The 54,663-nt window shown below is 53.6% G+C and carries 62 protein-coding genes (2 of these 62 only partly in view); 37 read left to right on the top strand and 25 right to left on the bottom strand.

Annotated features, from left to right (window positions below; genetic code table 11):
* Together ACT3RT_RS18630 and ACT3RT_RS18625 are read right to left on the bottom strand one after the other, a co-directional pair.
* A protein-coding gene (locus tag ACT3RT_RS18630) for a type II toxin-antitoxin system RelE/ParE family toxin (protein ID WP_496203543.1) crosses the window boundary here: on the bottom strand, positions 1-221 show its 5' portion. Its footprint begins 109 nt before the window's first position; only the first 221 of its 330 coding nucleotides appear in the window; its start codon is at positions 219-221; its stop codon lies off the left edge, out of view.
* 11 nt (positions 222-232) lie between these two features.
* Positions 233-502, bottom strand: coding sequence for a hypothetical protein (locus ACT3RT_RS18625; protein ID WP_353504140.1), 270 nt, complete (start codon positions 500-502; stop codon positions 233-235).
* Positions 503-747: 245 nt separating this feature from the next.
* Between ACT3RT_RS18625 and ACT3RT_RS18620 the strand changes: the two genes are divergently transcribed.
* The 4 genes from ACT3RT_RS18620 (at position 748) to ACT3RT_RS18605 (ending at position 7,253) form a co-directional block, all read left to right on the top strand.
* On the top strand, positions 748-936 hold the full coding sequence (locus tag ACT3RT_RS18620) for a YjfB family protein (RefSeq protein WP_496203542.1): 189 nt from the start codon (positions 748-750) through the stop codon (positions 934-936).
* A 250-nt stretch (positions 937-1,186) separates the two neighbouring features.
* Positions 1,187-2,101, top strand: coding sequence for a DMT family transporter (locus ACT3RT_RS18615; protein ID WP_496203541.1), 915 nt, complete (start codon positions 1,187-1,189; stop codon positions 2,099-2,101).
* Positions 2,102-2,496: 395 nt separating this feature from the next.
* Positions 2,497-4,917, top strand: coding sequence for a TonB-dependent receptor domain-containing protein (locus tag ACT3RT_RS18610; protein WP_496203540.1), 2,421 nt, complete (start codon positions 2,497-2,499; stop codon positions 4,915-4,917).
* A 275-nt stretch (positions 4,918-5,192) separates the two neighbouring features.
* A complete protein-coding gene (locus ACT3RT_RS18605; protein WP_353504136.1) occupies positions 5,193-7,253 on the top strand; it encodes an FUSC family protein in 2,061 nt (686 codons plus the stop codon).
* A gap of 11 nt (positions 7,254-7,264) precedes the next feature.
* Here the strand turns inward: ACT3RT_RS18605 and ACT3RT_RS18600 are convergent, their stop codons facing one another.
* Positions 7,265-8,203, bottom strand: coding sequence for a LysR substrate-binding domain-containing protein (locus tag ACT3RT_RS18600; protein ID WP_485903317.1), 939 nt, complete (start codon positions 8,201-8,203; stop codon positions 7,265-7,267).
* Positions 8,204-8,455: 252 nt separating this feature from the next.
* On the opposite strand from ACT3RT_RS18600, the gene ACT3RT_RS18595 reads away from it, so the two are divergent.
* Genes ACT3RT_RS18595 through ACT3RT_RS18585 form a run of 3 tightly spaced genes read left to right on the top strand, consistent with a single transcriptional unit; the run spans position 8,456 to position 11,323 of the window.
* Entirely contained in the window at positions 8,456-8,998 is a 543-nt protein-coding gene (locus ACT3RT_RS18595; protein ID WP_496200715.1) for an antibiotic biosynthesis monooxygenase, read from the top strand.
* 26 nt (positions 8,999-9,024) lie between these two features.
* Complete coding sequence (locus ACT3RT_RS18590) at positions 9,025-10,899, top strand: amidohydrolase (RefSeq protein ID WP_485903315.1); 1,875 nt, start codon at positions 9,025-9,027, stop codon at positions 10,897-10,899.
* A gap of 31 nt (positions 10,900-10,930) precedes the next feature.
* Positions 10,931-11,323 carry a tautomerase family protein gene (locus tag ACT3RT_RS18585; RefSeq protein WP_496203539.1) on the top strand — a complete coding sequence of 131 codons (393 nt, stop codon included), beginning with the start codon at positions 10,931-10,933 and terminating at the stop codon, positions 11,321-11,323.
* Between the two features lie 110 nt (positions 11,324-11,433).
* Here ACT3RT_RS18585 and ACT3RT_RS18580 read toward each other — a convergent pair whose 3' ends face one another.
* The gene (locus ACT3RT_RS18580; protein ID WP_496203538.1) at positions 11,434-12,669 is read right to left on the bottom strand and encodes a diguanylate phosphodiesterase; all 1,236 of its coding nucleotides are present in this window, start codon (positions 12,667-12,669) and stop codon (positions 11,434-11,436) included.
* 161 nt (positions 12,670-12,830) lie between these two features.
* Positions 12,831-13,016: a hypothetical protein gene (locus tag ACT3RT_RS18575; protein ID WP_496203537.1), complete on the bottom strand. Its 186-nt coding sequence runs from the start codon at positions 13,014-13,016 to the stop codon at positions 12,831-12,833.
* Between ACT3RT_RS18575 and ACT3RT_RS18570 the strand changes: the two genes are divergently transcribed.
* The 4 genes from ACT3RT_RS18570 (at position 13,015) to ACT3RT_RS18555 (ending at position 15,090) form a co-directional block, all read left to right on the top strand.
* Entirely contained in the window at positions 13,015-13,260 is a 246-nt protein-coding gene (locus ACT3RT_RS18570; RefSeq protein ID WP_485903312.1) for a helix-turn-helix domain-containing protein, read from the top strand. The genes ACT3RT_RS18575 and ACT3RT_RS18570 overlap by 2 nt on opposite strands.
* 151 nt (positions 13,261-13,411) lie before the next feature.
* Positions 13,412-13,894 (top strand): CesT family type III secretion system chaperone, encoded by a 483-nt coding sequence (locus ACT3RT_RS18565; RefSeq protein ID WP_496203536.1) that lies wholly within the window; start codon positions 13,412-13,414, stop codon positions 13,892-13,894.
* A 20-nt stretch (positions 13,895-13,914) separates the two neighbouring features.
* Positions 13,915-14,550: a XopG/HopH/AvrPtoH family type III secretion system effector gene (xopG, locus tag ACT3RT_RS18560; protein WP_353504132.1), complete on the top strand. Its 636-nt coding sequence runs from the start codon at positions 13,915-13,917 to the stop codon at positions 14,548-14,550.
* Positions 14,551-14,613: 63 nt separating this feature from the next.
* Positions 14,614-15,090 carry a TetR family transcriptional regulator C-terminal domain-containing protein gene (locus ACT3RT_RS18555; RefSeq protein WP_353504131.1) on the top strand — a complete coding sequence of 159 codons (477 nt, stop codon included), beginning with the start codon at positions 14,614-14,616 and terminating at the stop codon, positions 15,088-15,090.
* Positions 15,091-15,194: 104 nt separating this feature from the next.
* Here ACT3RT_RS18555 and ACT3RT_RS18550 read toward each other — a convergent pair whose 3' ends face one another.
* From ACT3RT_RS18550 to ACT3RT_RS18535, 4 genes are all read right to left on the bottom strand, one after another.
* Positions 15,195-15,365 carry a hypothetical protein gene (locus tag ACT3RT_RS18550; protein WP_496200727.1) on the bottom strand — a complete coding sequence of 57 codons (171 nt, stop codon included), beginning with the start codon at positions 15,363-15,365 and terminating at the stop codon, positions 15,195-15,197.
* Positions 15,366-15,620: 255 nt separating this feature from the next.
* Positions 15,621-16,127, bottom strand: coding sequence for a YciE/YciF ferroxidase family protein (locus tag ACT3RT_RS18545; protein WP_485903310.1), 507 nt, complete (start codon positions 16,125-16,127; stop codon positions 15,621-15,623).
* Between the two features lie 375 nt (positions 16,128-16,502).
* Positions 16,503-16,985 (bottom strand): glutathione peroxidase, encoded by a 483-nt coding sequence (locus ACT3RT_RS18540; RefSeq protein ID WP_485903309.1) that lies wholly within the window; start codon positions 16,983-16,985, stop codon positions 16,503-16,505.
* Between the two features lie 275 nt (positions 16,986-17,260).
* A complete protein-coding gene (locus ACT3RT_RS18535; protein WP_496203535.1) occupies positions 17,261-18,652 on the bottom strand; it encodes a CoA transferase in 1,392 nt (463 codons plus the stop codon).
* Between the two features lie 120 nt (positions 18,653-18,772).
* Between ACT3RT_RS18535 and ACT3RT_RS18530 the strand changes: the two genes are divergently transcribed.
* The gene (locus tag ACT3RT_RS18530) at positions 18,773-19,945 is read left to right on the top strand and encodes a citrate synthase family protein (RefSeq protein WP_496203534.1); all 1,173 of its coding nucleotides are present in this window, start codon (positions 18,773-18,775) and stop codon (positions 19,943-19,945) included.
* A 19-nt stretch (positions 19,946-19,964) separates the two neighbouring features.
* Here the strand turns inward: ACT3RT_RS18530 and ACT3RT_RS18525 are convergent, their stop codons facing one another.
* Positions 19,965-20,387 (bottom strand): RidA family protein, encoded by a 423-nt coding sequence (locus ACT3RT_RS18525; RefSeq protein ID WP_485903306.1) that lies wholly within the window; start codon positions 20,385-20,387, stop codon positions 19,965-19,967.
* A 182-nt stretch (positions 20,388-20,569) separates the two neighbouring features.
* Positions 20,570-20,740 carry a hypothetical protein gene (locus tag ACT3RT_RS18520; protein ID WP_496203533.1) on the bottom strand — a complete coding sequence of 57 codons (171 nt, stop codon included), beginning with the start codon at positions 20,738-20,740 and terminating at the stop codon, positions 20,570-20,572.
* Between the two features lie 106 nt (positions 20,741-20,846).
* On the opposite strand from ACT3RT_RS18520, the gene ACT3RT_RS18515 reads away from it, so the two are divergent.
* Both ACT3RT_RS18515 and ACT3RT_RS18510 read left to right on the top strand, forming a co-directional pair.
* Positions 20,847-21,095, top strand: coding sequence for a hypothetical protein (locus ACT3RT_RS18515; RefSeq protein WP_496203532.1), 249 nt, complete (start codon positions 20,847-20,849; stop codon positions 21,093-21,095).
* 2 nt (positions 21,096-21,097) lie between these two features.
* Positions 21,098-22,045 carry an MFS transporter gene (locus ACT3RT_RS18510; protein ID WP_496203531.1) on the top strand — a complete coding sequence of 316 codons (948 nt, stop codon included), beginning with the start codon at positions 21,098-21,100 and terminating at the stop codon, positions 22,043-22,045.
* Positions 22,046-22,111: 66 nt separating this feature from the next.
* On the opposite strand, the gene ACT3RT_RS18505 is transcribed toward ACT3RT_RS18510, so the two are convergent.
* Complete coding sequence (locus ACT3RT_RS18505) at positions 22,112-22,408, bottom strand: hypothetical protein (RefSeq protein WP_485903303.1); 297 nt, start codon at positions 22,406-22,408, stop codon at positions 22,112-22,114.
* Positions 22,409-22,628: 220 nt separating this feature from the next.
* Between ACT3RT_RS18505 and ACT3RT_RS18500 the strand changes: the two genes are divergently transcribed.
* Positions 22,629-23,963 (top strand): glycoside hydrolase family 10 protein, encoded by a 1,335-nt coding sequence (locus tag ACT3RT_RS18500; protein WP_496203560.1) that lies wholly within the window; start codon positions 22,629-22,631, stop codon positions 23,961-23,963.
* Positions 23,964-24,001: 38 nt separating this feature from the next.
* On the opposite strand, the gene pdxR is transcribed toward ACT3RT_RS18500, so the two are convergent.
* Positions 24,002-25,513: a MocR-like pyridoxine biosynthesis transcription factor PdxR gene (gene pdxR, locus ACT3RT_RS18495; protein WP_496203530.1), complete on the bottom strand. Its 1,512-nt coding sequence runs from the start codon at positions 25,511-25,513 to the stop codon at positions 24,002-24,004.
* A 64-nt stretch (positions 25,514-25,577) separates the two neighbouring features.
* Between pdxR and ACT3RT_RS18490 the strand changes: the two genes are divergently transcribed.
* Positions 25,578-26,369: a sulfite exporter TauE/SafE family protein gene (locus ACT3RT_RS18490; protein ID WP_496203529.1), complete on the top strand. Its 792-nt coding sequence runs from the start codon at positions 25,578-25,580 to the stop codon at positions 26,367-26,369.
* A gap of 113 nt (positions 26,370-26,482) precedes the next feature.
* On the opposite strand, the gene ACT3RT_RS18485 is transcribed toward ACT3RT_RS18490, so the two are convergent.
* Positions 26,483-27,400: a LysR family transcriptional regulator gene (locus tag ACT3RT_RS18485; protein WP_496203528.1), complete on the bottom strand. Its 918-nt coding sequence runs from the start codon at positions 27,398-27,400 to the stop codon at positions 26,483-26,485.
* A 95-nt stretch (positions 27,401-27,495) separates the two neighbouring features.
* Between ACT3RT_RS18485 and ACT3RT_RS18480 the strand changes: the two genes are divergently transcribed.
* The 9 genes from ACT3RT_RS18480 to argE all read left to right on the top strand — a co-directional run bounded on the left by ACT3RT_RS18480 (position 27,496) and on the right by argE (position 35,418).
* The gene (locus ACT3RT_RS18480; protein WP_496203527.1) at positions 27,496-28,470 is read left to right on the top strand and encodes an NmrA/HSCARG family protein; all 975 of its coding nucleotides are present in this window, start codon (positions 27,496-27,498) and stop codon (positions 28,468-28,470) included.
* Between the two features lie 314 nt (positions 28,471-28,784).
* Positions 28,785-29,660: a MurR/RpiR family transcriptional regulator gene (locus tag ACT3RT_RS18475; RefSeq protein ID WP_496203526.1), complete on the top strand. Its 876-nt coding sequence runs from the start codon at positions 28,785-28,787 to the stop codon at positions 29,658-29,660.
* 43 nt (positions 29,661-29,703) lie between these two features.
* Entirely contained in the window at positions 29,704-30,690 is a 987-nt protein-coding gene (locus tag ACT3RT_RS18470; RefSeq protein WP_496203525.1) for an agmatinase, read from the top strand.
* Positions 30,691-30,786: 96 nt separating this feature from the next.
* Positions 30,787-31,587: a transporter substrate-binding domain-containing protein gene (locus tag ACT3RT_RS18465; RefSeq protein ID WP_496203524.1), complete on the top strand. Its 801-nt coding sequence runs from the start codon at positions 30,787-30,789 to the stop codon at positions 31,585-31,587.
* Between the two features lie 89 nt (positions 31,588-31,676).
* Entirely contained in the window at positions 31,677-32,348 is a 672-nt protein-coding gene (locus ACT3RT_RS18460; protein ID WP_353504097.1) for an amino acid ABC transporter permease, read from the top strand.
* Positions 32,345-33,013, top strand: a complete 669-nt coding sequence (locus tag ACT3RT_RS18455; protein ID WP_353504096.1) for an amino acid ABC transporter permease — start codon at positions 32,345-32,347, stop codon at positions 33,011-33,013. The genes ACT3RT_RS18460 and ACT3RT_RS18455 overlap by 4 nt, the downstream gene beginning before the upstream one ends.
* The gene (locus ACT3RT_RS18450; RefSeq protein WP_496200739.1) at positions 33,000-33,752 is read left to right on the top strand and encodes an amino acid ABC transporter ATP-binding protein; all 753 of its coding nucleotides are present in this window, start codon (positions 33,000-33,002) and stop codon (positions 33,750-33,752) included. The genes ACT3RT_RS18455 and ACT3RT_RS18450 overlap by 14 nt, the downstream gene beginning before the upstream one ends.
* An 84-nt stretch (positions 33,753-33,836) precedes the next feature.
* Complete coding sequence (locus tag ACT3RT_RS18445; protein WP_353504272.1) at positions 33,837-34,247, top strand: RidA family protein; 411 nt, start codon at positions 33,837-33,839, stop codon at positions 34,245-34,247.
* 10 nt (positions 34,248-34,257) lie between these two features.
* Positions 34,258-35,418: an acetylornithine deacetylase gene (argE, locus tag ACT3RT_RS18440; RefSeq protein WP_496203523.1), complete on the top strand. Its 1,161-nt coding sequence runs from the start codon at positions 34,258-34,260 to the stop codon at positions 35,416-35,418.
* Here argE and ACT3RT_RS18435 read toward each other — a convergent pair.
* Positions 35,386-36,024: an NADPH-dependent F420 reductase gene (locus ACT3RT_RS18435; protein WP_496203522.1), complete on the bottom strand. Its 639-nt coding sequence runs from the start codon at positions 36,022-36,024 to the stop codon at positions 35,386-35,388. The genes argE and ACT3RT_RS18435 overlap by 33 nt on opposite strands.
* A gap of 101 nt (positions 36,025-36,125) precedes the next feature.
* Here ACT3RT_RS18435 and ACT3RT_RS18430 point away from each other — a divergent pair, with 101 nt between their 5' ends.
* Positions 36,126-37,019 (top strand): LysR substrate-binding domain-containing protein, encoded by an 894-nt coding sequence (locus tag ACT3RT_RS18430; RefSeq protein WP_496203521.1) that lies wholly within the window; start codon positions 36,126-36,128, stop codon positions 37,017-37,019.
* A 30-nt stretch (positions 37,020-37,049) separates the two neighbouring features.
* Here the strand turns inward: ACT3RT_RS18430 and ACT3RT_RS18425 are convergent, their stop codons facing one another.
* Both ACT3RT_RS18425 and ACT3RT_RS18420 read right to left on the bottom strand, forming a co-directional pair.
* Entirely contained in the window at positions 37,050-37,628 is a 579-nt protein-coding gene (locus ACT3RT_RS18425) for a flavin reductase family protein (RefSeq protein ID WP_496203520.1), read from the bottom strand.
* Positions 37,629-38,376: 748 nt separating this feature from the next.
* Positions 38,377-38,859, bottom strand: a complete 483-nt coding sequence (locus ACT3RT_RS18420; RefSeq protein ID WP_496203519.1) for a nucleotide triphosphate diphosphatase NUDT15 — start codon at positions 38,857-38,859, stop codon at positions 38,377-38,379.
* Between the two features lie 189 nt (positions 38,860-39,048).
* Between ACT3RT_RS18420 and ACT3RT_RS18415 the strand changes: the two genes are divergently transcribed.
* The 4 genes from ACT3RT_RS18415 (at position 39,049) to gap (ending at position 42,190) form a co-directional block, all read left to right on the top strand.
* Complete coding sequence (locus ACT3RT_RS18415; RefSeq protein WP_353504089.1) at positions 39,049-39,306, top strand: ParD-like family protein; 258 nt, start codon at positions 39,049-39,051, stop codon at positions 39,304-39,306.
* A complete protein-coding gene (gene map / locus ACT3RT_RS18410) occupies positions 39,296-40,057 on the top strand; it encodes a type I methionyl aminopeptidase (protein ID WP_496200744.1) in 762 nt (253 codons plus the stop codon). The genes ACT3RT_RS18415 and map overlap by 11 nt, the downstream gene beginning before the upstream one ends.
* Positions 40,058-40,121: 64 nt before the next feature.
* Complete coding sequence (locus ACT3RT_RS18405; RefSeq protein ID WP_353504087.1) at positions 40,122-41,102, top strand: GlxA family transcriptional regulator; 981 nt, start codon at positions 40,122-40,124, stop codon at positions 41,100-41,102.
* A gap of 77 nt (positions 41,103-41,179) precedes the next feature.
* Positions 41,180-42,190: a type I glyceraldehyde-3-phosphate dehydrogenase gene (gap, locus tag ACT3RT_RS18400; RefSeq protein WP_496203518.1), complete on the top strand. Its 1,011-nt coding sequence runs from the start codon at positions 41,180-41,182 to the stop codon at positions 42,188-42,190.
* A 97-nt stretch (positions 42,191-42,287) separates the two neighbouring features.
* Here the strand turns inward: gap and ACT3RT_RS18395 are convergent, their stop codons facing one another.
* The 4 genes from ACT3RT_RS18395 to ACT3RT_RS18380 all read right to left on the bottom strand — a co-directional run bounded on the left by ACT3RT_RS18395 (position 42,288) and on the right by ACT3RT_RS18380 (position 46,370).
* Positions 42,288-42,959, bottom strand: coding sequence for a DUF2931 family protein (locus ACT3RT_RS18395; RefSeq protein WP_353504084.1), 672 nt, complete (start codon positions 42,957-42,959; stop codon positions 42,288-42,290).
* On the bottom strand, positions 42,950-44,779 hold the full coding sequence (locus ACT3RT_RS18390) for a phospholipase effector Tle1 domain-containing protein (RefSeq protein ID WP_496203517.1): 1,830 nt from the start codon (positions 44,777-44,779) through the stop codon (positions 42,950-42,952). The genes ACT3RT_RS18395 and ACT3RT_RS18390 overlap by 10 nt, the downstream gene beginning before the upstream one ends.
* Positions 44,779-44,946, bottom strand: coding sequence for a hypothetical protein (locus ACT3RT_RS18385; RefSeq protein ID WP_496203516.1), 168 nt, complete (start codon positions 44,944-44,946; stop codon positions 44,779-44,781). Before ACT3RT_RS18385 ends, ACT3RT_RS18390 begins: the two co-directional genes overlap by 1 nt.
* A 302-nt stretch (positions 44,947-45,248) precedes the next feature.
* Positions 45,249-46,370 carry an NADH:flavin oxidoreductase gene (locus tag ACT3RT_RS18380; RefSeq protein WP_496203515.1) on the bottom strand — a complete coding sequence of 374 codons (1,122 nt, stop codon included), beginning with the start codon at positions 46,368-46,370 and terminating at the stop codon, positions 45,249-45,251.
* Between the two features lie 103 nt (positions 46,371-46,473).
* On the opposite strand from ACT3RT_RS18380, the gene ACT3RT_RS18375 reads away from it, so the two are divergent.
* Positions 46,474-46,848, top strand: coding sequence for a winged helix-turn-helix transcriptional regulator (locus tag ACT3RT_RS18375; RefSeq protein WP_496203514.1), 375 nt, complete (start codon positions 46,474-46,476; stop codon positions 46,846-46,848).
* A gap of 136 nt (positions 46,849-46,984) precedes the next feature.
* Positions 46,985-47,665 (top strand): DsbA family protein, encoded by a 681-nt coding sequence (locus tag ACT3RT_RS18370; RefSeq protein WP_353504079.1) that lies wholly within the window; start codon positions 46,985-46,987, stop codon positions 47,663-47,665.
* Here the strand turns inward: ACT3RT_RS18370 and ACT3RT_RS18365 are convergent, their stop codons facing one another.
* Complete coding sequence (locus tag ACT3RT_RS18365; RefSeq protein WP_486032279.1) at positions 47,666-48,070, bottom strand: (R)-mandelonitrile lyase; 405 nt, start codon at positions 48,068-48,070, stop codon at positions 47,666-47,668.
* A gap of 243 nt (positions 48,071-48,313) precedes the next feature.
* Between ACT3RT_RS18365 and ACT3RT_RS18360 the strand changes: the two genes are divergently transcribed.
* On the top strand, positions 48,314-49,303 hold the full coding sequence (locus ACT3RT_RS18360) for an aldo/keto reductase (protein ID WP_496203513.1): 990 nt from the start codon (positions 48,314-48,316) through the stop codon (positions 49,301-49,303).
* Between the two features lie 54 nt (positions 49,304-49,357).
* Here the strand turns inward: ACT3RT_RS18360 and ACT3RT_RS18355 are convergent, their stop codons facing one another.
* On the bottom strand, positions 49,358-50,251 hold the full coding sequence (locus ACT3RT_RS18355; protein WP_353504076.1) for a LysR family transcriptional regulator: 894 nt from the start codon (positions 50,249-50,251) through the stop codon (positions 49,358-49,360).
* A gap of 122 nt (positions 50,252-50,373) precedes the next feature.
* Here ACT3RT_RS18355 and ACT3RT_RS18350 point away from each other — a divergent pair, with 122 nt between their 5' ends.
* Together ACT3RT_RS18350 and ACT3RT_RS18345 are read left to right on the top strand one after the other, a co-directional pair.
* Positions 50,374-50,973, top strand: a complete 600-nt coding sequence (locus ACT3RT_RS18350) for a GNAT family N-acetyltransferase (RefSeq protein ID WP_496203512.1) — start codon at positions 50,374-50,376, stop codon at positions 50,971-50,973.
* The gene (locus ACT3RT_RS18345) at positions 50,970-51,569 is read left to right on the top strand and encodes a LysE family translocator (RefSeq protein ID WP_496203511.1); all 600 of its coding nucleotides are present in this window, start codon (positions 50,970-50,972) and stop codon (positions 51,567-51,569) included. The genes ACT3RT_RS18350 and ACT3RT_RS18345 overlap by 4 nt, the downstream gene beginning before the upstream one ends.
* 12 nt (positions 51,570-51,581) lie before the next feature.
* Here ACT3RT_RS18345 and ACT3RT_RS18340 read toward each other — a convergent pair whose 3' ends face one another.
* Complete coding sequence (locus tag ACT3RT_RS18340) at positions 51,582-51,986, bottom strand: winged helix-turn-helix transcriptional regulator (RefSeq protein WP_485903454.1); 405 nt, start codon at positions 51,984-51,986, stop codon at positions 51,582-51,584.
* A gap of 82 nt (positions 51,987-52,068) precedes the next feature.
* On the opposite strand from ACT3RT_RS18340, the gene ACT3RT_RS18335 reads away from it, so the two are divergent.
* Positions 52,069-53,013 carry an aromatic alcohol reductase gene (locus tag ACT3RT_RS18335; RefSeq protein WP_485903439.1) on the top strand — a complete coding sequence of 315 codons (945 nt, stop codon included), beginning with the start codon at positions 52,069-52,071 and terminating at the stop codon, positions 53,011-53,013.
* Between the two features lie 48 nt (positions 53,014-53,061).
* Here ACT3RT_RS18335 and ACT3RT_RS18330 read toward each other — a convergent pair whose 3' ends face one another.
* Positions 53,062-53,355 carry an I78 family peptidase inhibitor gene (locus ACT3RT_RS18330; RefSeq protein WP_486032288.1) on the bottom strand — a complete coding sequence of 98 codons (294 nt, stop codon included), beginning with the start codon at positions 53,353-53,355 and terminating at the stop codon, positions 53,062-53,064.
* A gap of 240 nt (positions 53,356-53,595) precedes the next feature.
* Between ACT3RT_RS18330 and mtr the strand changes: the two genes are divergently transcribed.
* Positions 53,596-54,663, top strand: the 5' portion of a protein-coding gene (gene mtr, locus ACT3RT_RS18325; RefSeq protein ID WP_496203510.1) for a tryptophan permease. Its footprint extends 177 nt past the window's final position; 1,068 of the gene's 1,245 nt are visible here — the first part of the coding sequence; its start codon is at positions 53,596-53,598; its stop codon lies off the right edge, out of view.

Here is a 54,663-nt window from a genome sequence, read left to right as displayed (position 1 = left end):
TCACTCTCGATATCTAGCCTTTCCCGTAATAACAACCCTTTGTCTGCAAGAAGGCCGTTGTAGCGATATCGCACAGGATCCTCAGCTACTGCGGCAAGAGAGCTGTCAAACATTGCGTCTACATATTGCGCCGCATCCTTGGCACCCATCGTTAAACTTTTGAGAGATTCGATTTCAAGCAGACAGTTTAGGGCTGCCGGAGTAACAACGACGTTAAACATCCTTTTACCTTCTATTTACGCGCGTCACGCAGCTTCTGACGTGCTTCTTCAGCAGTCATAGCCCGGCCTTGGCGAACTTCTTGTTTTGCCAGCATAGAAAATTTAAGCAGTGCATTCGCCTGACGCTCAAGGGCTTGAGCTTGAATGTCTGCCTCACGTTCAGCTGCTGTCTGAATGAACAATTCGGAGACGCCATTTTTGGTGATGTATACCCCGCCAGTAAAGAGTTCTGGAGAACCCAGACCTTCTCGGGCGGCACGCTGTGACATGGTGTTAGACATAACTTCCTCACTTTTCAAAGAGTTTGGGAAACTCTTAGCTCAATGTCTATCAGTATAGCACTCGCTCCCGACTGTGGACAAATTGATGAGATATTTTACCCACTACTATTTTGATCAAACCCTTATATCCCAACTGAACAATACTCCCTTAAAAGTCGACCTAAAGAATCCCCATAAATTGCCGATAACATCTTCAGGCTTGGGTCCAAGCCGTGAGCAATTTTTGTTTTGAAAAGGAGAATAGAATGGATGTATCGCAGATTGCTTCAGTCGCGACCGGGCTGGATAACCTGGATCTCGGCAGTAAGGTGAATACCCTGCTGCTGAAAAAAACGCTGGATAATCAAGCATCAACGGCTGCCAGCCTGCTCGACGCTATTCCACAACTGCCTGCAAATCCTGCCATCGGGCGCAACATTAATATCACTGTCTGAGTCGATCGTTTTTGAGTGGTAGGGGAAGGGAAGTCACAAATCACCATTCCCCCGCCGCTTCTGCCCCAATAACCCGCCCATTCAATGCTCTCATAGGCTGATAAACTACATCACTGAATTCAAAAGCAAGAAGCGGAGTGCTATTTTAATCGGCTAGAATATATTCTAGCTGGGCGTTAGGGGTTCATGACGCAGTGGTAATAATTAAATCTTATAAAAATATGCAAAAGTATCTAAAGGGGCCTAAAACATGCGTGTTGCAGATTATCTACGATTACTCCTACTTGCCGCAATTTGGGGGGCCAGCTTTATTTTCATGAGAATTGCCTCACCGCAGTTTGGCGCGATTAATACTGCATTTTTACGGGTGTTTTTCGGATTTGTTGGCCTTGGCGTGATTCTTTTAATGCTGAGGTCCTCATTCAATTTTGAGAATAAATTCAAATTATCATTATTTCTCGGGGTTATTAATTCAGGATTACCCTTCTTAATGTATTGTTTTGCCGCCCAGTGGTTGCCCGCCGGTTATTCGGCAATATTCAATGCCACGACGCCACTCATGGGAGCCATTATAGGCTTTGCTTTTTTCAGTGAGAAATTGAGTGCCAGAAAGTGGGGTGGGGTGATATTAGGATTGTTAGGAATAATCGTCATCACCACTATTGGAGATATAAATTCAGCCAGCGGTATGTTGTACGGCATTCTGGCCTGCTTAGTGGCAACCAGCTGTTATGGCGTGGCGGGCTTCCTGACCCGTCGGTGGATATCCAACCGCGGCGGGCTTGATCCTAAAACGGTCGCCTTTGGTAGCCAAATGGGCGCGACACTGTTTCTTCTGCCTTTCTTTGGCTGGTCGATGGGCACTGGCCCGGCAGTCAACTGGGGGCAAATTGACGTGTGGGCTAGCGTTCTTGCCGTCGGCCTTGTCTGCACTGCCTTGGCCTATATTCTCTATTTCCGGCTAATTGCCGACATCGGCCCATTACGCTCACTGACAGTCACCTTCCTGATCCCACCCTTTGGCGTGCTCTGGGGATACCTCGCGCTGGGTGAGACCATCACTAAAGGTTTCATCATCGGCGCCATCATTGTCGGCATCGCCGTGTGGATGATAGTTAGCCCGGGGAAACAGGCAGTTTCGGTAAAAAGCGCGGCGGTGAAGTAACCAGGCCAGCCATCTTAGGTGGCTGCACAATAACAACACCTTTTAATTAATATGGGTTAGAAGGTGTTAAACCTCTTTCTTCTATTATTAGTAGAATCCGTTATTTTTATAGTTATATATTCCATGTGGAGTTAAAGCCTTTTTTGGGAAAATATCGTCAAGGAAGCGACTTTTATTTGTTATTTTCTCGATAATGATTATTATCGGCAGCAAGCCAAAATGAAACGCCGTAATAATATCATAAATTATAAGGATAAATGGCTAACTCAGGATTGAGAATACTTATAGAAGCCACTATTTTACATCATTTTTACCCAGCCTTATTGATTCTTCGGTGATGGGTAAGGCAGCAATTGATGAGCATATTTTAACAATCAGTACGGAATAAAATTAAAATGCTCAAACCTTTTAAAGTGCAGGGAATTATTAGGAACGTTATTTTACCGGGGATTGTCCTCAGTGCCACTTTGCAGGCTAACGCAGCGGAAACTGTTAAAGACAATAATCTATCAAACATCGGGGAAGCTCAGGCAGCGCCTTCTGGCAAAAAGAAACCCGCAGCTCGCAGAACTCAGGCGCCGTTGCAGAACAATGAAGACGTGATGACCATCACCGAGACGCTGCCTGATAAGAAACCGGGCTCGAAAACCTCGATTTCTGCGGCAGATATGCAGAAAAACGGCGGAAACGATTTCGGCACGATTATGCGCTATCAGCCATTAATTTCTGCCACCGGCTCCAGCGGCGGTTCTGGAAATGGCAAAAGCGGCTTCGACCGCAGCGGCTATACCGGCTACAACATTCGCGGGCTGGAAAGCAACCGCGTCGGCATTGACGTCGATGGCATTCCGCAACCCAACGCCACCGGGCGCAGCTATGTCAGCCGCGCCGGACTAGGCACCTTCGGCATCGGCCGTGACTATATTGACCCTTACATGTACGGCCAGGTGGATATTCAATCCGGTGCGACCTCGGCCGAGCGCGCCAACACCTCTATCGGCGGCGAGGTTTCCTTCTTGCCGAAATCTGCCGATGATTACCTGCATCCCGGAAAAGAGACCTACTTTGGTTATCAGTCAGATTATGATTCTGCCGATCGCTCATGGCACAACGGTATCACCGCCGCCGCCGGAGACGACACCTTACGCGGCCTGATAGCTATCAGCCGTCGCGATGGTCAGGAAACCAGCAATAACAGCGGCACTCGTGACGCCTATCCTGAGAACTGGCACTCTGATGCGGTCATGTCATCCGTAATCTGGCAGCCCACCGATGCGCACAAGTTCACCGGCACGCTCGATTACTACGAGAAGGTAAACCACACTCATTACGACGCGTGGGACGGTTCTGGTGACACCATTTTGGGCACCGCCCAGCAGCAAAGTAATACCCGCCGCTGGGGGATAAGCCTGAAGGATGAGTGGACGCCGTTCAACGATTACGTCGATGCCGTGGTGTCGAAAGTCTATTACCAGTACACCCAGGCGCACGATAATACCTACCTGCCTAACTCCAGCGATCAGATGATCAACGTCTATTCCAACTATGACGTTGAAACCTACGGCGCTGAAACCAGCTGGCTGAAAACGGTAGGGCGCCACGAGCTGAGCGCCGGGCTGAATGGCCGGGTGTCCAATACCAAGCGCCCGTTCCGCCAAAGTCCGACGCAGGACATTTTCAACACCCTGATGCAGCCCGAGGCTGACAGCCGGGCCTATATTCTGGGCGGCTTCGTGCAGGACACTATGAAGTTTGACCTCGACGGTCATAACTTTAGCATTGTCCCCGCAGTGCGCATTGCTCATCAGAACACCGAAGCGCGAGACTTGTCGGACTTGGCCAACGGCGTGGTGTCAACCGGGCAGGTTTCCACTTTATACAGTAAGGCGAACTCGGACACTCAGGCTCTGCCCTCACTGGCCTTTACCTACGACATCACGCCTAAGCTGATGACTTACCTGCAATATCAGCGCGGAGCACAGTTCCCCGACGCCAGCCAATTGTACGGCTCCTGGAACCTTGGCTCTTCCTACGCCGGATCTGCCCAATATGCCTTGATTGGGAATACCAACCTAAAAACCGAGACCAGCAATAACTTTGAGTGGGGAATGAAGGGCGAGCTGAGTGAAGGGGTGACCTTTAAAACCTCGGCGTTCTACAACACTTACAAGAACTTCATCGCCAATACGCGCTACACCCGCAAAGCGAATCCGGGCATGTTTGCGGACGTGCCATCCAATATTTACACCATTTATCAGGCCGAAAACCGCGATGACGCCTTCATCTATGGCGCAGACCTAACCACGAAAATCAGCTACGGCTCGTGGTTTAGCGCGGTAAATGGACTGAGCACCAGCTTCGCGCTGGGTTACGCGCAGGGCGAATCCAAGTCCAGCTATGCCGGGGATAAATACGTCGATCTCGATAGCGTCCCACCAATGAAACTGGTAGCGGGCGTGGCGTGGGATGATCCATCAGGCATTTACGGTACCGCGCTGATCGCGACGTTCGTCAAAGGTAAGAAAGCCGAGGCCACTAATCGCCAAAGTTATAGCAATAGCGGGGCACCAATCACTGACTCCACCACGGATTACATGAACGTGCCGGGCTTCGGCATGCTTGATGCCACGGCCTACTGGCAGGTCGCCAAAAACGTCAAACTCAGCGGCGGCGTGTATAACATCACCGACCGTAAATACTGGGATTATCTCAGCAGCCGCACCCTGACCGACACCAGCAATCAGGATACTTACAACAAGGCACTGGCCGTCATGCCGGGCCGCAATTTCCAGTTGGGCGTGAATGTTGATTTCTAACGGTTGATGAGTCGCTAAAGGAGAAGTCATGGTGTTACTCGACTTGTTTGGGTAACACCTTTTATAAATCTTAGCCTCTAAGCACAATGTAAAATTAAAAAATCGGGCTGTTTAAAAAAGCCAAATGCTATTTTTAATTACTAAAGTCAGTGAGGTTAAAAAATAGCTTATCGCGGAAATAAATTGTAGGAAATTTAAAAATGCTGGCGTGATCGGCTTCGGATATTATGCGCGGATAACGATAAAATGCAGTTCTTGTGAGTTAGTCTCCACCTATGAAATGGTTCTCAAAAAGCGCAGTATTGTTCTCGCTTAAAACCTGTTTTGCCGCGTTTCTTGCTCTATACATCGCACTGGCTCTTAATTTAGATAAGCCCGCCTGGTCAGTTGCCTCGGTTTTTATTGCTTCTCAATTATATTCTGCTTCTACGCTCTCAAAATCCGTGTTCCGCATGCTCGGAACCCTGCTGGGAGGGCTGTTTATTCTGCTGATTTACCCCATCACGGTCCAGAACCCGCTGCTGTTCAGCCTGTGTGTTTCTGCCTGGGTCGCCCTCTGTTTGTATCTCTCGCTGCACGACCGTACCCCGAAAAGCTATGTCTTTATGCTGGCCGGTTATAGTGCCGCGATTATGGGATTCCCTGACGTGACTTCCCCTCTGGCCATCACCTATACGGTGTTATCACGCATTGAGGAAATTGGTGTTGCGATTGTCTGTAGCAGCCTGATTCACAGCCTGATTTTGCCGGTTTCGATGAGCAATATTCTGGAAAAAAGCATCACCAATTGGTACGACAGTGCCAAGAAGCTGTGTAACGCGCTGCTCACCGCGCCGACGCCGGAGAAGTCGCCGGATCACGAAAATATTCTGATCCAGATGGCCGGTTATCCCGCCAATGTCGAAGTTCTGATCACCCACTGCATCTTTGAAGGTAATGCGGCGAGAAAGCTAATTCGCCTGGTGACGGTGCAATATCAGCATCTGTCTTATCTGGTGCCCACGCTGACATCCATTGAGCTGCGCCTGACTATGTTGGCGAAGCGTCAGATTGCTTTCCCGGAAAACGTGCAAAACACTTTTCGTCACTTTTTACTCTGGCTGAATAACAGCGACGCCGTCGAAAACACCCATACCATTCAACAAAATATCGCCCAGACACAGGCTGAGTTGCAGCAGGCTCACCAAGCTAAGGCGATGAACGTGGAAGAGAGTTTGCTGCTGAACGGCTTACTCGACAGGCTAGGGGATTTTGTCAGAGTGGCCGATGCGCACTTTAGCGTGGGTAAGCGCGTCGATAACTTTGATGAAAGCAAGGCCAGACGCTCCACGGCCCACTGGCATATCGATAAAGGGATGCTGCTGCTCTCGTCATTTACCGCGTTTTTGGTGACTTTCCTCTGCTGCTTGTTCTGGATTGGCTCTGGCTGGAAGGACGGGGCAACCGCGCCGATGATGGCGGCAATACTCTGCTCTTTCTTCGCGGCGATGGACAACCCGGTAGCCCCGATGAAGGTATTTTTGACCGGCGTGGTGGTCGCTACGGCGATCAGCATCTTTTATGTCTCAACGCTCATCCCGCTCACCACCACCTTTGAAGCTCTGCTGATTTGCCTATTCCCCGGCCTATTTGCGCTCGGCGTGCTCATCGCCAATCCTGTCACCAACTTACTCGGCTTAATTATTGCCACCCAAATTCCGGGCTTAATCAGCCTGAGCCATTACTATAAACCCGATCTGCTGGCGACGTTAAACGGCGCAGTTTCAAGTCTGGTCGGCGTGGTGATTGGCGTGGTGGTGACAGCAATTATTCGCAGTAAACGGCCCTCATGGACGGCGAAACGTGCATTGCTCAAGGGGATAAAAGAGCTGATTCACTTTCTGGCGGAGATCAAACTGCAACGCGCCTCTCCTCACTCACGCCAACAGTTTGTGGCGAGAATGCTCGATAAAGTGAATGTGATTTTGCCGAGAAAAAAGAGTGACGTAACGGATGAATTAGCCGCAGGCGGGGACTTGATCACCGAAGTGTGGCTTGGCGCGAACTATTACGATTTCCATATGAAGAATCAGGAATTATTGGCCGATCACATCAACGCCACTGACCGCATATTCTATGAATTAAAACATTACCTGAAAGCACGCCTAAAATCGTTCCATGCTTCGCCGCACCCGAAATTGCTCCGCGAAATAGACCTCTTGCTGATAAAGCTTGAGACGCTCTCCAGCAAAGACGCCCGCTACTACGCCCCCATGCTGTCACTGTTTAACATCCGGCTGGTACTGTTCTCGCGCTCGCACTGGCCGAGCTTGAATCGGGTGGAGACGGATATGTAGTGGGGCGGCGATCATGACTTGTTTGTCAGAGCGACATCACCTGTTTTCGTTAGATAAATAGCACCCCAGTTATCACAAGACAGCAGTTTTTCTCGCCACCACAGGGCGGCGAGACCATTCGCACTATCATTCCAGCCCAAATACGCCGTATCAAAGTTTGATTTGTTCTCGACTTTCTTCGTCACAAGTTTGCCGGAGGCAAGATAAGGCGCAGCCAGATAATCTGGCAAATATCCACAGGCCAGCCCGGCAAGCTGAACCTGTAATTTACTGCGGAAATCAAACACCGTTAGCGTGTCCTGATCTTCCAGAACGTGCAAGTTCTGCGGCAGATTGATTCTCGACGTATCACGCACGACGACGGCACGGTGTGGCCGAATAACATCGGCTGAAAGGGGTTCTTCCGCCTGCGCTAACGGATGGTGTGGCGCGATGCAGAAGCGATAATGCAGGGACCCCATTGGGCTAAAGGAGAAACCCGAGTGGGTTAATGGCAGCGCGACGGCACCAATCACGATATCCGCGCAGCCCTGAACCAGTGACTCCCAGCTTCCGGCCAACACCTCATGGCTGAACCGTAGGCGGGTAAGATGATGGTCTTGGTAAAACTCTTCGATAAGCGGCAGGAGAAGCTCGAAGGGAAATAACGCATCCAAACCTAACGTCAGCTCACTTTCCCAGCCTTTTTCCACATAGTGAGCCTGCTGCTCAAGGGATTGCGCTGCTCGTAACAGCTTGCGACCTTTCTCCAGCATCAGTCGGCCCGTGGCGGTAAATTTTGCCCGGTGCCCGCTGCGGTCGAGCAGGACCACATTCAAATCATTTTCCAGTTTTTGCACCATGTAACTGAGTGCGGGCGGCGTTTTATAAAGCTCTGCGGCCGCCGCTGCAAACGAGCCCTGGCGGTCTAATGCATCAAGAATAATCAGCACTTCAAGGTTAATTTTCATTTAGATTCTCGATGCAAAGAAAATATTTAACAACTACCCAAAAAAACCATTCTATCTTTGAAAATAATCACTCGCTATTATTCATGCAAATAATTTCATTATGAAACTGTATGGTATAGCAACTAAATTATTTCTGTCATATACCTGATTATTAAATATTTTTTACAAGAGTGATTTTCAACTCAGGATCCCCGCTGGGTAAAAATTACGGGCTATTCGACGTTTCGATGCTACTACTCTTCGAGGAAAATCATGCCCCATCATCAGCGTGCCACACTCGCGATAACGCATTCTATCAACGAGAAAGATCGGGTCGAATATGAGAAGTGGTTAAAAACCATCATACCGCTGGCTGCGAGTTTCCCCGGGCATCTAGGGGTCAATGTTATTCGACCAACGCACAACGATGAGCCATACACCATACTGGTTAGGTTCGAAACGGTGAAAGATCTTCTTTACTGGTGCAGTTCAGCGGAGCGTAAAAGCTTGATCGCCGAAGTCGCTCCGCTTCTACTAAAAAGCGACCTGACCGAGATTTATCCCGGCGCTGAGTTTTGGTTTACCCCCGTAAACGACACCCGGCGTTCTCCGCCACGCTGGAAACAGTATCTAATGACTCTGCTGGTTATTTATCCGTCAACAAATCTGGTGCCTTGGTTCTGGGGGATATTCCTCCCGCAGCTGAAAGGCTCCAACATCGGGCATCTGCTCAATGATGCCACCGTGGTCGCTTTGGTGGTGTTCCTGTGGATGCCACTCATTACTCGTTTATTTCACCGTTGGCTTGCTCGCTAGTCCTCTCATCCTCAGGAGTCCATCCTATGTCTAATACTCATACCGCTTCTCTGATTTTTATTAATGGTCAATTTCATACGGTAGACAGTGATAAGCCCTTAGCACAGGCAGTTGCTATTAAGGACGGTAAGTTTCTGGCAGTGGGTAGCGAAAGTGAAGTCATGACCTTTGCCGACCCGCAAACGACAGTCATTGATTTACAAGGTCATAGCGCCATTCCGGGCCTGAATGACTCGCATCTGCACCTCATCCGTGGCGGACTTAACTATAATCTTGAGCTACGCTGGGAAGGCGTCCCCTCACTGGCCGACGCACTGCATATGCTGAAGGAGCAGGCCCAGCGTACGCCGAACCCGCAGTGGGTTCGGGTGGTGGGCGGCTGGACTGAATTTCAATTTGCCGAACGCCGTATGCCGACGCTGGATGAGATTAATCAGGCCGCCCCGGATACGCCGGTGTTTATCCTCCATCTCTACGACCGCGCACTACTCAACCGCGCCGCGCTCAAAGTGGTCGGGTACACCAAAGACACCCCAAATCCGCCGGGCGGGGAGATCCAGCGTGACAGCAAAGGTAATCCGACCGGCATGCTGATAGCTAAGCCTAATGCCATGATCCTCTACGCGACGCTCGCCAAAGGCCCTAAGCTGCCCCTTGAATTGCAGGTGAATTCAACGCGCCAGTTTATGCGGGAGCTAAACCGTCTTGGCGTCACCAGCGCGATTGATGCTGGGGGTGGTTTCCAGAATTACCCCGAGGATTATCAAATTATTGACCAACTGCATCAGACAAAGCAGCTCACTGTGCGCATCGCCTACAACCTGTTTACTCAGCGTCCAAAGCAGGAAATTGATGATTTCACACTGTGGACTGACATGCTCAAACCGGGGCAGGGCACGGATTTCTATCGCCATAACGGCGCCGGTGAAATGTTGGTATTTTCTGCTGCGGACTTCGAAGATTTCCTGCAACCGCGCCCGGACCTGCCGCCGGGCACCGAAGCCGAGCTTGAGCGCGTGGTGCGCCACCTTGTCGAGCATCGCTGGCCGTTCCGCCTGCATGCGACCTATGACGAATCTATCAGTCGCATGCTCGACGTCTTTGAGAAGGTTAATCAGGATATTCCCTTCAACGGGCTACACTGGTTCTTCGACCATGCAGAAACTATTACCGAGAAAAACATTGAGCGCGTTAAAGCCTTGGGGGGCGGCATTGCAGTCCAACACCGCATGGCGTTTCAGGGCGAGTATTTCGCCGAGCGCTATGGCCTTGAAGCCACCAAGCATACCCCACCAGTCAGTAAAATGCTGGCGGCTGAACTCCCCGTTGGCCTTGGCACCGACGCGACGCGCGTGGCCAGTTACAACCCATGGACCGCGCTCTACTGGCTGGTTTCCGGCCGCACCGTCGGCGGCATGAAAATGTATGACGACAGCAGCCGTCTCGATCGTGAAACCGCGCTGATGCTGTGGACCAAGGGTAGCTCATGGTTCTCCAGCGAACAGGGGAAAAAAGGGCAAATCAAGGTAGGTCAGCTGGCCGACATGGCGGTGCTTTCCGAAGATTTCTTCAGCGTCGCCGAAGAGCGTATCAAGGGGATCGAATCAGTGATGACGGTCGTGGATGGCAAAGTGGTTTACGCCGCAGGCAGCTTCTCGCAGATGTCTCCACCCGCGCTACCGGTTTTACCTGACTGGTCACCGGTAACTCGGGTACCCGGCCATTATCGTTCAGCACCGCCGGAGTCCATCAGAGTGGGCATGAGCCAACAAGTGCACCAGTGCAGCGGTCCCTGTGGTATTCACCTGCACTCACACGACACGGCGCGACGTTCCGATGTCCCGGTCTCAGACGACCATGCCTTCTGGGGCGCGCTCGGCTGTTCGTGCTTCTCTTTCTAAACTGTTATTCAGACACGGGAGGCATAGACTTATGCCGTTATTAAAATTTGATCTGATCAAAGGCCGCGATGAGCTGGCAGTGAAAAAACTGCTGGATGTCACCCATCGGGTGCTGGTAGCCGCATTGGATATTCCGCTACGGGACCGCTATCAGTGTGTGACTCAGCACAGTCTCGGAGAGCTTATTGTGCAGGATACCGGTCTCGGCTACGCGCGTAGCCACCAGATTGTCTTGCTGACCGTTATTTCCAGGCCACGGGATAGCCAAAAAAAGCAGCAGTTCTATCGCCAACTCGCGCGAAGCCTTCACGAAGAGTGCGGGTTATCGGAAGATGATCTAATGGTATCTTTTATCGAAAACAGCGATGCAGACTGGTCATTTGGCAGAGGCAATGCTGAATTTCTTAGCGGCGCGCTAGGCTGATGAGCATGACGCGCTTCAGGTTGACTTAAGGCACTGCCCCAGCAGAATAGGAAATGAGGGATCTGCTTCATGAAGATCCCTCATGAATTATCTGTTATTCACAGATAGCCTTACACCGCCTTTTCACGCGGACCAAACTCGTCCCCGATTTCAGGCCAGGCAATAAGGGGCAGGCGATTCACCCCCGGCTTGGCAAACAGGCTGCCCTGAAAATGGCAAATCCCCGCCGCTTCGAGCCACATCCACTCCTCGACCTGCTCTACGCCGGTCGCCGTCAATGAGATCTCAAGTGACGAACAGAACTTAATGATCGAAAGAATAATCGCCTGTTTCGGCCCGCTTTTATGCACGTCTTGGATCAGGCTCGGTTCAATCATTAGCTTGTCGGGCTGCATCTGAGTCAGCTGTAGCAAGCCCGCCGAGCCTGCGCCGAAGTTCTCCACCGCCAGTCGCATGCCGGAAGCCTTGAGCTTTTTCATTGCCAAGTAGAACGGCTCTTCCGCCGTGATTGAGCCGTTTTCACTTAACGCGATAACCACCTGTTCCGGCACCAGCCCGCTGGCGGCTATCTCCTGAAGGAGAAACTCCACCGCGTTCGGCGCATTGGACAGGGTCATAGGCAGCAGTGAGATAGTCAGGCTTTTGTCACCAATGCCGAATTCACTCGCCATCGCAAAAGCGTGCCGCTTGGACTCGAGATCGGCGCTGTAGATATTCTTATGTTCAGACCGCGCGTAATACCCCAGCGGCGAGCCGCCTTCCGGGTCGCAGAGTGTGGAGACAAACGAAACAATCTGTTTTTTGAGTGGATCGACAACGGGCTGGAAGGCGTAACTGCACTCCGCAGAGGGGGATGCCTGAACCGGGTAGGACTGAGAGTGATCGACCACAAAGGACCAGGTGTCCGGCGAGGGAATATCAAGATAGTTTTCTTTCTCGCGCGCCTGCACAAAGGTGGAAAGAAACTGCAATGCGCGGTCATCGTAGGTTAAGCGATACTTCGACGTCCCTTTATCCAACACGGCCTGAAATACCACGTCCTCGCTATAGGTTCTGAGGTCGAAAAGCTCCATTCCCACCTTGCCGAATCGGCGCGAAGGCGCGTGGTCGCGCATCAGTTCCACCACGTTGTTATGGCGTTTATCCATGGCAATTTTAGCAAAGATACTGTCAACGGCGTCCTCTGGACCTTCCAGCAGTTGGAAAAAGTGGGTGTCATCGTGCAACAGGATGCCGGTGACCGAGGATTGGCTGTTGGTCATGCTGGCTTTAGCGACCATATTGTCCAAATCATCAAGCTGGGTGTTGCTGCTGATTTGGCTGCGGTAGACGAGGGTCAGGAGCATGTAGGGGACCTTGGATTAGTAATTCAGGGTAAGACCCTATCAGAGAATGCAGGGTGAGAGCCAAGGATTAAGTAAAATTGCCGGGTAAAAAATGAGATCTAATTGGGCAATTTAGCGGAAAGTTGATGAAGCGTCGTGAAGACGCTTCAGTCAAAAGAAAGTTACTTGTTATCGACAAGTCCCAGTTCAATTAAGCTTTTAGCCGTGGCGATAATCGCCTGTTCAGGCGAGCGAGGCGCCCAGCCTAATAAACTTCTAGCCTTCGCGTTAGTCACATTCATATCTACACTCAGCAGTTTGACCATCCCCAGCATGACCGGATTTTTATCGGCGGCGGCCCGCGCCATGTCACGCACCACCTTTGCGCAAAATTTCAAGCTTATTGCGGGCATGACCCCAATTGCCTATTTGACACAGTGGCGCGTGCGTCTTACCGAACGGACATTGTCCGAAGGAGAAGAACAGATTGCCGTGGTGGCTCACTCACTGGGTTATGCTTTGGTGAGTGCTTTCAATACCATTTTTGAACGAGAGACCGGTCTGTCCCCCAAAGCTTGGAGACTGGCTGTGCGGTCTTCGCCTGCCATTTGAAAATCTAATCAATTAATTCGCATACCTTTCATCTGAAAAATCAGCTTTGTATATGCAATATCGATTGCACCTTGTTACAAACTCCCGCAGGAACCAGCCTCGAACGCTAACCACATAACTCGTCATATTGGTCCGCGAAATAGGTGTAGCTATGGTGATTGCTGAACAGTTCTATCAAAAACTTCAACCGCTGTTTAAACAGCTGAACGTGCCTGCGATTGAGTGCAATCCGCATGGATACTATGCGTTGCCGCTCGAGAGTGGCCAAGAGGTCTTTCTGGAACTTACGGAAAACATGTCCTTGATTATCATGGGGATGTTGCCGTTGCCTGAAAACCCAAGTGAGACGCTGCTGCTTGAATTGCTTCAGGCCAACCTGAATATCGAGGAGCAGCCTGTCATTACCGTTGCGGCTGATAAAGAGGGCGCACAACTGGTGATATGGGCCGCCTTGCCGCTAAAAGATCTTCTTCACGATACGCTTATCTCCTTATTTGAACGCCTCGTCTGGACGCTGTCGGTAATTGGTCGCTGGTGTCAACCTGCCGTCCCACAAGCCCGTTCGGTCACCAAAGATGAAGAAAAGCTTTTACTTCAGCGCCGTCAGGTTGAAGCCCTGATGTCGCAACGTTAAAACAGCACGTAGGAGAGAAAATGAGTACGATTTCTGCCAGTCAAATAGCACCGCATATCGCGATTGAATACCATCGTCAGGAGGACTATTTTGCCGCTGAAAGCGCATTACAAAAGCTGAATAGTCGCCCAAATGGCCGCAGCCTGCTGAATGAACTGCGTGATCTAAGCAGCAATGGCCGCTACGTTAAAGTCAAGGTGACGGCAATGGCTAACACCGTGGCCCGCCCGGTGCTAACGCAATCTCAGGTCAGCCGCTTTAAGCTGTCCAGCAGCGAGTATGACCAAGCCCATAATAAGAAAGCTACCCAGCTAGCGCAGAAGCAGACGCTGGGTATGAAAGGTGAGGGAACGAGCGCCAGCGTGGACTGGAACCCGCGCCAATCCGTGGCGATTGACGCTTATGGGCGTCCAAGCCTGATGGACGATACCTCGCTGGCGTTTGTATCTTTGGCCCATGAGTTAGTACACGGCTATCGCATGCTGAAGGGGACATACACCGGCGGGACTTCGGACCGTTACGATAATAGCTCTCCGGCCGGGCAGGAGGAGGCGCGCGCGGTGGGCATTGGCAAGTTCGCCAATGAGGCGCTTTCTGAGAATGGCATCCGCCATGAACATGGCCTGCCGCTGCGCGGCCAGTACGCCGCAGGGTAATGGCTGTGAGTTAACAGGTGATACAGGCTCACCGGCTAAACCGATGAGCCTGATGGGTTAATTTTGCGCGAACGCTCAGAGAGTTTAGCCGGGATCATTACCCCTGAAATGGGAAAAGCCCTGACGGCGGCCCGCGCTGAAGTCAAGAAGTGCGCTGCCACGCTTGACTGGATTGCCAGCAATGGCCCCGCCATCCTCGCCGATGAGCCTGTGTCTGTTGAAAATGACGATAGGGTACTCTCTGACTGTCAGGGTAAGTGTCTTGCCGTGAAACTGGGTGCTGAAGTGGCCGATCTGTCGGACACAATGCGCTTAACCCTTGAGGCTGGTACTTCAGGGATAATCTCACGTCTGGCGGAAGCCTTAGAAAAGGGAATAGACGAAGGATCTCTGACGATTGACGATACGCCCCGCATCGTGGCAGAAAGTCTCTACCAGCTTTGGGTAGGCGCAAGCGTCATGGTTAAGATTGTTCGAAATACCGGGCCTTTTGATTCGGCGCTGAACACGACAAGAAAAATTATTCATATCACCCCCTAAGCGAGGGACGGCGGCTAGCAGGCCAAAGGCCTGCTCTAAGGTTTCTAAGCAATAACACAGTGCCGATCAACCTTTTATATTCAGCTTGGCACGCAGCTGCCACATCACAACGCGCCAGTCGAACCAATAAGTAGTCGGTGCTGACATTGATCATTGATTTGCAACCAAGAAATAGCGCCCTGGAGTTCAGCATCTAACTTTACTAAAGCAAAATCAATTTCACTGTAGCGAGAATCAAACTCTACTTCGGGACTTATGGAGAAGTTCAAACTCATTGCAGTATCTCTTCATCAGAATGCCATTTTTAATATCGGGACATGCTCACTCCTGCGTTGAAATAGAGGCGAGTGGAATAACTTCCCGAATGAAAATTGTTTTTGATCAAGGAAATTTAGCGTTTTTTAAAGGCAAATAATAAGGTCGTCTTGGGATCGTTGCACAAGTAATATCCCTAAGAGGTATGCGGAATATATAACCAATCTTGATGGAAAGCAGATGGCCTATATTGCTCATGGGCCATCTGCAATAAGTCAACGAACGGGGGTGCTTTTTTTAGATTTCGGAGAGCTGGCTTCGGCAATAGAGGTTAGTTTCACATCCGTATTTTTCTCTTCTTCCAGCGTTTCGAGCAGGAGTTTTGCTGCCTCGGTATAACCGAGTTTTTTCGCCAGCGCCGCGAGCGTGCCATAGGTGGCAATTTCATAGTGCTCCACTTTTTGCGCGGCGCCGATTAGACCGGCATCTAGCACTTCGCCTTTTTCTACTGATTCGATAAGTTCCTGCGCTTCTTCTACCAGACCTTCAAGCGCGTGGCATTTCATACGCTTAATGCGAATATCAGCATGTGACTCAGCCACTTTATCAAGGCGCTCAATTTGACCCTGAGTTTCTTCCAGGTGAAGTTTAAACGCATCAACTAATTGAGGATCCGTTGCTGCACGCGCCATTTTTGGAAGTGCTTTGGTAATTTGTTTTTCTGCGCTGTAAACGTCAGATAAATCATGATTAAACAACTCTTTTAAAGTAGTAATAGGCATCGAAACTTCCTCTCATTAAAAAAATAACACCTCTAAAGAATAGTCGGGTGAGAAAATAAAAAACTCAATTAAGATTTATCTTACTCCATGAGATTTTATTTAAATGCGACGAAACAGCTAATTATGCATACGTAAGCTTATGTATAACTTGAGTTAACAGGCTTACAACCCCTTTAATTAACCTATGCTTACAAGATGAGTCATTTAGACAAAGACATTTTAATTATCTATTAATAATGGAGAGGAATTTCCACCTTATGACTATTTATTAAAGGAAAAAGGATATGATTTCTTATAATCAACATACTCGGTATTTAAAAAAATAATACAGAGCTCATCCATTGATAACCTTAATAAAATATCCTCTAGACACACTTAAATTGCAAGTGCAGCAAGGATTGCGGCTTCCATTTTCTCCGGGGTAGCGATCGGAGCAAAACGCTTGAGCGGTTTACCGTCGCGTCCAATCAGAAATTTAGTGAAGTTCCACTTGATTTTGCCACCCAGCACGCCGGGTAGTTCATTTTTTAGATGGCGAAATACCGGGTGCGCTGCCGTTCCGTTGACCTGTACCTTCTCGAAGATAGGGAAGCTCACTCCGTAGTTAATATAACAGGTCCGCGCGATTTCGTCGGCGTCGCCTGGCTCCTGTTTCCCGAACTGGTTGCAGGGGAAACCCAGCACCACCAAACCTTGGGAGGCGTATTTATTGTAGAGCGTTTCAAGACCGCCGTACTGTGGCGTGAAGCCACATTGGCTTGCAGTATTCACGACCAAAACCACCTTACCGGCGAAGTCGCCCATAGAGATAAGCTTGCCGTCCAGACTGGTGGCGGTAAGTTGATAAAAGGTAGTCATATCGGAATCCTCTAACTAGAAATAGCTCGACGTTGAAATTGCCACTTTATCTAATATATGTAAATAATCAGAGGGGCCGCAGGTTTTCAAAATCAGGACGGAGACTTCACAAAAGTCCCTTATCTATTGAGTGATTAAAATGTAAGATTTATAACTTAATTCGCCATATTTAACATAATCAATGTTATACGCACCAAAATTATCAACGCAAAGCGCTATGCAGTTGCTGCAAAAAGCGGCGGAGCACCGGCAATCTTACACATATTAGTCCCTGTTTAACCTAAACTTGACTCCACCCAACCCGCTTCAGCCGACCCAAGTCGCGACGCCGGACGTTGCCAAACCAAAGGTAAGCCGCCGACTAACAGTGGAGATTTACATCGTTTGGCCTCGCCCCACGGCGTTTTTTCTATTTCCAGAGACAAATCGTCGGGGCTGATTTCCAAACCCTGCGCGGCGACGGGGGCACGCGGCAGCTCAGCCAGCGAGTGCGCTACACGCGCCAGAGACAAGCGCGCCGTTGATGCGCGATTGTCAGTCAATCGCCAAACCAGAGCGCGGATCACCGCCGCCGCCATTAAATAGCCCGTAGCGTGGTCGAGCGCCTGCACCGGCAGCGGCACAGGCCGGTCCGAATGCGTTCCTTGCATGCCGCAGTGAGCGATCCCGGAGTTCATTTGCACCAGGCTATCAAAGCCGCGCCGCCCGGCCCACGGACCACACCAGCCATAGGCATTGAGAGAAACATCAATCAGACCCGGATTGATGCTGCGCCGCTCGGCTTCGCCATAGCCCAGTCGGACAAGAGCATCGGGGCGATAGCCGTGCACCAGCACGTCGGCTTCGGCCAGTAATCGCTCGAAGGTAGCTCGCCCGGCGGACGTTTTAATATCCAGTCGCGCGCAGCGTTTGCCCAGTGTCACCTCGGGGATCACCGAGGGTTCATCCCACTCCGGCGGGTCTAGCCGCAGCACTTCTGCCCCATAACCGGCGAGGAATCGGGTGGCTATCGGGCCTGCCAGTACGCGGGTCAAATCCAGCACTTTTAGACCCGCCAGTGGCCTTTTTTCTTCAGGTTGCCAAGTTGAGTAAGGAGATTCCGCCTCAGCGGATGACCAGGCAATCAGTGGCTCTGCCGCCACGGCTTTGCCCTGCGGATGGACCTGCCACTCGGCCAAACTGCGCATAACCGCCGCGCAGCCCTTTTGCTCCACAATCGCTGTTTCCAGTGCCTCGCCGGGCCATTTCGCCACCTCTTTCATCACCGCCTCCCGGTCGTCGGCACACTGCAAAACCTTTAGCGCGGCGGCTTTGTGGTGCGGCGCGTTGGTGTGCAGACGGATCCAGCCATCTTGGTTTTTATAGTCTCCGGCAATGGAATCCCATAAGGCGGGCATCTGCCAGCCAATAGGCCGTATTGACCAACTAAACCACAGCGAAGCCAGTTTACGGTCAACCTCCACCTGCGGCTTGTGCCCAAATTGCACTTTGATGAGTTCAGCCAGCGCCATTCCCGCCGCGCCAATCGCCGCAACGGCAAAATCAGTGACCGGGAACTCAGAAGCCAATTGCGCCGTGCCTTGCACATCGAACTGAGTTAACGCTTCTTGAGGGAGATGCAGCGCCTGCCGAGCTTGATCAAAAAAAGTCATGGTTACATTCGTCATATGTCCGCCTGAGTAAACTGGATTTGAGGGAGCAGTGGGCCATCTTTTAACCCCAGAATAATCTTGCTAATGTTGACGTCAATCTTGACTCGAATCATCAACATTAACCTGAGGATCGCCATGGTGTGGATAACGGCCGCAGAAGCCCTGAGCATTTTGAATGTCCGCCCGCAAACGCTTTATGCCAATGTCAGCCGGGGAAAAATCCGCGCGCGGCCGTACAGCAAAGACAGTCGTCGCAGCCTTTATCACCGCGAAGATGTGATACGCATGACGAAGCGCACCAACGGTCGCCGCACGCTAGAAGTGGTGGCCGCGCAGGCCATTGAATGGGGTGATCCGGTGCTGCCTTCGGCGATTTCGACGGTGATTGACGGGCGGCTTTGGTATCGCGGGCAGGACGCGGTGGCGCTATCACGTACAGCGTCGTTGGAGCAGGTCGCGGCGCTGCTGTGGGAGTATCCGCAGGCGGACTTCCAGCAGGCGCTGGTTGGCGGCGGCCGCCCTACTCGCCATTTCAAAGGCTTTGCTCAGGCTTCGGCAGCCGGACTGGTGGCTCTGGCCAAGCGCAGCGGCAGTGATTTACCCTCAACGGGGCGCGCTCTTTCGGTACTTCGCGCCGAGGCGGCAGGCGTGTTCGCTACGCTTACCGAAGCCATGCTTGGTATCGACATAACCCTCGGTGGAAGCACGCTCAGCAAGAGTTTGGCCCAGACATGGCAATGCCCCGAGGCGGAAAACGTGCTGCGCCGCACGCTGGTGCTGCTGGCCGAACATGAGTTGAATGCCTCGGCGTTCGCCGTGCGGGTGACTATCTCAACCGGCGCATCACTGGCCGCCGGAGTGCTCTCCGGGCTGGCATCCTTGACCGGGCCTCTGCACGGTGGTGCTTCGCACTCGCTCAACGTGCTGGTTGACTCGACCCGGCGAGTTGGCGCGCAGAAGGCCGTGAGGGAGTGGTTGGCGCAGGGGCGGACACTGCCGGGCTTTGGGCATCCGCTCTACCCCGACGGTGACGTGCGAGCCAATGCCATCATGGCGATGTTGCCGAGCGGCGGGCCTTACGGCGAACTGATGGAGTATGTGGCACAGGCGGCGGGCGAGCGCCCGAGCATAGACTTCGCCCTCGCCCTGCTGGCGGACACTTACAACTTGCCAGTGGAAGCGCCCTTTATACTGTTCGCCGTCAGCCGCTGTTCCGGCTGGCTAGCCCACGCGCTGGAGCAGGTCGCCGCCAGTCGGCTGATCAGGCCGCGAGCGCGTTACGTCGGCATCACGCCCAATACACTTTAAGATCTGGCGCTAAACCCCACTACGCCAGCACCACCGCAGTGGCTTCTATCTCCACCAGCAGCCCGTCGAGCGCCAGTCTTGGCACGGGCACCAACGTGCTGGCCGGATAAGGCCCCTCACCCCAAATGCGCTTGGCGGCGGCAGACCAAATCGGCAGCAGCGCCTCGGTGTGGTTCACGATATAGAGATTGATGCGCACAATGTCATGCACGGTTCCCCCACCGGCCTGAATCACCGTTTTCATGCCAGCCAGCGCGCCGGCTAATTGTGCCGAAAAATCAAGGGGCTGGCCATTGTGGTGAATGTCTCCACACTGGCCAGAGGCAAAAATTGTCCGCCCCGCCAGTGGCGCAGTCACTACATGGGTGTAACAGCTCGGCGTAGGATCATGCAGACCTTTAGGATTGATATGGACCAGTTTTGATGAGCTTGGCTGTGACATGGGGTCTCCCGATACTCTGGATAAAACTAGGGTGTAAATGCTTACTGTAAAGCCAGAAAATCGATATTCCAAGTAATTCCTTTGTAAATTAAGTGCTAGGTTCATTCCATGGCGACACTCAATCACGCGTAATCAATGATCGGTCTTCAATTCAGGCACAAAGCAAAATTATGGGGTTTATCCTAGGTTTTAAGGCCAAATGAATAAGATTTTTCATAGCGTAATAAAACTAACTTCATTTTATTCATTAACGATGCTTTTAATTTTCTCTTTTTAAACGCAGAAATAATGCGATGTAAAACAGGCGAAGAAATAACCATTGACTTCAATAAAGCACCAATAAATACTTGCATACTATTTAACCTTGCGCCGTGAAATACATTACACCACGGGCTAGTGGTGCCTAAAAATAATGAGAGATCCCCACTGCTTCTCTCAAATAATTAAGGGATGAATATAATGACTCAGCATTATCGTGAGATTTTTGCCGTTCCTGGCGTTTTGGGATTGGTTATCTCTGGGACCATCGCTCGCCTGACATACGCCATGATGGGTATTGGCATTATTACCATGCTGGTGATGCAAACCGGGCACTACGGCCTGGCTGGCACAGTAGCGGGAATATTCACCCTTTCCAGCGCGCTGATCGCCCCCCAGGTGGCAAAGTTTGTCGATAACACGGGCAGCGCCGCGTCCTGCCCTGGGTGACGGTGTTCAGCACGCTGATGCTGCTCTCGCTGATTGCGGCGGCTTCTATGGGTTTTCCGGCACCGGTTTTGTATCTTCTGGCCATCCTTGCCGGCACCATGCCTAGCATGTCGGCCATGATCAGAGCCCGCTGGGCGGCAATGTTTCGCGATAGCCACCATCTGCACACCGCCTTCTCTCTCGACACCGTGCTGGCTGAAATAACCTTTATTGTCGGTGCCCCTTTAGCCATTGCCCTCAGCTCGGGGCTGTTTGCCGAAGCCGGGCCTCTGATCGCCGTGCTGCTGCAAATTCTGGGGATTACGGCTTTTCTGATGCAGAGAAGGACGGAGCCGAAGGTGGTGGCTGGAGGCACTCTCGACGGCAGCTCGGTATTAAAAACACCGGGCCTCGCCACCATTGTATTGGTGCTGTTAACCATGGGGGTGATGGGCGGCACCATCGACGTGTCGGCGGTGGCCTTTGCCAATGAGCATGATTGGCCGACCTCGGCCAGCATCATGCTCGCCGCCTACGCGCTAAGCTCCATCTTATCCGGCCTGATGTTTGGCGGGCTGCGCCTCTCGATGCCGATGCCAAAGCAGTTTTTCATCGGCACATTGCTCACGGCGTTGACCATGGTCCCTACCCTGTTTTCGCCTAATGTCCTCACGCTGGTGTTGACGCTGTTTGTGGCGGGCATCTCATACGCCCCGACCATGATTGTCGCGCTTAATATTGGCTCAAAAATTATTGCGCCGGGTAAAATAACCGAAGGGTTAACCTGGATGATGACGGGGATCAGCGTCGGCGTGGCCATTGGCGCGGCGTCGGCAGGCGCGGTGGTAGACGGTTACGGCGCACGGGCGGGATTGGTGCTTGGCACCTTGGCTGGCTTAATTATGCTTATTGTTTTGATAATCGGCTGGAGCAGGCTGCGCGACGCCAACCTAAATGTCTCTATCAATTAATTAATTTGGATGGATGTAAAGTGTCTTCCCCACTTATACATCCACCCTATTTCTATGCTGAATGCATTACTTATGTAAAAAATACAATCTTATATACATTAAAATCGGCAGAATAAAGATAATGGTGACCGCGATTCTATATTTTAGCGTTTTAGATAATGCCTGTTCTCTGTGGTTTACTTCTGATAATGATTTATCTTTGGCTTCAGATTGAGATTCAGCGTAAGGCTCATGAAAATCAGGGCTATTAGCGTGTTGTCTGTCTTTGAGAAGGGCATTTTTCTTGCGACGCCAATCCCACCAGGTCAGGGCGATGATTAAAATAGGTACGATAATCACGTACAAATTATATTGTGGATTCATTTTCACTCCTTGAGACATTTCGTATTAGAGATTTATTTTTTCATAAATTTAACAAAAGAACCACATTGAACTTGATGTGATGATCATTCGCCAACATGCCCCCGCAGCGGCTCCCACGAGGTGGGTTAAAATAGCTAAGGCGCCGCAAAAACTTGCCGCTTCAACCTGATTCATAAGAGAATGGCGATTCCCACGTGACTACCCGAAAACACTGGAGATTATCATCGCCCCTCTTCGCCGCTTTTCCAGGCTAACTAAGGTTCTACGCTTAGGTGCAATTTTTGCCGGTGCCCTGTGGCTGGCTAGCTGTTCCTCCACGCCGCCAAAATCTCTAGTCACCCCACTGCCGCCGGTGGCGAAACAGCCTTTACCGGATAAATCTTCGCATGTGCAAGAGCCAATGCGCGGCGTCTGGCTGACCACGGTGTCTCGCCTCGACTGGCCGCCAATCTCTTCGGTGAATGTGAGCAATCCGGCAGTTCGCATTAACCAGCAGCAAAAAGCGCTGACCGACAAACTGGATAAGCTGAAAAGTCTGGGTATCAACACAGTGTTTTTCCAGGTTAAGCCCGACGGTACGGCCCTCTGGTCTTCGAAGATTCTGCCTTGGTCGGACGTGATGACGGGGCATATAGGTCAGGATCCGGGCTATGACCCACTGCAGTTTATGCTGGATGAAGCACACAAACGCGGCATGAAAGTCCACGCCTGGTTCAACCCTTATCGCGTGTCGGTCAATACCAAGCCGAGAACCGTGGCGGAGCTTAACCGCACCCTGTCAATGCATCCGGCCAGCGTCTTTGTGCTGCACCGCGACTGGATCCGCACCGCCGGTGACCGTTTTGTGCTCGACCCCGGCATTCCCGAAGCGCGCGACTGGATAACCAGCATCGTGGCGGAAGTCGTGTCGCGCTATCCGGTCGACGGCGTGCAGTTTGACGATTATTTCTACAACGAGTCGCCGGGCTCGACGCTCGACGATAGCCAAACTTTTAGCAAATATGGTCAGGGGTTCAGCTCGAAAGCCGACTGGCGTCGCCACAATACCCAACTGCTGGTTGAGCAGGTGTCGCGCACCATTAAGCAATTGAAACCTAACGTGGAGTTTGGTATCAGCCCGGCGGGCGTGTGGCGAAATCGCTCACAGGATCCGGCGGGTTCCAACACCCGCGGCGCGGCGGCCTATGATGAATCCTATGCTGACACTCGCCTCTGGGTGCAAGAAGGATTGCTGGATTACATCGCGCCACAGCTCTATTGGCCCTTCGCGCGCGACGCGGCGCGTTATGACGTGTTGGCAAAATGGTGGGCCGACGTGGTGAAGCCGACCCATACCCGCCTCTACATAGGTATTGCGCTGTACAAAGTCGGCGAACCCTCGAAAAACGAGCCAGACTGGATGGTCAGCGGCGGCGTGCCAGAGCTGAAAAAACAGCTTGATCTCAACGACGCCGTGCCGCAAATCTCCGGCACCATTCTGTTCCGCGAGGATTACCTCAACCAGCCGCAAACCCAGCAAGCCGTCAATTATCTGCGTACACGCTGGGGAAGTTAATCATCCCCTAACTCCAGATAGCGGTGTTCATCAAAACGTTAGAGGACCTGCGTAGGTGTCTCTTGTGGGCGGGGGGCAGCCCAACACGGATAGCCCAGCACCTCGCCCAAAATCCTTACGCCATCATGGATCTGCTCAACGCTTAACCCCGCGTAACCCAAAATTAGCCCGGCAGGGTTTGAGTCTTCTGACTGTGCTGACTCGGCAAATAGCGGTGAGAGAGGATAAACGCCGACCCCGCACTCAAGGGCCGCCGCTTGCAGTGCGCGCTCATCCTGTGGGCGAAAGTGCGGCAGCAGGAGGACACCGTGCAACCCTGCGGCCATGCCCGTCAGGAAGCCTTGCTCCGGTAAATATTGATCGACGGCTTCCATCAGCGCCTTGCGGCGGCGCTCATTCTCCCGGCGCAGGCGGCGGATATGGCGCTCATAGGTTCCCTCCTCAATCAACGCGGCGAGAACGTTTTGCTCCCAGCGTGCCGAATGGCGATCAGCGATCAGTTTGGCTTGGCGGAACACGGCCACCAGCTCGCGCGGTACGACCAGATATCCAAGCCGCAGCTGTGGGGAAAGTGCCTTGGAGAAGGTGCCGACATAGATCACCCGCCCCTCGCCGTCAATGGATTGCAGCGCATCGATAGGACGCTGGCCGTAACGAAACTCACCGCCATAATCATCTTCAATGATCCACGCCCTTTGCCGGCTTGCCCATTGCAGCAGTGCCTGCCGCCGGACGATGGGCAGCACCGCGCCCGTAGGGAACTGGTGTGACGGTGTCACATAGGCCAGTCGCGCGGCCGCGTTTTCCGGCAGCAGATCGGCCTTTAGCCCTGCGGCATCCACGTTGATGGGCAAGGCCGTCGCGCCGGTGGCTTCGAAACAGTATCTCGCCATGCGATAACCCGGATTCTCGAAAACAAATTTATCACCGGGGTTGAGCAACAGTCTGGCGCACAGGTCCAGCCCCTGCTGCGAACCATGGACAATAACGATCTGCTCGGCATCACACATTAATCCTCGGGCGCGGCGCAAATAGCCTTGTAAGGCCAGCCGCAGGCGAGCCTCCCCCTCCGGCTGGCTGTAATAGAGACTGGACTGACGTTTAACCAGCTCTCGGCGGTAGGCGCGTTGCCAGCTCTGCGCGGGGAAATCCTGCGAGGCAACCGAGCCGTATTTGAAATCAATCTGCGCCCGAGGTGAGGTTGTTCGGTAAGACGCCATGGCGGCGACTCGCTGACCGTAATCCGAGAGCCGGGTCGAAAGCTTCTGCTCCGATGGCGGTGGGCTTGTGGCTGATGGGCTGTTAATCAGGGGGGCAACTCTGGCGGCCTTGCCAGCGGAAGTGATCACGAAACCTTCGGCAGCCAGTTGCTCATAAGCCGCCGTCACCGAGGTGCGAGACACGCCCAGCTCGGCGGCCATGGCGCGCGTAGACACCAGCTTCGCGCCTGCCTCCAATAAGCCGTCCTCGATTTGCCCCCGCAAACTGGCATAGATGCGCCGCTCCACACCTCGTAAAGTAACCTTCGATTTAGCAACAAACTGGCCCATGTAAAAACCTCAAAACTGGCACTTTTTATCATACTGGTTGTGGCCGATATTAGCCTTTTTGCTGATGAGAAACCAATCCCCGATGCCGCCAATCCCACTGGAACTCACCGCCACAACGCTGCTCATTACCTTCGCCGCCGTCTTCCCGATCTGCTTTATGAAGGGCGCGTTTGGCGGAGGCTTTGCCATCGTCGGCATTCCGCTCCTATCGCTGGTGATGGACCCCGTCACGGCCGGCGGGATGCTCGCACCGCTGTTTGTCGCTATGGATCTGTTTAGCCTGCGCTATTGGAAACCTTCCACGTGGTCGAAGCCGGATTTACGCCTGTTGGTACCCGGCTTAGTGGCAGGGATTGTTGTCGGATATGGGTTTTTCCGCCTGCTCGACCACCGCGCGATTGCCATCGCCATGGCCGCCGTGACGCTGCTGTTTGTCGGGCTGTGGTTGAAGTCTGGTGGAGAGGTCAGCGTACGCCCGCGCTCTTCCCCCAAAGCGGTCGTGGCGGGCGTCACCTCCGGCATCACCACGATGGTTGCCCACTCCGGTGGCCCGCCATTGGCGATTTATCTATTACCCCTTGGGCTGAGCAAACAGATGTATGCCGGGACCACCAGCATGTTCTTCACCGTGGGCAATATTCTCAAGGCCGCGCCCTGGCTGCTCATCGCCCGCCCCACGGGTAATGTGCTGACTCTGACCCTCATCGGCCTACTCGCCATCCCCTCCGGCGTCTGGCTAGGGTGGAAGTTGCAATCCAGACTCAACCAGCAGCAAATGTACCGCGCCTGCTATGGGCTGTTGGTGGTGTCGGCCCTAAAATTACTCTGGGATGGCGTTGGGGGTTATATCAAATAGCGGGGCGCAGCTTACCGACGCTTGGATCAAACAGGGGAATCTCGGTAGCATAACGAATGGCTCGAAGGAAGAGTTAGTGGGCAAGAATGTGGTGACGGGGTGACCAAGCTGCTTTAACTGGCCGCCGTTTTCTCTTTCACCCATCCTAAAATCACCTCTCGCACCCAGCGCTGCCCGGCGTGGCCGTGGTTGCGCTCGTGCCAAATCATGCTGACCTCGAACTGTTCCGCCAGCCAGGGGACTTCGGCCTGCGCGAGCCGTTCCGTCATCACCTGCTGTAGCAGCCGCCGGGGAACCAGCGCAACCAGATCGCTGATGGCGACGATTTGCGGCACGAAAAGGAAGGACGCCGCCGACATCACCACCCGGCGCTCAAGACCAAAGGTCGCCAGCGCTTCGTCGATTGGAGTAGTAAAACCGCCGCCGGAGGGGGAAACAATCACCTGCTCCAGCTGGGCAAATGCCTCCATGCTCAACTCGGCACTGAGTGCCGGATGCCCGCGCCGCCCCACCAGCACATAGTCTTCATCAAATAAATGGCGGGTTCGCAGCTGGGCGTGGCGGCTCTCCGGCGTGACAATTGCCAGATCAATCTCACCGCTGGCCAGCTGTGGCTCCAGCTGGTCGGGGATATAGTGGCGCAGCGCAATGCGCACGCCCGGCGCCCGTTGGCGCAGAGCCAGCACCAGCGGCATCACCACGGCGGCCTGAATGTAGTCGGTGCAGGCGATGGTCAGGGTCAGCTGCGCGCTCTGCGGATGAAAGTCTTTATGAGTTTGCAGCGTGCGCCGCAGCTGATCCAAAGCATCACGCAGTGGCCCCAGCAGCTCGAGCGCCTTGGCGGTGGGTGTCATGCCGCGCCGGGCAGGCACCAGCAGTGGGTCATCAAACATCTCGCGCAGGCGATTGAGCTGCGCGCTGACCGCGGGCTGGCTGAGGTTGAGCCGCGCCGCCGCCTTAGTGACGTTCTGTTCGGCAAGCAGGGCTTCAAAGGTAACCAGCAGGTTGAGATCAATGCGCGTGGTATCCATCAGATGGATTCCTTAATATAAATTAATCGATTTCTGTTATCGCTGAGTTCTGCTGATAATGCAAGTTCACCCCCATTATCAGGCAGGAAAAGTCGATGAACTCTTCTCATAAACCCCTTGTTACCGTAGTCGGTGCGCTGAGTAAGCAGGGCCGCAGCGTGGTGCAAACCCTGCTGCAAAGTCAGCGTTATCAGGTGCGAGCGTTAACCCGCCGCGTGGACTCCCCCGAGGCGCAGGAGCTGGCCCGTCAAGGTGCCGAGTTGGTAGCTGTGCCCCTCGAGTTAGGCCACAAAACGCAGTTTGTTGAGGCGTTTAAAGGCGCGCGGGCCGCCTTTCTGATGACGCCGCCCATTGCGCCGGATGCTGATTATGCTGAAAGCGACGAAGCCCCGCTGGGCAAAGAGCTGGCCGACGCTGCCGTCGAAGCGGGCGTGGAGCACATCGTTTTCACCGCGCTGGAAAATGTCGAAAGTATTACCGCAGGCAAAAAGTGGGTGCCGCACTTCACCGATAAAGGCCGGGTCGAGGAGTATATCCGCGCCCTGCCGGTCACCAGCTCCTTCATCTATATGGCATTCTTTTACACCAATATTTTGGAGTATTACCAGCCGCGCCTTCAGGGCGACACCCTGATTTTCCCCCTGTATTTACCCGAAAATCACCGCGCGCCCTTTGTCGATCCCCTGACCGCCACCGGGCCAGCGGTGCTAGAGATCTTGGATCATCGCGAGAAATACGCTGGCCAGTCGTTGCCGGTGATTGGCGAATTCCTCTCGCCCAGGGAGATTGTCGACACCTTTAGCCGCGTGACCGGTATCAAGGCGGCCTACACCTCGGCCTTTACCCGTGAAGAGTTGGTGCAACATTTCCCGTCATTCGCCGGAATGAATGCGCTGGTTGATGAAGTGGTGGGCATGGCCGAATACGCCGTGGAGTATGGCTATTATCGCTCGGACCGCGACCTTGAGTGGAGCAGGCGCATCAATCCCGCCAGCCTGACGTGGGAACAATTTCTGAAAACCACCGGCTGGCAAGGGGAAGGCACCACCTTCGGGCGGCCTCACGGCTAGGCTGCACGCTTGACGCTAAATGTCGCAAAAGGTGCAACAAAAGTGGCAAATGCGCCTTGATGATCGCCCCTGCGCACCAATCTGGCGCAGGGGTAAATGCCTCGCACTCCCCCCAATATGGCAAACAGCAAAACACTCAGAACTATTTTTCGCCTCTGGTGAATCATTTAAATCACCCACCTAATCCCCCTGCCACTTTTTAGGCTTTCCGCACAAAAAATATCCAGCCGATTTTGATTCAACTGTTTCACTCTGGAAAAAATTTGGCATGGCCGTTGCAACCATCATGAGAGAGACATCGATGGCGAGGCCCTATGGAACAGCAAGCATTGGTTCAGATAATCAAAGATCAGTATGAGTCTTTACCCAAGCAGGTAAAGCTGGTGGCAAGCTTTGTGCTGAATTACCCGCAGGAAGTGGCGGTGATGTCGATGCGTGAACAGGCCAAGCTGGCCGGGCTTCCTCCTTCGACCATGACGCGTTTCGCCAAGCGATTGGGCTTTTCCGGCTATGACGACGTTCGCGAGATTTTTATCAATGCCTTGCGCAATAAAGGTAATGAATACAGCTCCAGAGTGTCGGCGCTGGTCGAAATGAAACAGAAGGTCGGCGAAAGCTCACTGGTGCTGGATTTGGCGAACACCACCATCTCCCACATTCAGTCGCTGTGTCAGGCCAGCAATCTGGCCTCCATTGTCAGCGCGGCCAAGACTCTGTCGCAGGCGCGCAATATTTATTGCGTGGGCATGCGCGCCTCTTTCTCCATCGCCTTTCATTTTTATCACGTGGCGTCCTACTTCCAGAACAACCTGATTTTGGTGGAAGGGGCCGGTGAAAGCGGCCTGATGACCCTGATGCACAGCATCGGCCCGAAAGACGTACTGCTGGTTTGCAGTCTTTCACCCTATTCGCGCCGCGCCGTGGTGTTGACCCGCTATATGGCGCAGCAAAAGGCCAAAATCGTCGCCATCACGGATGACGCCAGTTCGCCCGTCGCGCGTTTGGCGAGTGACACCATTTTGGTCCAGAAGCAGACCACCTCGTTTTTCGACGCCATGACGCCGGCTTTTTTAGTCAGCGAACTCTTATCCACGCTGATGGCGGCCACGGCGAAAGTCGATGTCCGCGCCTGCGTGACCGACACCGAAGAGAAGCTGTGGCTGATGGGCGAATGGTGGAGTCACAAATAGATCTTACCCGGCCCTTAGCGACCCTAATTGATAGGAAATAAAGATGAGCGTTTACAAACCAGAACTGACCACCGCCCCGAAACATGGCCACAAAAGCCTGCTCTATTCAGAAGTCGTTAGCGACCTGAATACTCTGGATTCCGTGGATATCGCCGTGCTCGGCATTCCTTATGGCTCGCCGTATTCGATTGATGAAGTGACCAACGATCAGACCAACGCCCCGACCGCCGTGCGTCAGGCGACCGACCGCGCCGTGCGCAGCATTGAGCGTTATGACTTTGATATCGGCGGCCCGCTGATGGACAACCAGCCTATCCGCATGGTCGATTGCGGCGACATCGCCGGTGACGCCCGCCAGCTCAACGGCCATTACGACGCGGCAGAAACCGTGGTGCGCAAAATCCTCTCCCTCGGCGGCATGCCGCTGATTATCGGCGGCGACCACGGCGTGCCGATCCCGGTACTGCGCGCACTGGACGGCATCGGCCCTATTACCCTGATTCAAATCGATTCCCACCTGGACTGGCGTCAGGAGGTGAATGGCGTGACCGACGGCTACTCCAGTCCTATCCGCCGCGCCTCTGAAATGGCTCACGTCGGCGAAATCTTCCAGATTGGCCTGCGTGCCAACGGCTCCGCCCGCCAGGAAGAAGTGGACGCCGCGCTGGCCTACGGCGCCCACCTGATCACCGCCCATGAGCTGCATGACGAAGGCGTCGAGGCTATTCTCAGGCGCATTCCCGACGGCGGCAATTACTACCTGACCATGGATGCCGATGGCATCGACCCGACCATCATGCCCGCCGTGGCTGGCCCGGCGCTGGGCGGCGTGACCTACAGCGAAGCGCGCAAACTGATCCACGGATTGGTGAAGAAGGGCCGCGTGGTGGGAATGGATATCGTTGAAATCACACCGAAAAAAGACCTCAACGGTATTACCGCCATCACCGCCTGCCGGTTCTTCGTCAACCTGATTGGCATGGCCGTGCGGGCCGGATACTTCAATAAATTAAGTGCCAATAAAGAGTAAAGCGTCAACACCAGAGAGCCTTCATCGGCCCAACTTATAAGCGCAGCCGACTGCGCAATAAAACCATTCATCACTTCACTACACAGGATAACCGCAATGAAAACTCGTCGTGTACTTGCTGCTTATGTCCTACCTGTCTTACTCGGCGCGGCCAGCGCCATGTTTAGCCTGACCGCCAGCGCCGAAAACGTGCTGGATAAAGTGATGGCGGCTAAAAACCTGCGCGTCGCCATTCCGGTGGACTACCCGCCGTACGGCTATGTCGGCGCTTCCATGGAGCCGGAAGGCATTGACGTCGACGTCGCTAAGCTGATTGGTCAAAAGCTAGGAGTAAAAGTCACCTTAATTCCGGTCACCGCGCCGAACCGCGTGCCTTATCTGCAAACCGGCAAGGCCGATATGACTATCTCCTCATTAGGCAAAACCGCAGAACGCGCCAAAGTGATTGATTTCAGTATTGCCTATGCGCCGTTCTTCGACGCGGTGTTCGGCAGCAGCAAGCAGGACATCACCACTTTCGCCCAGTTATCGGGCAAAAAGGTCGGGGTGACGCGCGGCTCAATGGAAGACCAAGAGCTGACCAGCCAGTCGCCAAACGCCATTCCTCAGCGTTTTGAAGATAACAACAGCACAGTGGCGGCTTATCTCTCCGGGCAGACGCAGTTTATGGCGATTGGCACCCCGGTGGCGGGCGCCATGATGAAAAAGGACCCGAAGCTCGACCTGCATATGAAAGTGATGTTGGCCAACTCGCCGTGCTACGTCGGCATGCCCAAGGACCAGCCACAGCTGGTTGCTAAGGTGAATGACATTATCCGCGCCGCCAAGGCAGACGGCACGCTGGATAAGCTTTCTGAGAAATGGCTGGGCGGTCCGGCAGGCAACTTACCGGAATAACCCGCAGTAATTCCCCCTGCCGCACTGCGCTGGCGGGGGAGTGAAACGCCACTATCGGGCATTTATGCCACTTGAGGAGCCGAGTCTCTATGTTTGATTTTACTTCCGTGCTGCAGCAGTGGCCGCTATTGCTCAGTGGCACCCTGATCACGCTAGTCATGACGCTGATATCGACCTTCTTGGGTATTTGTCTTGGGATCGCCAGCGGCTGGGCGCGCGCTAACGGCCGCGGGGTATTACGGCTATTGGTGGCCTGCTATGTCGAACTGCTGCGCAACACGCCTTACGTGGTGCAGTTGTTCTTTATCTTTTTCGGCCTGCCGGTGCTGGGCATTCACTTGTCAGCCATCGAGGCCAGCACCCTGTCTCTGGTGCTCAACCTGGGGGCGTATAGCTCAGAGATCGTCCGCGCGGGGATCCAAAACACCCCGCGCAGCCAGATTGAAGCGGCGCAAAGTCTGGCGCTCAACCCTTGGCAAATCTTCACCCGCGTGGTGTTACCCCCGGCCCTTGGGCGCGTCTGGCCCAGCATGATCAGTCAGGTGGTTATCATCATGCTGGGGTCGGCGGTCTGTAGCCAAATCTCTACCGAGGAGCTGTCTTACGCCGCCAACCTGATTGCCAGCCGCTCTTTCCGCAACTTTGAGTCTTACATCGTGGCGACGGCGATCTACCTGCTGCTTGCCATCGCGGTGCGTCAGTTTCTTGGCTGGTTCGGCCCGCGCTTCATCTTTGGTCCACAAACAGGAAAAAGATCATGAGTGATTTCTCACTGTGGGACATCTATCGCAACCTGCTGCTGGCGCTGCGCTGGACTGTCGGGCTGTCGCTGATTGCCTTTATTGGCGGCGGCCTTGTCGGCGCCATCCTGCTGGTCATGCGCCTGTCCCATCGCCGCTGGCTGCAAATCCTCGTGGTGATTTACGTCAACCTGTTTCAGGGCACACCACTGCTGATGCAGCTGTTTTTGACCTACTTTGGACTGGCGCTGTTTGGCATTGATACCACCCCGCTGGTGGCCGCCAGCCTCTGTTTAACCCTCTACGCCAGCGCCTATCTGACCGATATCTGGCGCGGCAGCGTGGAGAGCATTTCCAAGCAGCAGTGGGAGGCCTCCGCCAGTCTTGCGCTCTCTTTCGGCGAGCAGCTGCGCTACGTGATTTTGCCGCAGGCGGTGCGCGTGGCTATCGCCCCGACCGTGGGCTTTATGGTGCAGGCGGTAAAAGCCACGGCGCTGGCCTCGGTGATTGGCTTTGTCGAGCTAACACGCTCTGGGCAGATTATTGCCAACGCCACCTTCTCACCATTTTTGGTATACGGCAGCGTGGCGCTGCTCTATTTCATCCTCTGTTTTCCGCTCTCGCTGTGGAGCCGGTATCTCGAAAAACAAGTAATGCGTGGAGCTGATAACCATGACCGAAATTAACCACACCGAGGCCGGGTTTGCGGTCGTTGATATCACCGGTTTGCACAAACGCTTTGGCGACAATGAGGTGCTGAAGGGCATTGATCTGAAGATCAAACGCAAAGAAGTGGTGTGCATTTTGGGCAAAAGCGGCTCGGGCAAAAGCACCCTGCTGCGCTGCATTAACGGGCTGGAGAGCTTTCACCAGGGCACGTTAACCGTCGACGGCCAGGCCTTGCGCCATGACGACCCGGCCGCCATGCGCGAGCTGCGCCAAAACGTCGGCATGATTTTCCAGAGCTTCAACCTGTTCCCGCATCTCACCGTGGGTCGCAACATCATGCTGGCCCCGACGCTGGTCAAAAAACTGCAAAAAGAGTCGGCGGAGCGCGCCGCGCGAACACTGCTGGCCCGCGTCGGTCTGGAGGAAAAATTTGATATGTGGCCCGCCAGCCTCTCCGGGGGCCAGCAGCAGCGCGTGGCGATTGCCCGTGCGCTGGCGATGAACCCGGAGGTACTACTGTGTGACGAAATCACCTCGGCGCTCGATCCCGAGCTGGTGGGCGAAGTGCTACAAGTGATTGAAACCCTCGCCGAAGAGGGCATGACCATCATCATGGTGACTCATGAAATGAACTTTGCGCGCAAAGTCAGCGATCGCATCGTCTTTATGCATCAGGGGAAAGTCCACGAAGTGGGCACCCCTGCCCAAATTTTCAACGCACCTCAGACGCCGGAGCTTAAGCAGTTCCTTGCCTAACTTCAGCAGCAGCGTTACGCAATTTTACGGGGCATTCCCCCACCTTGAGTCCAACACCTTAATTCAGTAAACCAGGAGAAAAGCATCATGGCACATACCCGTATTCGCCCGTTTAACACCAAAGTCACCTACCCTGAACAGAATCTGGATAATGATTTATGTCAGGCCGTGGTCGCCGGAAATATGGTGTTTTTGCGCGGTCAGATTGGTCAAGACCTCGATACCCGCGAATCGGTCGGCAAGGGCGACGTCGCGGCACAAACCGAACAAGCGATGTACAACATTAACATGCTGTTAGAAGAGTCGGGCAGCAAGCTGGAAGACATCTGCAAAATCACCGTGTACCTTACCGATGTACGTTACCGCGAGACGGTTTACAACATCATGGGTCGCTGGTTGAAAGGGGTGTTCCCGGTCTCTACCGGCCTGATGATCACCTCGCTGGCGCGCCCAGAGTGGTGGGTTGAGATTGACGTTATCGCTGTAAAATCATAAGGAAAGCGTGATGCAGACCGTAATAGATATCCTGTCTAAATTGGTGAGTTTTAACACCATTAGCCTGCAGTCTAATCTGGCGATGATTGACTATATCGACACCTATCTGGCCGATTATGGCATTGCGGCTCGCCGGGTTTATAGCGAAGACGGTCTGCGTGCCAACCTTTACGCCACCATTGGCAATCCTCATCGTGGGGGGATCTGCTTTTCGGGTCACTCCGATGTGGTTCCCGTTGAAGGCCAGCCCTGGTCGCAAGACCCCTTTGTGCTGACGGCCCGCGATGGCCGCCTCTATGGTCGCGGCAGCGCCGACATGAAAGGCTACTTGGCCTGCGTGCTGGCGCTGGTGCCCGAATTTATTGAAGCCACGCGCCATCCGGACGCCGCGCCGGTACACATTGCGGTCAGCTACGATGAAGAGATCGGCTGCGTCGGCGTACGCGGCCTGCTGGATGAGTTATCGCGCGACGCCGTGCGCCCGAGTGGTTGCATCGTCGGTGAGCCGACCCTGATGAAAGTCGCCACGGCGCATAAAGGCAAAAGCGCGTGGCGCTGCGCGGTGCACGGGCAGGCAGCCCACTCCTCTCAGCCCGATTTGGGGGTGAATGCGATTGAAATTGCCGCCGAACTGGTGACTTTTTTGCGCCAGCAGGGCAAAGGCTGGCAGCAGGAGGCGGGCGACGCGCGCTACGATCCGCCGTGGTCCACGGTGCAAGTCGGCACCATTAAAGGCGGAACCGCCGTCAACGTGGTGCCGGACCACTGCGAATTCGACTTTGAAATTCGCGCCCTGCCCGGCTCTCCCCACCAGCAGCTGCCCCAAACCTTGCAGCAGTGGGCGAGCCAACAGTTGATCCCCGATATGCGCCGCGTCAGCCCGGACACGGATATCCGCCTGTCGCAGCAAGTCGCCTATCCGGGACTGCAAGACGATGAGTCGATGGACGCCCTCAAGCAGCAATGCGCCAGCGCGCTGCCCCAGCACGACTTCGAATCCGTGGCTTTTGGCACCGAAGCCGGGTTGTTCCAGCAGGCTGGCATCACTACCGTGATTTGCGGCCCCGGCTCCATTACTCAGGCGCACAAGGCCGACGAATACATTGAGCTAACTCAGCTGGAACTCTGCCTGACCTTTTTACGCAAGATGGTTAGTGGCGGCAGCCTGTAACCCCGCTTTCAGCTGCTCTTTGTTGAGCGGCACGCAATAGACTGGCGTTCCGGCTTCGAAACGCCAACCTTCCGCCAACCCACCGGCGTCCACCACGTCAAAACCGAACTCGTCGAGCAGCGCCGTAACAATGACCTTGCCCTGCGCATCATCACCGGCAATCGGCAAAGCGCGGCGTTCGGCAGCGGAAGCAGGCAGACCGTCACTCAGCAAATCATCCATTCTGATGGCGTTAAAGGCTTTGATCACCCGCGACTCGGGCAAATGCTTTGCCAACATTTCGCTGGTGGTGGTCTGGTGCTGGTCAAGTGCAGGGATGCGCCCATCGCGATCCGGATAGTAGTTGTTGGCATCAATCACCACTTTGCCCACCAGCGGCGCGGCGGGCACGCTGCGATAGGCCTCTAATGGAATGGCGATCACCACCACGTCGCCGAACTCGGCCGCCTGCTGCGGGGTTCCTGCCTCGCACTGGGTGGTGCGGGTTAAGGTAAATAATGTTTTGGGATCCCGCGAATTGCTCAACATCACCTGATGTCCCGCCGCTAAGGCCAGCTTGCTGATAGCCCGACCCACAAACCCTGCCCCAATAATGCCTATCTTCATGTTCTTCTCTCCAAGGTTGATGACAGAGTGAGCATGATTGATATAGATTCGAAGATAAATGGCCGTTTAAATTGATAACTAACAACCCAGAGTGGTGAATCATGGACAGACTGACCAGCATGAGCGTGTTTGTGAAATCAGCCGATTTAGGCTCTTTCGCCGCGACGGCGGACGCGCTGGACATGTCGCCGCAGATGGTGGCGAAGCACATCGCCGCGTTGGAGGCGCAGCTCGGCATTACATTGCTCAACCGCACCACCCGCCGCCAGCAGCTGACCGACGTGGGCCGCGCCTACTATGAACGCTGCAAGCGCGTGCTGTCCGAGGTGGAAGCCGCAGACTCGCTGGCGCTGGATATGCAAACTCATCCGAAAGGCATTTTGAAAGTCAGCGCGCCCATCACCTTCGGCGCTTTTACCATGCCCGCCTTTGTCACCCGTTTTCTGGCCCAGCACCCGGACATGCAGATAGACCTCTCCCTTGACGATCGCTACGTGGATCCTTTGGAAGAAGGCATTGAAGTAATTATTCGGCTGGGAGATTTGGTGGATTCGTCGCTGATTGCCCGCCGGCTCAGGCCTTACAGGCTCATCGCCTGCGCCTCGCCGGACTATCTGGCAAAGCGCGGCACGCCGGAAACGCTGGACGATTTGGCTCATCACGACTGCCTGCACTATGGCTCTTCCCCTGCCTCGCAGCCCTGCCGCTGGCTGTTTAGCCGCGACGGGAAAACGCAGGAAGTACATATCGAAGGGCGTTTTCACTGCAATAATTGGAATGCCTTACTGCACGCGGCGATCAGCGGCTTTGGCATTACGCTCGGCCCGGAAATCGTGCTGGAGAGTGAAGTCAAAGCAGGCCGACTGGTTCAGGTGTTAACCCAGTACCAAGGCCCGGCCCGCCCGATGCATATCGTCTATCCGCCCACTCGCCGACCAACGGCCAAACTCCGCAGCTTTGTGGATGCCATGGTGGCGGAGTTCGGCAATGAGTAAGCAAGACGCAGGGCTTTTCGCTTAAAACAGTTACTCTTTGTCGACTTGCAGGGACTCGCCAATGGCATAGAAGTTGCCGCCAGCGATGTAGTGCAAACTGCGGAAGTCCGGATCGGAGCTACCAAACGCCCAGTGGCCGTTTTTGAATACCCGCGTGTCGGCCCATGCGCCAATCACTTCGCCAATAAACAGGTCGTGGGCCTGCTGGTTGTGCGGCTCATTGATTAACCGGCACGATAACCACGCCGAGCAACCTTCAACAAAGGGGCCGTCGTGGCCTTCAATGCTGAACAGCTGCACGCCGGTTTTTACCAATTTATCCGGCTCGGTAAACAGGCTGCTGCGGCCTAAATCATAAGTCAGTTGCAACTGAGCCACGGTAGGAACCTGCAACACAAAGGTGCCGCTCTTTTCGATCAGCTCACGGGTTTTAGTGATTTTATCCAGCACCACCATCACTTTTGACGGGGTGAAGTCCAGCGCGCACGACCAGGCGGCGGTCATCACGTTATCCACCCCGCCGTGGCTGCCAGACACCAACACCGTCGGTCCATGATTGAGTAAGCGGTATGATTTTTCTAATTCTACTGGCGCAATAAATTCGTTCATCTAGGTCCCTTGGCGGCTATTTGCAGTTCGTTCGGCGGCATAACAATAGCAAAAGTCAGTAGCGGAGAAGAACAGATGAGTGAGAGAAAAGTTAAATTGCGGTGCGGCGTCCACAGAGGCAACTCATGGCTGGACTGATAAGAAAAAATGAAGGAATTTTGCAACAGAAATGAAAAAGCCCCAGCGATATTTGCCGGGGCTTTTATGGTACTACAGTGTTAGTAATTAACATTAATCAACTTATAACTTAATACTACTTCAAATGATGTACATAGCTTCACAGGATATATTGGTCACTCTTGTACTGCCGTCCTCCTATAATAAAATGGAATAAAGCATCAATCCTGTGTCATTTACCGGTTTCTCTGTTCGAAATAGAGGATCCGATAAGTACATCGCCCACGCGATATATACTCTTTGATGCGTTGCCTTACTTTCATCGCGACATTCTCGATCTCATACTTTCGTACCCAAATCGCGAACATTACTTTTAACAACAAGGCCTTACATCATCGCGCATTCCCATGCGTGCGATTGTACAAATTAACTACGTGGCTTGAAATCTTCATCACTCGAATTGGTTTTCATTCCTCTCCGCAGTGAATCTCCCATACAACAGTATTTCGTGGCCCGTATCGCACTCTGCTTTATAGAGTATTTAAAACTCTCTATATAACGATGAAGGAGGGGTAAGAAATACTTGTTACTTCAAACTTCGCTTCACCGTTGAGTCCTAATTTACTCGTTCTTAGCGGGGTGTCAACACTGTATTTAAGAACATGTTTTTATTCTCAGTCATACCCAATATTTTGATGAAATTTTTGATATTTCCCACCTTTTCAATCAAGTCATCAATAGGTTGAAAAAGCGGCTGTGGTAATTGGTCACAATTAAACCAGTGCCAGCCTTCGCACTTCTCTGGCTCGGTGTTAATCGGCTCGCCCTGCTCAGGTTTGGATTGCGCAACACAAAACAGCGTCACATAGTGTTTTTGCTCGAGAGTGAAAATATCGTTAACCCAAGGGCCGGGATGCACTACCTCGAGTTGCAAGCCTGTTTCTTCTAAAGCTTCTCTCCGGGCGCACAGTTCTGGCGTTTCGCCAAACTCTAAATGGCCGCCGGGAGCAGACCAAAAACCGGCACCGTGACTACCTTTTCGGCGGCCCAGCAACAATTTCCCCTCACGGAAAATCAGTACGCCGACGCCGATTCTGGGCATTAAACTCATCATTTATCTCCGTTAACTTCGCTTTGCTGGTCGCCATTTTTTCACCTCCAACATAGTTCTCAGCGAGGGGTTTGCCAATCAGGCCCGCCGCTTTCACCAAAAATAACGTCTGAGTTGCAACGTTGCGCACAAGTCGGCTAAGATACAGAACATATACGATTCATATATAAACCATATATTGCGAGAATCCCGATGGGCATTATCAAAATCTCAGAAATGATGCATGAGAACCTGCGTATCGCCAGCATGGCCTTTACCCGTTCAATGAATGCTCAGGCCGAGCATTGGATGAAAGTCGGCATGCTGATGGAGATGCATCCAGACCTTTCTCACCGTGATATCTGCCAGCTATTGGTAAAAGCCAGCACGGAATCGAACGAGCAGTTCGATGGCATAAAGACACTACTTAATGATGGCGTGACAACAAGGAAGAGCACCAATGAGCAATAATTCGTTTATAAAATCTCCTGAAGGCATCGCCAAGGCGCGCGCCGCCGGGCATCTGGCCGCGCGCGTGCTGCAAATGATTGAACCCCATGTTCAGCCCGGCGTCACCACCGACTATCTGGATGCCCTGTGTCATGACTTTATCGTCAACGAGCTGGGCGCGATCCCGGCCAACATTGGTTATCAGGGCTATACCAAAACCACCTGCATTTCGGTGAATCACGTGATTTGCCACGGTATTCCTTCAGATAAAGTGTTGAAAAAGGGCGATATCGTCAACGTGGACGTGGCGCTGATCAAAGACGGTTGGTATGGCGACACCAGCCGGATGTTCTACGCCGGTGAACCTTCGATCCTCGCCCGCCGCTTGGTGGATACCACGCTCGAAGCCATGCACGCCGGTATTGACGTCGTCCGGCCGGGCGCGACGCTGGGTGACGTTGGTTTTGCGATTGCCGCCGTTGCCAGACGTGAAGGATTTAGCGTGGTGGAAGAGTATTGTGGCCACGGCATCGGGCAGGGCTACCATGAAGACCCGCAGGTGCTGCACTACGGCCAGAAAGGCCAAGGCCTGGTGCTGAAAGAAGGCATGCTGTTCACCATCGAGCCGATGATCAACGCCGGCCAGCGCTACTCAAAATTGTTAAAAGACGGATGGACCGTAGTGACTAAAGACCACTCCCTCTCGGCGCAGTGGGAACACATGGTGCTGGTCACTAAAGACGGGCATGAGATCCTAACTCCATGGCCATAAAAATTAAGGCCCATTGATTTGGGCCTTTCTTGACCTATTTTGTCCTTTTTTGTATTTTAAGGACATGCATACATTCCTGATCATTGTCCCCGAAGGGGGCATGCTGTTCGAACCGACCGGCATCGCCGACATCCTGATGCAAGCTAATCGCTTGAGGCCCAAGGATTCTCCTCATCCGCCCTATCAGGTCGAAATTGCCACCACCCAGTCGCATCGCGTCATTCACGGCATGTCGGGTTTGAATCTGTTGGCCGACCATCGGCTGGCAGATCTTGACCCCGCATTGCCGCGCGACACCGTAATGATCACCGGCAAAGGCTCGACTCCTGAAGAATCCGCACTGGTCGCCAACTGGATCAGCCGCGCCGCGCCTCATGCCAAAAGAGTGGTATCGATTTGCGGCGGCGCGCTGCTGCTGGCAGAGGCGGGCCTGCTCGACGGACGTCGCGCCACCACCCACTGGCGGCAGCTGGATAACCTGCAAAATAGCTATCCCAAAGTGCTGGTCGAGAAAGGGCCGATTTATCTGCAAGACGGCAATGTCTGGACCTCGGCGGGCGTCAGCTCGGGCTTTGATCTCACACTGGCACTGGTGGAAGATGACCACAGCTTCACCCTGGCGCGCGACGTCGCACAGGATCTGGTGATGTTCCTGCGTCGTCCCGGCGGGCAGTCGCAGTTCAGCCGTTTCCTGCTCAGCCAGTCCAATACCCCCGGCCCTATCCGCGACCTGCAAAGCTGGATCCTGCAAAATCTTTCCGGCGACCTGTCGGTGGAAAAACTGGCCGAGCGCGTCGCCATGAGTCCGCGCAACTTTACCCGCGTCTTCACCCGAGAAACCGGCAGCAGCCCGGCGAAATACGTCGAGGAAGTGCGTCTTGACGTGGCCCGTCAGCACCTAGAGCAAAGCTCAGACAAAATAGAACAGATCGCCGCCATAACCGGATTTGGCAATAGCCTGAACCTGCGCCGGGTATTCGAACGCAATCTGCAACTCACGCCGTCTGATTACCGCGAACGCTTCTACGCGCGTAACATGGCTTAAATTGATTCTTATTTGTCATTTACGCCAACTTGCCAAAGCACTATTTTGAAACCAGACAACTCACCAAGGAGTACATCATGGTCAAAGTAGGCATTAACGGTTTTGGTCGTATTGGTAGAAACGTTCTGCGCGCCGCGCTCGGCCGCAGCGATTTTCAAGTCGTGGCCATCAACGACCTGACCGACAGCAAAACCCTCGCGCACCTTCTTAAATATGACTCACTGCAGGGCACCCTCGCGGCCGATGTCGAAGCTTCCGAAGGCCAGCTGAAAGTGAATGGCAACGCGATCCGCGTTTTCTCTGAGCGCGATCCGGGTGCAATACCATGGAGCAGCGTTGGCGTCGAACTGGTCATTGAATCCACCGGCTTCTTCACCGAAAAAGCCAAAGCCCAAGTGCACATCACCAAAGGCGGCGCCAAGCGCGTGATCCTCTCCGCGCCGGGCAAAGACGATGACATCACCGTGGTAATGGGCGTTAACCATGAAAAATATGACCCGGCGCAGCACAAAATTGTCAGCAACGGCAGCTGCACTACCAACGGTCTGGCCCCGGCGGCGCAGGTCCTGCATCAAAGCTTCGGCATTGAGCACGGCCTGATGAACACCACTCATGCCTACACCAACAGTCAGGCACTGCATGACCAGCCGGAGAAAGACCTGCGCGGCGCACGTGCGGCGGCGCTGTCGATTGTTCCTTACTCCAGCGGCGCGGCCAAAGCCTTGGGTAAAGTCATTCCTGAGCTGGACGGACGCCTGACCGGCTACTCACTGCGCGTGCCGGTGCCAGTGGTTTCCATCGTTGACCTGACCGTGACGCTAAAACGCGATGTAACTGCTGAAGAAGTGAATAACGCCTTCCGCAAAGCCGCAGAATCCGGGCCACTGAAAGGGATTTTGGGCTACAGCGATGAGCCGCTGGTGTCGAGCGATTATCAGGGTGATGCGCGTTCGTCGATTATCGACGGGCTGTCCACGCTGGTGATTGGCGGCAATCTGGTGAAGATCCTCGCGTGGTATGACAACGAATGGGCCTTCTCAAACCGTCTGGTGGATTTAGCCGTGCTGATGGACCAGCGAGGTTTGTAATCCAGCGTGAAGAACAGTTCTGGCCCGCCATTGTGCGGGCCTTTTGCTAACTGTAAAACCATCCATTTTTAGCGATCTTCTTGGCCGCAATTACGTCTCACCAGTTCCCGTAGGGGTAGGTTTTGCCTTTGATAAAATCTGGCGTCTCACCGTAATATTTGTAGCCATTTGGATGCTTGGTAATGCCTTTACAGATATCTAGCTGCTCGCCGGAGAGTGTTTTTATAGATGAAGGTGTAACGCGGTAATTGGGATAATTACCCACATCTTGCAGCCAGACCGTCACTTTTCCTTCAGGTGCCAAACCTATAATCATGGTGTCGTAATAGACCTCTGTTCCACGCCGATTTTTATGATCCGCAGGGGTGATCATTTTTTCCCAAACAGATTGTGGGAAGCTTATCGATGTTTCATATACCTTCATATCGATAACTGAGTCCCAGCAAAACACCATAGCTTTAGGCGGATGCTTGGCTTTATTCCATGTCACCGACGAACGACGAATATGCTGACTCCATTTACCTACACTGTCTGGGTTATCCTGAGTTCCATCGAGCGTGTTGAATTGATAAACAATATCGTCGGTATCAAGAATGGACGCGAAAGTCACTAGCGAGGGCAATGCCTTTGGGGTAACAAAACTAAATCTCCACTCGCCGTACGGCAGCGAGAACGGGTTGGAGGCATCAGGACGAGTATTACCAGCAGTAGCTTGGCAACCTACTAATGTCAAAGCCAATAAACTTGCGGCCAGACGTGTTATTTCCATATTTTCTTCCCTTCCATATCATAGACCGTCCTGCGCCACTGTTCATCTGGCCGGTTGGTAAAAGTCACTATTTTCGCGGGTTTAACAGCACCAATAGGTAGACCTTGCTCATCTTTAATTACGCTATTCCAGTTAGCGGAACAGTGGAGATACTTTTTAGCAAATACTTTGAGTTCCGGAGATACAAAAACATATTTAGTGTCACCACTGCGTACAGCTCTACCAAGGCGAAGCGCTTTTTCACTAAGATAATTCAGCTCTTCCGGTAAGGCGAAATCGGGCACGCTTTCATCAATTGGATCAAATTTCACCCCCGCCTCTTGTGCAGCATCCAGCATCACTCGCAGAGATACTTTTGACCAGTCATTGTAGGTAGTTCGGTCGAGAATCAGCGCCGCGGCGCTTCGTTTTTGCAATCTACCGTAATGGTCAGCAGGCATCCTGTCGTCATGCCAAGTTTTAACGTCGATTTCGACATTCTGGCAAATTGAATTAATGGCCGGAAACTGATTCATCTCTTTGAGCTGTTGAACTGTTTGCTGATAAACCCTTGTATGAGTATCGTCAGTTGAGAAGGGAACAGTTTCAAACTGCGGTCGAGTCAGAAAATAGGCTTCATGTTCCACCGGATTATAACCCCCTCCTATATCGGAATGGGCTCCGGGTAACTCCACTTCTGGCCATGCGGGTTTCACACTGTTGAGGGCGAAGTTAAATCGGCACTCGTGCTGGGCAGTAATGTGGAAGACTTTTTCTGCTACACCGGGGCGCAGTGCAATATTCACATCGCCTGTATCCGCTGTATGAGGGTTAAAACCATTTTCGGGCGTGCCGATGGCGGCTACGGTATCAAAAATGCCAATAAACCGGGTTTTACCTCCCGGAGTGCCGCTGAATTCAACATTGCCTAATCCCGCTTTTATTGCGGCAATAACTTGAGGGTCTTGAGAGAACACGCGATTGGCAAAATGCCGAGCGGCAGCTGCACCACGGCTAAAACCAAAGATATCGAATTGCAGCTCTTTGATAATACTGTTACTTGCTTCTTGGGCACTGTCTAAATAACGGTTAATCGCATCAACAATTTGAATAATTGCCTTATCTGTTTTTTTAATTACCCCAGTATCACCCCCACCGGTGCCCATGCCATAAGAATTATCACCAAGCCCCGTTTCTGTACCGATCCCTTCGATATAGATAGTCTCTTGTCCAAACCCTTCGTTAATAGGTAGATCCAATTTATATAGGGTTCTCAACCAGTGCACATTAGTGTAATACCCAAGATGGCTACCAGCCGAGATACCACTTAGCCCATGCGTAATTTTGACACACTGCTGTACTGAGGATATCGCATCGGCACTGCTCATCTCATAATGCTCGGCATTACATGCCTTGAGGCGCGCGTCGGTATTATTGGCATTATTCCCCGTACCATCAAAGAATACGCCGAGGGTGAGGGTAATTTCGCGTTTCGGTTTCTTTGCCGCCTGCCCGCGCTGCTCCGGCTCTGTGCTTGAGCTTTTTGCCGCCGTTTCTTCACCGATGAATTCATAGGTGTCATTCACCATTGATGGAATGAATTCTGCATTGCACGGGCAGCTACTTCTACTGTGCAGCGTACCGGCAAATTTGCGGCCGTTAATGGTGTCATGGGGAATGTGCCCCACAATGATGTAAGTGCCGGGGTGCTTGCCGCAGCTAACCCTATCCTCTTCCCTTGCCACCGCTCTGCCAAACAGCGTGTGGGTAAAATCCCCCTCCAGAATGATACCGCCACAGGTAGTTTCGTCCTCGACGACCAGATAATAACCTATTGTCATTAGCGCATCCTCCAAGGCGGAGTGAAGCTTGAAACAAGGTTTTTTGCCGCCGAATTGGGGTCGTTGAGCCGCAGGCTATGAGAAAGAGGCTGATAAATTGAAGGGCCAGATTGAACGATTTTCAGCCAATGTGCAGGCGTGCTCCTGCTGTGACGCAGCGTATCCATATTAATTTCCTTTTTTATATGGTTATTCCGCGCTCATTTTACCCATGGCTAGCGTTTCGCCAAAGGTTACTTTTCATTATTGAGTTACAGGGGTTTCCCCACTAAGATTTCCTGTCAGCGCGCCGCAATATCTGGCCCGGCGGCAAGAAGCTGGCGGGTGGGAGGATGACATAGCGCCGCGTCGATTAAGCAAGATGAAGGCCAGAGAATATATCCTATATTCTCTGGCTGGAATGTCGGCAAACTCTGGACTTAGGCTGGTTTAAGATAAGCTAGAACTAACCCTTTTTGCTCGATTTTACTTAAACCAGCACACCCAAACTCGCGGCGTCAAAGTCGTGCAGTTGGTCCTGATTGCCGTTGCGGATTTTGCTGACCCAGTGCGGGTCGCTGAGCAGCGCGCGGCCGACGGCGATTAAGTCGAACTCGTCGCGTTCCAGGCGTTGTAGCAGGTTGTCGAGGCTGGCGGGCTGCGCGCCTTCGCCAGTGAAGGAGCCCATAAAGTCATTCGACAGGCCGACCGAGCCGACGCTGATGGTCGCAGCGCCTGTCAATTTCTTGGCCCAACCAGCGAAGTTCAGACCGGACTCCCCATCAATCTCAGGGAACTCTGGCTCCCAGAATCGGCGCTGCGAGCAGTGCAATATATCCACGCCCGCCTCGACCAGCGGCAGCAGCCAGTCGGTCATTTCATCAGGGGTAGTCGTCAGGCGGAAGGAATAGTCCTGCTGCTTCCACTGGCTGACGCGCAGGATCAGCGGGAAGTCTGGCCCTACGGCCTCGCGCATGGCTTTCACCACCTCGGCGGCGAAGCGAGAACGCTGTTTTAGCGTCGCGCCGCCGAAGCTGTCGGTGCGCAGGTTGGTCGCCGCCCAGAAGAATTGGTCGATGAGATAGCCGTGCGCGCCGTGGATTTCGGCGACGTCAAAACCTAAGCGTTTGGCGTCTGCGGCGGCCTTAGCGAAAGCAGCGATGGTATCGGCAATCGCCTCTTCGCTCATGATCTCTCCGCGCGGCTGGCCCGGCCCAATCAGCCCTGAAGGGCTTTCTACCGGCGCGTCGGGTACCCATTCGGTCATAAAGCTGGCAACGGAGCCGGTATGCCACAGCTGCGGCCCCATCTTGCCTCCGGCGGCGTGAACCTCGTCAATCACCTTTTTCCAGCCTGCCAGCGCCTCTTCGCCGTGGAAGAAAGGGATATTGGCATCATTGCGCGACGCCGGGCGGTCAATCACCGTCCCTTCGGACAGAATTAATCCGACATCCGCCGCCGCGCGGCGCTGATAGTAAGCCGCCACGTTATCGCCCGGCACGCCGTTGGGCGAGAAAGAGCGGGTCATCGGCGCCATCACAATACGGTTTTTTAACGTCAGATTTTTTAACTGGAAAGGCTGAAATAGGGCATCTACATTCGCTTGGCTCATGATTGAATTCTCTCTATGTGGTTAGCAAAGCTGAGGGTATATTATGTATACCTAGTGTCAATCAGGCACCAAAACGCTACCAGGTATCGTTAAGGAAACCACTGTGTCGATTCAAAAAGCCCCCAGTGCAACCAAGGATTGCCCGCACCGACTGCTGTTGGACCAGATTGCGGATAAATGGTCCGTGCTGATCCTCAGCGCCCTGTGCGAGCAGCCGTTACGATTTAATACAATTAAGCGCCAGTTAGATGGCATTACTCAGAAGGCGCTGACGCAAAGCCTGCGCAGACTTCAGCGCAACGGGATTGTGGATCGCAAGGTGATCACCGCCTCGCCTATCGCGGTGGAATACCACATCACCCCCTTGGGACGCACATTGAAAGAGCCGTTCGGCGCGCTCTTCAACTGGACGATCAGCTATCTGCCCGAGGTGGAAAAAGCCCGGCAGAAATTCGATTTAAATGCCGAAGAAGAGTAAAAATGCCACTTTATCAGCCCTATTCATTGGCTGTATTTGTTCGATTTATGCAACAAATCGTCAACCAGATGAGGGTTTATCTCGCATTTTGAATCTAATAAAGTGCGCATATGACGGATGACGAGAGAAAGGCGCGATGCAAGACTTTAAATTACTGTATATTTTTGACCCACTTTGCGGCTGGTGTTACGCCAGCGCGCCGGCATTAGCCAGCCTCGCGGCGGCCTTTCCACAGCAGTTAGAGTTGATGCCAAGCGGCCTGTTCTCAGATACCGGGGCGCGAGAGATGTCACCGTCATTGGCCACCCATGCGTGGACCAACGATCAGCGCATTGAGTCACTGACGGGTCAGGTATTTAGCGAAAAATACTTTAATCAGATCCTGATGAGCACGGATAGGCGTTTTGATTCTCAGGCGATGAACCGCGCGCTGACGGCCATTCGCCAGCTCGACGCCACATTAGAAACACAAGTTTTGCATCACTTACAGCACGAGCGTTATGTGAACGGGCAAGACACTTCGGCTCCCCAAGTGGTTGCCAACATTGCCGCGCAGCACGTGCAGGCGGCGGGTTATGAGCTAGATGCCAGCGACTTTGCCCTGCGTCTGGCTCACGACGAAGCGCTGGCTGAACAAACTCATCGGCGAACCCAGACCACCCAGGCGCTGATGGATAAATTGGCAGTCAGAGGCGTACCGCTGTTGCTGGTGCAGGCGGGCGATCGTTATGAGCAGATCAGCGGCAAACCCCTTTATGTTGACCCGCAGGCGCTGGTCGCGGCCATCAATGAGAAAGTGAGAACCGCCGCCCGTTAATTAGGCCGATTTCGCCGGGTACTGCTCGTCAGTGACTTTCTCCAGCCACTCGACCGGGCTGCCGTTAAGTGATTCAGCAATGGCGATGTGCGTCATTGCTGTCTCACTGGTTGCGCCGTGCCAGTGTTTCACCCCTTCAGGTATCCAGACAATATCCCCCGGATGTATCTCTTCCACCTCGTGACCCCATTTTTGAACCCAGCCACGGCCTTGGGTGACAATCAGCGTCTGGCCTAAGGGATGGGTATGCCACGCGGTGCGTGCGCCGGGTTCAAAAGTCACCGTCGCCCCGCCAACCCGCGCCGGTTCGGTCGCCTGAAAAGGGGCGTCAATCCGCACTTTGCCGGTGAAATAGTCTGCCGGACCGGCCTTCGATGGCTGTGAACCGTTGCGTAAGATCTTCATGCTTTGCTCCTGAAAAGTATCTGCTAAAAAAGGCCGTGCTGCCATTAATCAACGTTACAGAGATTCATTGCCCGCGACTAGGCCGCAAATCAGCAAACGGCTATGAGCCTAATTCATCAATATCGCACAGGCCGTTGGCGCGGATTAATGAGGAAAACTCATAAGCTCATACCGATTATGGCAACTAATCAAATAATCACTCCACCTCTACACTGCTGTTATCCCCCCTAAGGAGTGAGCACAGTGAAAACACGTAAACTAGGTAATAGCCAACTTGAAGTTTCATCCATTGGCCTTGGCTGCATGGGATTAAGCTACGGCTATGGCCCGGCCACTGAAAAAAATCACGCTATTGCCCTTATTCGCTCAGCCTTCGAGCAAGGCGTGACGCTGTTTGATACGGCGGAGGCCTATGGCCCCTACATTAATGAACAACTGTTGGGAGAAGCCGTCGCGCCGTTTCGCCATAAAGTTGCTATCGCCACTAAGTTTGGGTTTGAGTTTGACGGCAAAGGCGGGCAAAGCGGCATGAACAGCCGCCCTGAGCATATTCGGGCCGTGGCCGAGGCGGCGTTAAAACGGTTGAATACCGATGTTATCGACCTCTTTTACCAGCACCGCGTCGACCCGCAGGTGCCGATTGAAGAGGTCGCCGGAACGGTAAAAGAGCTCATTCAGGAAGGTAAGGTGAAGCATTTTGGCCTGTCCGAAGCCAGCGCGCAGACCATTCGCCGTGCTCACGCCGTTCAACCAGTGGCCGCGTTGCAAAGTGAGTATTCGCTATGGTGGCGCGAACCGGAGGCGGAAATCTTGCCAACTCTGGAAGAGCTGGGCATTGGCTTTATTCCCTTCAGCCCGCTGGGCAAGGGCTTCCTGACGGGTGCAATAAATCAGGACACCACCTTCGATAGCAGCGATTTTCGCAATATTGTGCCGCGCTTTTCTGTAGAAGCGCGCAAGGCCAATCAGGCGCTGGTGGCTCTGCTCGAGCAAATCGCTCAACAAAAAGGGGCAACGCCGGCGCAAATCGCCCTGTCGTGGCTACTGGCGCAAAAGCCGTGGATTGTCCCTATTCCGGGGACCACCAAGCTCTCTCGTCTGCACGAGAATTTAGCCAGCGCGGACATTGAACTGACTCAGGAAGAGCTGGGTAATATTGAGAAAGTGCTGGCAAGCGTGACGGTAGAAGGGGCGCGTTACCCTGAGCATTTGCAGAAACGCGTCGGCAATTAAGCCGATTGCTATCATCAGAGGGAGAGTGCCGCAGCGGGCGCTTTCCCTGCTGCTTTAGGCTTTATAACGCAGCGCGTCCACCAGCAGCGCGAAGGCCGAGGTGTGCTGCCGACGGCTCGGGTAGTAGAGATAATAGCCGGGAAACTCCGGGCACCAGTCCTGCAAAAACTCCACCAGCTCACCGCTTTTCAGCTCTTCTCGCACATTGTCTTCCGGCACTAGCGCCATGCCAAATCCTGCTAGCACCGCCTTCTTGATTTGCGCATTGGAATTGAGGATCAGCTGCCCATCAACCCTGACGCGCAGCGGCCGCCCTGCTTTTTCAAACTCCCAGGCGTAAATCCCGCCCAGCGTGGGCAGGCGCAAATTGATGCAGCTATGCTGCTGCAGATCATGGGGCGTCAGTGGCGCAGTTTTCCCAGCGATATAAGATGGCGTGGCGACCACCGCCATGCGGAAATCTGGCCCAATGCGCACGGCAATCATATCTTTGGCGACCTGCTCGCCAAGGCGAATTCCGGCGTCAAAGCGATCGCTGACAATGTCCCGCAGGCCATAATCGATGGTAACTTCCACCTTGATGTCCGGGTAATCCGGCAGAAATTTTTCCAGCTTCGGCCACAGCACAGTATTCGCCGCGTGTTCTGCCGCCGTGATGCGAATAGTGCCGGCGGGCTTATCTTTTAGCTCGGTGATAGCCGTCAGCTCGTCTTCGATTTCCGCAAGGCGCGGCGCGACTCTCTCTAAAAGCTGCTGGCCCGCCTCGGTGGGCGCAACGCTGCGCGTGGTGCGAGTGAGCAGGCGAACGCCCAAGCGCTCTTCCAAACCGCGAATAGCATGACTCAGGGCCGATTGCGAAACGCCCAACTTTGCCGCAGCGCGGGTGAAGCTCTGCTCTTTAGCCACCACGGAAAACGCAATCAGGTCGTTAATATTTGCTCGCAGCATTAATGATTTCTCTTCATAAATTCATTTTAATTATACGTGCTGGAGAAATGCCTGCCCAGCGCGTATCTTTTAGAGTGAAATCAAGCACTCCCCCAGCTAATCAAATGAGGCAACCTGCGTAGATGAATAATCCCGTTTCGCTGATCGGTCAGAAAATCCGCCTTCGCCCCCTGACAGAACAAGATACCGATGCCCTGATGCTTGCCGCCTCTGACGGTGAATTGTGGAATATGCAATTGACCCATATTCCGTCGCCAGACACTGTCGCGCAGTACATCAATACCGCGATAACCGGTCGCAATGCGGGCACGGTGCTGCCGTTCGTGATTGAAGAGATTGCCAGCGGTAAGCCGATAGGCTCGACCCGCCTGTGGAAGATTGATCCTCAAAATCGCAAGTTGGAAATCGGCCACACCTGGCTGTCGGCCTCGTGGCAGCGAACCTACGCCAATACCGAGGCCAAACTGCTGCTGCTCACCCACGCCTTCGAGGAGATGAACTGCGTGCGGGTGCAGTTCACCACCGATGAGCTGAATGAGAAGTCGCGCAATGCCATTTTGCGCTTAGGTGCTAAGCAGGAAGGGATTGTGCGCCACGAGCGCATTATGCCAAACGACCGTAAACGTAACTCGGTGCGATTTAGCATTATTGATGAGGAATGGCCTGAGGTGCGCAGCAATCTGCACAGCAAATTGCAGAGTTTTGGCGCGGTTGGCGGATGAATCTGCTCGGCTTCGCGCTGGCGATCCTGCCGGTGGCTCTCTCGCCGGGGGCCAGTTTTACCTTAGCGATGAACAACGCTGTTCAACAGGGAATGCGCGGCACCGGGCGAATTATTCTTGGCACGCTGCTGGGGATCTACACCCACGCCCTGTTGGCCGGACTTGGCATCACGCGACTTATCGTGGCTTATCCTGCTTTGATGAATGCCATCAAAATTGCTGGCACGGCATATCTTCTCTATTTGGGAATTCGGCTGATCCGCAGTGGCCTGAACGCCAAGGATTTGGCTTTCACCTCCGGCAGCCGTGCAACCGGCATCAAAGAGGCCTATTTAGCCAACGTGCTGAATATTAAAGCCATAATGCTGTATCTCACCGTGGTGCCCGCCTTCGCGGGCGGTGGCGCAACCCCGTGGAGTTATCTGGTGTTGGCGTCGATTCACGTCGCGGTGATGGCCCTGTGGTTACTCTTCGCCGGACAGATGCTGATTCGCTCCGCAGCCAAAATCAGCACCCGTAAACTGAAGAAAGTGATCGACATCGGCGGCGGCACGTTATTGCTGATTTTTACGATTTGGCCTTATTTGTCTCTTTAGTTCCTAACCCACTCATTCCCCATAAAACCCTTCACGCGCCTTGCGAAAATCAGCGGCATTTTCAATTACCCAGCCCCAGAGCGGCATCATGTTGAGCAGTATGCCTTTGCCAAGTTCGGTGAGCTGGTAATCGACTCTGGGATGGGGGATTTTCTGCTGATGGTCATAGCGGCTGATCAGCCCGTCGCGCTCTAGCTGGCGCAGGGTTCGGGTCAGCATGCGCTGGGTCACGCCGGGTAAGGCTTTCGCCAGCTCGGCGTGTCGAAGGGTGCCGCGCACGCCAAGGGTATAAACCACGCCCAGCGACCAGCGGTTTCCCGCATGGCTGAGCACCTCTCTTTTCAGCGTGTCGTCTTCATCGCTTAATGCATCGCAAATCGCGGAAAACTCAATAATTTGCTGCTCGTCTAGCTTCATCACGCCCTCCAGTATCATCTGTGTGCCTAATTGCTAGCCCTGTTTGACCTAGGCAGGATAGGCGCAACTAGAGGAGAAAAGTATGGAAAATACTATGATGCGTCAACCACATAACATTTTAATTCTGGGCGCAGGCGAGCTGGGCATGGCGATGCTGGCAGGTTTTATCAAGCAGCGCGAAAGCCATCCCGAGCTTCAACTGACCGTGCTGCTTCGTCTCGCCTCACTGGCAGAAAATGCCTCTGCTGGGCAGAAGCGTAGAGTACAGCAGTTCGCCGAATGGGGTGTCGCCACCCTCGCCGCCGATTTCAGCACTCAGTCGGAAGATGAACTGGCGCAGATTTTCGCGTCTTATGACGCCATTGTTAACTGTAGCGGCTTTGTCGGCGGCGCGGGAACCCAGTTGAAAATCAGCCGCGCCGTGTTACAGGCAGAGGTCGCACGCTATTTTCCGTGGCAGTTTGGCGTAGATTACGACCAGATTGGCGTTGGCAGCGGGCAGCCGGTGTGGGACGAGCAGTTGGCGGTCCGCGAGCTTTTGCGCCAGCAGCAGAGGACCGAGTGGGTGATTGTCTCGACCGGCATGTTCACCAGTTTTCTGTTCGAGGAGAGTTTTGGTCTGGTGGATATCCCCGGCGGTAAAGTTCGCGCGCTGGGCGATGCCAGCTTCGCACTGACCCTGACCACGCCGGAGGATATCGGCCTGCTGACGGCGGCAATCTTCTTCCACCAGCCGGCCCTGGCTAATCAGGTGGTGTATATTGCCGGTGACACCGTCACGTATCGCCAAATCGCTGAGATACTGAGCGAGCATTATGGTAGGGAGTTTGTGCTGCACGTGGAGGATATTGCCAGCTTGCGAGCCAAAACGCAGGCGTCGCCAGAAGACGTGTCGGCGGCTTACAGTCTGGCCTTCGCTCGAGCCGACGGGGTGTCGTGGGACAAGTCGCAGACTTTCAACGCACGCCATGGCATTGCGGTGACCGATGTCAAAGGCTGGTTGGCGGAGAATAAGCCCTCCGCCTGATTCAGTAGTCAATAACCTCCCCGCCGTTCAGGGGGAGGTTTTTTGCTGTTAAGAGCAGTGCAGGCTGGTGATCACGCCCTTCTCATTAGCCATGATATTCAAACGCTCAGGGTTGAAGTCCATGGTTACCGCCGTGCCCGGTGTGATGAGGCGCATAGGTTTGGCGAAGCGCATGCCGTCCAGCGTAGAGGAAGGTTTGCCGATTAAATATTTAAAAGATGCCGCGTTACAGGTGTCCGGCTGTTGTACAGCGTCCTCCTGCTTTGCGGTTTCCGCGTGGTTTTGACAGGCAGTCAGTGCGAAAGTAGCCAGAGAAGCGACGAGCAATAGTTTGATTTTCATTATAAAAGACTCAAGGTTTGAAAAAATAAATTCACCCAATGAATTTAGACATACACATTGGCGCAGTCCATAGGAAAATCTATGAAAAGTTCTGGTGAAATGCCGTATCACTGAACTAGTTCACAATGTACATTTGGTGAGTTATGCACTATATTGCGGCGCTTAACGCGATATTCCACCGGCGAATTGCCGTGGAAATAACATTTTATAGCGCTCTGTTTTTGCATAAGGAACCGCACCATGGCGACGCAGTCCGTCGACACTTCCTCCCGTTCTGTGATGGGTGGCGCAATGATTATTGGCGGCACCATCATTGGCGCAGGCATGTTTTCTCTTCCCGTCGTGATGTCCGGTGCCTGGTTTTTCTGGTCAGTGGCCGCGCTGGTTTTCACCTGGTTCTGCATGCTGCACTCGGGTTTGATGATCCTTGAAGCCAACCTGAATTACCCCATCGGCTCCAGTTTCAATACCGTGACCAAAGACCTGCTGGGCAACGCGTGGAATCGCATCAACGGCATCACCATCGCCTTCGTGCTGTACATTCTGACCTACGCCTATATCTCGGCCAGCGGCTCGGTGATCCAGCACACCCTGCGCGAAATGTCCGTCAGCTTCTCCCCGCGTCTGGGCGGCCTGCTCGCCGCGCTGGCAGTGGCCTTTATTGTCTGGCTGAGTACTCGCGCGGTAAGCCGCATGACGGCCATCGTGCTGGGTGCCAAAATCATCGCCTTCTTCCTGACCTTTGGCAGTTTGCTGTGGCACGTCAAGCCAGTGAACCTGCTCAATAGTGTGGAAGTAAACCCGAGCTACATGCCTTACCTTTTAGCCACGCTGCCGTTCTGTCTGGCGTCGTTTGGCTATCACGGCAATGTGCCGAGCCTGATGAAGTACTACGGTAAGGACCCGAAAACCATCCAGAGGTGCGTGCTGCTCGGCACCCTGATGGCGCTGGGTCTGTACGTGATTTGGATGCTTGGCACCATGGGCAATATCCCCCGCCCTGAGTTTATCGGCATCGCCGAGCGCGGCGGCAATATTGACGTGTTGGTGCAGTCGCTGAGCCAAGTGCTGAACAGCGCCGGGCTGGATTTACTGCTGACCATCTTCTCCAACTTCGCCGTGGCCTGTTCCTTCCTTGGGGTGACGCTGGGGCTGTTTGACTATTTGGCCGACCTGTTCAAGTTTGATGACAGCAAAACCGGACGCTTCAAAACTGCGCTTATCACCTTCGTCCCGCCAATCATTGGCGGCGTGATCTACCCTGACGGCTTTATCTACGCCATAGGATTCGCCGGTTTAGCGGCAACC

Source organism: Ewingella sp. AOP9-I1-14 (assembly GCF_052375995.1).
Classification (GTDB): Bacteria; Pseudomonadota; Gammaproteobacteria; order Enterobacterales; family Enterobacteriaceae; genus Ewingella; species Ewingella allii.
This window is presented reverse-complemented; position numbering and strand designations above follow the sequence as displayed.

Excerpts from the sequence above, each read along its gene's own strand:
- ACT3RT_RS18625 (WP_353504140.1), bottom strand. The coding sequence starts at position 502 with ATGTCTAACACCATGTCACAGCGTGCCGCCCGAGAAGGTCTGGGTTCT.
- ACT3RT_RS18620 (WP_496203542.1), top strand. The coding sequence starts at position 748 with ATGGATGTATCGCAGATTGCTTCAGTCGCGACCGGGCTGGATAACCTG.
- ACT3RT_RS18615 (WP_496203541.1), top strand. The coding sequence starts at position 1,187 with ATGCGTGTTGCAGATTATCTACGATTACTCCTACTTGCCGCAATTTGG.
- ACT3RT_RS18610 (WP_496203540.1), top strand. The coding sequence starts at position 2,497 with ATGCTCAAACCTTTTAAAGTGCAGGGAATTATTAGGAACGTTATTTTA.
- ACT3RT_RS18605 (WP_353504136.1), top strand. The coding sequence starts at position 5,193 with ATGAAATGGTTCTCAAAAAGCGCAGTATTGTTCTCGCTTAAAACCTGT.
- ACT3RT_RS18600 (WP_485903317.1), bottom strand. The coding sequence starts at position 8,203 with ATGAAAATTAACCTTGAAGTGCTGATTATTCTTGATGCATTAGACCGC.
- ACT3RT_RS18595 (WP_496200715.1), top strand. The coding sequence starts at position 8,456 with ATGCCCCATCATCAGCGTGCCACACTCGCGATAACGCATTCTATCAAC.
- ACT3RT_RS18590 (WP_485903315.1), top strand. The coding sequence starts at position 9,025 with ATGTCTAATACTCATACCGCTTCTCTGATTTTTATTAATGGTCAATTT.
- ACT3RT_RS18585 (WP_496203539.1), top strand. The coding sequence starts at position 10,931 with ATGCCGTTATTAAAATTTGATCTGATCAAAGGCCGCGATGAGCTGGCA.
- ACT3RT_RS18580 (WP_496203538.1), bottom strand. The coding sequence starts at position 12,669 with ATGCTCCTGACCCTCGTCTACCGCAGCCAAATCAGCAGCAACACCCAG.
- ACT3RT_RS18570 (WP_485903312.1), top strand. The coding sequence starts at position 13,015 with ATGTCACGCACCACCTTTGCGCAAAATTTCAAGCTTATTGCGGGCATG.
- ACT3RT_RS18575 (WP_496203537.1), bottom strand. The coding sequence starts at position 13,016 with ATGGCGCGGGCCGCCGCCGATAAAAATCCGGTCATGCTGGGGATGGTC.
- ACT3RT_RS18565 (WP_496203536.1), top strand. The coding sequence starts at position 13,412 with ATGGTGATTGCTGAACAGTTCTATCAAAAACTTCAACCGCTGTTTAAA.
- xopG (WP_353504132.1), top strand. The coding sequence starts at position 13,915 with ATGAGTACGATTTCTGCCAGTCAAATAGCACCGCATATCGCGATTGAA.
- ACT3RT_RS18550 (WP_496200727.1), bottom strand. The coding sequence starts at position 15,365 with ATGAGTTTGAACTTCTCCATAAGTCCCGAAGTAGAGTTTGATTCTCGC.
- ACT3RT_RS18545 (WP_485903310.1), bottom strand. The coding sequence starts at position 16,127 with ATGCCTATTACTACTTTAAAAGAGTTGTTTAATCATGATTTATCTGAC.
- ACT3RT_RS18540 (WP_485903309.1), bottom strand. The coding sequence starts at position 16,985 with ATGACTACCTTTTATCAACTTACCGCCACCAGTCTGGACGGCAAGCTT.
- ACT3RT_RS18535 (WP_496203535.1), bottom strand. The coding sequence starts at position 18,652 with ATGACGAATGTAACCATGACTTTTTTTGATCAAGCTCGGCAGGCGCTG.
- ACT3RT_RS18530 (WP_496203534.1), top strand. The coding sequence starts at position 18,773 with ATGGTGTGGATAACGGCCGCAGAAGCCCTGAGCATTTTGAATGTCCGC.
- ACT3RT_RS18525 (WP_485903306.1), bottom strand. The coding sequence starts at position 20,387 with ATGTCACAGCCAAGCTCATCAAAACTGGTCCATATCAATCCTAAAGGT.
- ACT3RT_RS18520 (WP_496203533.1), bottom strand. The coding sequence starts at position 20,740 with ATGCAAGTATTTATTGGTGCTTTATTGAAGTCAATGGTTATTTCTTCG.
- ACT3RT_RS18515 (WP_496203532.1), top strand. The coding sequence starts at position 20,847 with ATGACTCAGCATTATCGTGAGATTTTTGCCGTTCCTGGCGTTTTGGGA.
- ACT3RT_RS18505 (WP_485903303.1), bottom strand. The coding sequence starts at position 22,408 with ATGAATCCACAATATAATTTGTACGTGATTATCGTACCTATTTTAATC.
- pdxR (WP_496203530.1), bottom strand. The coding sequence starts at position 25,513 with ATGGGCCAGTTTGTTGCTAAATCGAAGGTTACTTTACGAGGTGTGGAG.
- ACT3RT_RS18490 (WP_496203529.1), top strand. The coding sequence starts at position 25,578 with ATGAGAAACCAATCCCCGATGCCGCCAATCCCACTGGAACTCACCGCC.
- ACT3RT_RS18485 (WP_496203528.1), bottom strand. The coding sequence starts at position 27,400 with ATGGATACCACGCGCATTGATCTCAACCTGCTGGTTACCTTTGAAGCC.
- ACT3RT_RS18480 (WP_496203527.1), top strand. The coding sequence starts at position 27,496 with ATGAACTCTTCTCATAAACCCCTTGTTACCGTAGTCGGTGCGCTGAGT.
- ACT3RT_RS18475 (WP_496203526.1), top strand. The coding sequence starts at position 28,785 with ATGGAACAGCAAGCATTGGTTCAGATAATCAAAGATCAGTATGAGTCT.
- ACT3RT_RS18470 (WP_496203525.1), top strand. The coding sequence starts at position 29,704 with ATGAGCGTTTACAAACCAGAACTGACCACCGCCCCGAAACATGGCCAC.
- ACT3RT_RS18465 (WP_496203524.1), top strand. The coding sequence starts at position 30,787 with ATGAAAACTCGTCGTGTACTTGCTGCTTATGTCCTACCTGTCTTACTC.
- ACT3RT_RS18460 (WP_353504097.1), top strand. The coding sequence starts at position 31,677 with ATGTTTGATTTTACTTCCGTGCTGCAGCAGTGGCCGCTATTGCTCAGT.
- ACT3RT_RS18455 (WP_353504096.1), top strand. The coding sequence starts at position 32,345 with ATGAGTGATTTCTCACTGTGGGACATCTATCGCAACCTGCTGCTGGCG.
- ACT3RT_RS18450 (WP_496200739.1), top strand. The coding sequence starts at position 33,000 with ATGACCGAAATTAACCACACCGAGGCCGGGTTTGCGGTCGTTGATATC.
- argE (WP_496203523.1), top strand. The coding sequence starts at position 34,258 with ATGCAGACCGTAATAGATATCCTGTCTAAATTGGTGAGTTTTAACACC.
- ACT3RT_RS18435 (WP_496203522.1), bottom strand. The coding sequence starts at position 36,024 with ATGAAGATAGGCATTATTGGGGCAGGGTTTGTGGGTCGGGCTATCAGC.
- ACT3RT_RS18430 (WP_496203521.1), top strand. The coding sequence starts at position 36,126 with ATGGACAGACTGACCAGCATGAGCGTGTTTGTGAAATCAGCCGATTTA.
- ACT3RT_RS18425 (WP_496203520.1), bottom strand. The coding sequence starts at position 37,628 with ATGAACGAATTTATTGCGCCAGTAGAATTAGAAAAATCATACCGCTTA.
- ACT3RT_RS18420 (WP_496203519.1), bottom strand. The coding sequence starts at position 38,859 with ATGATGAGTTTAATGCCCAGAATCGGCGTCGGCGTACTGATTTTCCGT.
- ACT3RT_RS18415 (WP_353504089.1), top strand. The coding sequence starts at position 39,049 with ATGGGCATTATCAAAATCTCAGAAATGATGCATGAGAACCTGCGTATC.
- map (WP_496200744.1), top strand. The coding sequence starts at position 39,296 with ATGAGCAATAATTCGTTTATAAAATCTCCTGAAGGCATCGCCAAGGCG.
- ACT3RT_RS18405 (WP_353504087.1), top strand. The coding sequence starts at position 40,122 with ATGCATACATTCCTGATCATTGTCCCCGAAGGGGGCATGCTGTTCGAA.
- gap (WP_496203518.1), top strand. The coding sequence starts at position 41,180 with ATGGTCAAAGTAGGCATTAACGGTTTTGGTCGTATTGGTAGAAACGTT.
- ACT3RT_RS18395 (WP_353504084.1), bottom strand. The coding sequence starts at position 42,959 with ATGGAAATAACACGTCTGGCCGCAAGTTTATTGGCTTTGACATTAGTA.
- ACT3RT_RS18390 (WP_496203517.1), bottom strand. The coding sequence starts at position 44,779 with ATGACAATAGGTTATTATCTGGTCGTCGAGGACGAAACTACCTGTGGC.
- ACT3RT_RS18385 (WP_496203516.1), bottom strand. The coding sequence starts at position 44,946 with ATGGATACGCTGCGTCACAGCAGGAGCACGCCTGCACATTGGCTGAAA.
- ACT3RT_RS18380 (WP_496203515.1), bottom strand. The coding sequence starts at position 46,370 with ATGAGCCAAGCGAATGTAGATGCCCTATTTCAGCCTTTCCAGTTAAAA.
- ACT3RT_RS18370 (WP_353504079.1), top strand. The coding sequence starts at position 46,985 with ATGCAAGACTTTAAATTACTGTATATTTTTGACCCACTTTGCGGCTGG.
- ACT3RT_RS18365 (WP_486032279.1), bottom strand. The coding sequence starts at position 48,070 with ATGAAGATCTTACGCAACGGTTCACAGCCATCGAAGGCCGGTCCGGCA.
- ACT3RT_RS18355 (WP_353504076.1), bottom strand. The coding sequence starts at position 50,251 with ATGCTGCGAGCAAATATTAACGACCTGATTGCGTTTTCCGTGGTGGCT.
- ACT3RT_RS18350 (WP_496203512.1), top strand. The coding sequence starts at position 50,374 with ATGAATAATCCCGTTTCGCTGATCGGTCAGAAAATCCGCCTTCGCCCC.
- ACT3RT_RS18345 (WP_496203511.1), top strand. The coding sequence starts at position 50,970 with ATGAATCTGCTCGGCTTCGCGCTGGCGATCCTGCCGGTGGCTCTCTCG.
- ACT3RT_RS18340 (WP_485903454.1), bottom strand. The coding sequence starts at position 51,986 with ATGAAGCTAGACGAGCAGCAAATTATTGAGTTTTCCGCGATTTGCGAT.
- ACT3RT_RS18335 (WP_485903439.1), top strand. The coding sequence starts at position 52,069 with ATGGAAAATACTATGATGCGTCAACCACATAACATTTTAATTCTGGGC.
- ACT3RT_RS18330 (WP_486032288.1), bottom strand. The coding sequence starts at position 53,355 with ATGAAAATCAAACTATTGCTCGTCGCTTCTCTGGCTACTTTCGCACTG.